We start from the raw sequence: 57,671 nt of genomic DNA on the forward strand, positions 1-57,671 counted from the left end.
CGTCGGGCGTGCCAATGACCGCTATTTCATCAACATCGCGGGCGGCGGCTCGTTGACGGAACTGACCTACGAGGTTCCGAGCCGCCTGAAAACGATGATCGGCCAGCTTGCCTATTATTTCAAAGGCGTCGAGAAGATGGTCAATCTGTCGCCGATGCAGCTCAAGATCGACGCCGAAGGCCAAGATCCGATCGAGGGCGAATTCATGATCTTCCTGATCGGCAACACGAATTCCGTCGGCGGCTTCGAGAAGCTGATGCCCGATGCGCGGATCGACGACGGATTGCTCGACGTCATCGCGCTGAAAAAATGCAATCTGGCCGAGTTTATCCGCGTCGTCTCGATGGCGCAGCGCGGCGATCATTTTAACGATCCGAACGTGCTGTACTTCCGTACGAAGCGTCTGGAAGTGACTTCGCCGAATAACGTGCTGCTCAACCTGGACGGCGAACTCGGCGGCAAACTGCCGGGCGTGTTCGAAGTGCTGCCGCATCATCTGCGGGTGTTCACGTAAAGGATATTTGCCGGCGGATACGGAAAAATAGAACGAAACGATTTTCGGCAGGAAGCGCGGAGGAAATGCGTGCGCCTGCCGGAAAAAACGTGTTACAATACGGGAGGAAGGACCGCGCGCGGACGGCGACAAGCAGCCGGGCGGCGGAAATCCTCCTTTTTTGCATGCCCGGAAAAAGAAGCTGGGCGTAAAGGATAGTGCCGAGCTCGTGATGCGAATTTTTCCGAATGGCAAAGCTAAAACCGCTTTAGGCGCGGAAGCAAGTGAAGTTGCAGCTTTTGCAGGATTTTCGGCGCTTTACAAGGTGAACGGCGTGCCATGTTGTAAAAAATGCAAGATTATCGGCATATTTGGCTGATTATGATCCGGATTAAGCAGAAATATTGTAATAGATCCAGCTTGGCGGCACGGCAAATAGAAGGTATGGCAATAAGGTTGTATTTTTTACAACATGTTATGAAGAATAGTGCTTCGTCAGATCTAACATGCGATGACGTTCAATGGAACGTAGTTTGTTGATTCAAGTCTGACAAGATCAACGATCAATATGAGCGAAAGAAGTGAATATATATCATGAAGAACAATCATAACCGAGGCGGCGCGGCGAGAAACGGCAGTCAAGGCGGTAAGCGCAATTCGGCCCCCGGCTCTGCCGGACATGCAAGAGGAGGCAGCGGTTCGCGGGGACGCGGAGGTTCCCGGCCGGCTGCTGCGGAGATCACGGGCCTTCCGGTAGCCAAAAACGACGAAGTCACGCTCGACATCATCGGCATGAATCATGACGGCGAAGGCGTCGGACGCGCGGACGGATATACGCTGTTCGTCCCCGGCGCTCTGCCAGGCGAGAAAATCACGGCGAAAGTGCTGAAAACGAAAAAGCAGTACGGGTACGCGAAAATGCAGATGCTGGTCGAATCCAGTCCCGCTCGCGTTGAAGCGCCTTGCGAGATCTACGACCGCTGCGGCGGATGCCAGATCCAGCATATGGATTACGCGGCGCAGCTGGAATGGAAACGGCAGCAGGTCGCGGACAGCTTGCAGCGGATCGGCAAGCTGAACGTGCGGCCGCTCGAAGGAGAAGCGTCGGCCGCGTCGGCGGGCACGAAAGCGTCGGCGAAAACGCTCGAAGCCGGTGCGCATGCCGCCGGACTCGGCGAGAACGTTCCGGGCCGCGACGGCGTCTCGGACAAATACGAAGCGACTGCCCGCACAGGCGGCACGGCGCAAGAATCGGCGACTGCTTTCGGCGGAGGAGAAGGTTACGAGAACTCGGGAGCCGCGCCGGACGGCGAGACGGCGGTATCGGGAGCCTCTTCGACGAACCTCGGCGATGCGCCGTTTGTCGGCGGAACTGTCGGTGCAGAGGTATCCGCTTCCGAAGGGATTCTTGTCCCGCCTACGCTCGGCATGAGCGAGCCGTGGCGCTACCGCAACAAGGCGCAGGTCCCGATGGGACAGGAAAACGGCCGGTTGATCGGCGGTTTCTACGCGCGCGGCAGCCACCGGATCGTCGATATGGAGACCTGCATCATCCAGCATGAAGCCAACGACGAGATGGTGGAAACGGTAAAAGCCATCGGCCGCGAGCTGGGCATTTCCGCTTACGACGAAGAAACGGGACGCGGCTTGCTGCGCCACGTCGTGGTGAAGGTCGCTTTCGCGACGGGCGAGAAGATGGTCGTGTTGGTAACGAGCGGTGACCGCTTGCCGCGCGTCGACGATTGGGTCGAAGAGATTCGCAGCCGGGTTCCGGGCGTGAAAAGCATCTGCCAGAACGTGAATACGCGCCAGACGAACGTGATTTTCGGCGACGTGACGCGCGTGCTGTGGGGCGACGAAGTCATTCACGATTACATCGGCGAAGTGAAATTCGCGATCTCGGCCCGTTCCTTTTACCAGGTTAATCCGGCGCAGACGGAAGTATTGTACGGCAAAACGCTGGAGTATGCGGGGCTGACGGGCAGCGAGACGGTCATCGACGCCTATTGCGGGATCGGAACGATTTCGTTGTTCCTGGCGCAGAAAGCGAAGCGGGTCTACGGCGTCGAGATCGTGAAAGAAGCGATCGAAGACGCGCGGAAAAACGCCAAGCTGAACGGGATCGAGAATGCGGAGTTCGAGGTAGGTGCGTCGGAAGACGTGATTCCGCGCTGGAAAGCGCAGGGCATCACGCCGGACGTGATCGTGGTCGATCCGCCGCGCAAGGGTTGCGATCCGCGCTTGCTGGAGACGATTCTGGAGATGAAGCCGGAGCGGGTTGTGTACGTATCTTGCAACCCCGCTACGCTGGCACGCGATTTGCGGGTGCTGGAGGACGGCGGATTCAAGACGGTGAAGGTGCAGCCAGTGGATATGTTCCCGCAGACGGTGCATGTGGAGGCTGTGGCGCTGCTGCTAAGAGAAAGTTTTAATATGGTACGAAATCAAAAAAATAAGTATCCACTATTTTAATATTTATTATGTATAAAATCTGTGTGTTTTAGCGTATTATTTTGAGAGATGTACAAAATATTTGACTGCAAGGGAGTGATCCAAGTGAATGTAAAAGGTATATTACAAAAAGTACTAAATCGAATCCCTAAGGAAGCCGCAGTAGGTATTATTAATGAAAAAACAGGTTGGACACCCGAAAAAAAACCTAAAAAGAAAGAAGACATCAAAGAGAAGTTTTTGGAGCTGTCAGAAGTAATTCGAGAAGACGAAATCGAAGATTTTGTTCAAATGGCAGTCATGAGGAAGAATATTGGACTACCCACGTATACGTACAAAATAAATAATGTGAAGTTTTTAGAAAATCTTACTGAAGAACAGATTAAGCAAAAGTTTTCAATTGAAGATCGGACATTCAAAGATGTGTACGTTATATCTACTAACTTAGAATATCAAAAAGACATGATCACTTTCAACTTTAGAGTGAAAGAATTTGAAAGTCAGTGGCGTACAGGGGTAAATAACTTAACAAGCCTTTCAGCAGTATATACTTCAATTGTTACTCTCAATCTAACAAATAATGTTGTGAGTGTTTTTACTGGAAACCATAGCATTCAAGAAGTGCTTGTTGATTTTATGATACAGAACTTTAGTTTTCCAATTACAGCATACTCATTAAAGGAGCATACTAATCAAATCAATGCTCTTAGTAGTAGTGTAAGTTTTAAAACAGCTCTTCTGTTAGATTTTATTTCATTTAGATTACAGCAAAAAGGGATTGAAGCAAATTTTAAAGAAATTAAATTCTTTAATGGTACAAAAAATAAGAAGGACGGTATTAAAGATGTCGCAATCGGTGGGCGGGCGTTATTGGCTTCTCAGCTTGCTTGTGAATATATTACTATAGGTAGTGAGATAGTTTTTTTCTCAACTGATATGCTTTTCAACCAAGTACCTTTTTCAGTAAAAGTATATCTTAAAGGATCTAAGCGAGATACTTTAAAGATTGTTATATTAGATGTAGATGACGAAGAAGTAAAATCAGAATTGATAGAAATAATACAAAGTGAGTATATTGATATGTGCAACAATGGTTTAAAAAGCGTAGATAGCACAAAAGAACTTTTAAGCACAATAGCTTCTAAGTATTTTAATCAAGATCAATTAGTTAATCGAGTTGTTCAAGATAATGCGTTAAAGTCGATTGGTTTAGTAAGAGAAATGACAGCTTTATATGAAAATCAAGAAGAAGAAGAAGTAATTAAGTTGGTTAAGGAGTTTGTAACAGTTACTAAAACTATTCTTGACTCCACAGGATATGATCAAAATGATGATAATCTTAATGCTTTGAATTTATTTGCTGGTATACAAGATTCTAGCGTTTTGGATGAGGATGAAGAACTGTATAGAGACGAAGAAGCTATAGAAGAATAATCTTTACGAGGGAAGGTGTTCTTTTGTTAACTTGGACAAGTGACTGTTTAGTTTTTGATATTGATTTTAAAACTAGGATTCAGGATCAGGGGGACATTAAAACACCTTCCCCCTTTGAAAAAATGCATATATCAAAAATGAAAGATAATGTAGTAGAAATAGATTACACTTGGTTAGATTCTATTAAAGTCAATGATAAAATTTTTCGAAAAGAACAAAAAAGAATTAACGGATGGATTTTTATGGAAGAAAAAACTATGTTTATATTTTCCAATTCAGAAAGCTCAGTCACTTATTTTATTAGTAGATTAACGGAAATTTTTCAATTTAAAATTAAAAAGATCCCTCTATTCAGTAAGTGGAGGAAATTTCTTTTAAAAAAAGATATTTTAAAAAGATTTAAAATTATAAACGTTCATATTGTAAAAGAGGCAACTGCTTTTGATCAAAATGATATTCGAAAAGTAGCTATTAAAACTTTAGATGATTTGCAAATCAAAAGAATGATAAGCAATGATTTGATTACAAATTTAACATTTGAGACTGAAGAAAAGAAAGTTTTTTTTATAGATAAAGACTCTGCAATTTCTTTCCCAGATACTTTAAAAGAAGCAGATATATTCGATTGTTTAAGTCTTATAGTAAAGGAGCTTATTGATATAAATGATTAAATGGAGAAGTCTGCTAGTTTTAATTGTACCTTTTATATTTTTGATATTTACTGATTTTGATATTCCCTTACTAAAGGATCAACAGGATACACTTAAAGATCAAATTGAGCTTACAAGTTGGATTTTTTCAGGCATAATGGCTTTAATATCTTTTTTAGCTCTTTTTATTGGATATATGTATGAAAACAAGTTAATTGCTGCTTCAAATGATTTAAAGTTGATTTTTCGTCCCTACACACTGACCATTTCAGAAGTTAGACAAATTTTGATTTCTTACGAGAGTAACACTTCGAGGGATAGACTAATAACTTATATGTATTGGATTTATCTGATTGTATCCGCATCTACTATTTATGTTTGGGGTATAACTGTAGGTTTTTATACTGAATTTAAATACTCTTTAAAAATTGACTTTTCTTTGCCTGCTGTAGTGAATTTGAATATTTATTTATTTTATCTATTGTTAAGCGGACTTTTAATTGTACTAACTTTTATTTTGTTTCAAATAAAAAATTTAAAAGATCCTCTTCGTAAAGGTTACCTACCTACTGCGCAAGAATTAATTGACATGAAATTTTTAGATCAACAAGACAGTGATATAAATGAAATCATAATTAAAAATACCCCCTCTTTAACTTTCTACAAGAATCTCCCTCGTAACTCTCCAACTTACGAGGCTGTATTTTCAGTGCCAATAAAGTTTAAGAACTTAAAATTTGTAATAAAGCTATATGATGAGAATGGGAACATTGCTTTTACGTGCTATGGATACCTTATTGAAGTTAATCATGTAGGAGATCAATTTTTTAAGAGATTGACAGATAATTTGGGAGAAAGTATTTATAATAAATTGCGAGACAATGGCTCGGGAGAAATAAAAATTTATAGCGCTAATCATTCGATATTATGTAGAGTTTCTTTGAAAAGTGTAATAAACGATGATAATTCGTTCACTGTTATTCCTCAAAACATCATTTTTGATAGGGAAGCACATGAACGTGATCATACTTTGATTGCAAGATTAAATAGTGAAACTATTATGTATAATTAAAGCATAGGTATGTTTATGATTAATATTATCATCTGTTTGTATAATTCTAATTCTATGATTCTGCTGATGCTAGGCGAAGTACTATGAGTTATTTTTACATGAAATTTGGCTGTAGGAGTGCTAAAGGCAATAACCTAATCTTTGACAAATCAGCGAGCATCAAGAAATGATGCCATTGAAGATGACTTTAATAGTGCTGTTTGGGACATGTTCCCGCAGACGATGCATGTAGAGGCCGTGGATTTGTTAGAGCGGCTCCCATAAGTGCCGATCGACTGAATTCAAATATTTTCTCGATAAAAACGACCTCAGATCCGCGCCGTAGCGGAAAAAGAGGTCGTTTTTCGATATTCTACACGAACAAATTATGATTCGCCTGCGAAGCCTGCCCCAGGTAATAACCGACGCCGCCGATCTTCACGGCGTCCATCAATTCCTCCCGCTGAATCCCCATCAGATCCATTGACATCTGGCAGGCGACGAGTTCGACGCCTTGGTCGGCTGCGCTTTGGATCAGCGATTCCAGCGAGTCCACGTTATTGCTTTTCATCAAACCGCGGATCATTTTCGCCCCCATGCCCATCATGTTCATGCGGGACAGGCCCAGCTTGCGGCTGCTGCGGGGCAGCATCAGATCGAACATGCGTCCCATTTTACTTTTAACTACGGATTGCCGTTCCGGTTTGCGAATGACGTTTAGCCCCCAGAAGGTGAAGAACATCGTCACTTTGCGTCCGCTGGCCGCTGCTCCGTTGGCGATGATGAAGGAGGCGATCGCTTTGTCCAGATCCCCGCTGAACACGACCATCGTGCTGGCGGGATCTTCCGCGGCAGCAGTCGGCGTCACGGCTGAGGACAAAGAGGATCGTTGTTCCGCCGCCTTTTTGCTCAATACCGCTTCGATCGCGCCGCCGCTCAGACGTTCCAGTTTCAGCAAGTCGGAACCGTTCATTTTGGCCCAGGCTTTAATGTCTTCGTAAAAGCCCGGATCGGAAGCTTGTACGCGCAGCGTTTGTCCGTGCTCGATCTTATCCATGCTCTTTTTGACTTGCATCAGCGGCCCCGGGCAGCTTAAGCCGCGCGCGTCCAGTTCATGGTCGACGGTCAGCGGCTGATTGGCTGCGGGTACGAGAGGAGTCGGAGCCGTTTCTTGCAACGGAGCAAGCGGCGAATTGTCGTTTGCTTTTTCGCTTTGTCCTTCATCTCCGCTCTGTCCTTCATCGTTTGTTTCGCCGCTGTCGACGCCCGCGAAATCCGCCGGAGCAAACTGCGCCTGCCTATACGTTTTATAACCGCCGCTCAGGTTCCGGACGTCATATCCATGCTGCCGCAAAATTTGCGAAGCCGTATACCCGCGAAATCCGACCTGGCAGTACACCCAAATTTCTTTGGCAGGGTCCAGCTCGTTCAGCCTTCCACGAAGCTCGTCGACCGGAATGGAGATCGAACCGGGAATATGGCCGCCTCGATGCTCCAGATCGCTGCGCACGTCTAGCAGGACGGAGTTTTCCGGAATGCGCGCGTCGAGCTGGTCATACGTAAACGATTGAACGCGCCCGGCAACGATATTTTCCGCCGCGTAGCCGACCATGTTCACCGGATCTTTCGCGGAAGAAAACGGCGGGGCGTAGCTCAGTTCAAGCTCGGCCAGATCGCTGACATGGCCTCCGAAATGAATCGTAACGGCGATATCGTCGATCCGTTTTTCCACGCCTTCGCAGCCGACAGCTTGCGCGCCGAGCACTTTGCCTTCCGGTGTGAATAGCAGCTTGAGCACGATCGCGCTGGCGCCCGGATAGTAGGAAGCATGGGACGACGGATGCACGATGATGCTGCGGTAGTCGATGCCGAGCCGCTTCAGCGTTTTTTCGCTGCTGCCGGTGGAAGCGCCCGTCATGTCGAATATTTTGATGACGGACGTGCCCATCGTGCCTTTGTACACGGAGTCCAGTCCGGCGATCCGGTCCGCGACGATTCGGCCCTGCTTGTTGGCCGGTCCCGCCAGCGGAATCGCAGCTTTGCCGCCGTGCACGTAATCGCGCACTTCGATGGCGTCGCCGACGGCGTAGACATGCGGAAGGTTAGTCTCCAGCGCTTCATTGACGGCGATATGGCCTCGCGCGCCCAACTGTATGCCGCTGCTTTGCAAGAAGGCCGTATCCGGAGTGACGCCGATCGCGAGAATGACCAGGTCGGCGGTCAACAGCCGTTCGCCGCCCAATTCGACGCCGATTCCTCGATCCGTCGAGCGGAAGCCTTGCACACGCTGCGAAAACAGCAGGTTTACGCCTTTGTGCTGCATTTCCTGTGCGAGCGTTGCCGCCAGTTCGGGATCGAAAGGTGCGAGCAACTGCGCATTGCCTTCGATCAGCGTGACGTTCAGTCCGGCTTCTTTCAGATTCTCCGCCATCTCGACGCCGATGAATCCGCCGCCGATCACGATCGCGGATCGTCCGCCGCCCGCCGTTACTTTTTCCTTGATGCGGTCGATGTCGGGGATATTGCGAACCGTGTAGATCAGCGGATGGTCGCTGCCCGGCAGATCGGGCACGACAGGGCGGGCTCCCGGGGACAAGATCAGTTCGTCGTAGCTTTCTTCGTATAAGCCGCGTTCGGCGCTCCGCACTTGAACGGTGCGCTGATGCGGATCGACCGAGATCACTTCGCTATGCGTGCGGACGTCGATCCGGAAGCGGTCGTTCATGCCTTGCGGCGTCTGAACGAGCAGCCGCTCGCGCTCGGCGATCGAGCCTCCGATATAGTAAGGCAGCCCGCAGTTGGCGAACGAGATATAAGGGCCTTTTTCGAACATGATAATTTCGGCATGCTCATCCAGTCGGCGCAAACGAGCCGCTGCCGATGCTCCGCCCGCGACGCCGCCGACGATCAGTACTTTTTTGCTCATGCTTCGCATTCTTCCTCTCCGAATAACGCTTTTACGATGGCTTCGACCCGTTGGTCGGCCAGAATATAATTGACTTCCAGACCTTTGCGTTCAGTCGTAACGACGCCTGCGCTACGCAGCTTTTGCAGATGTTGGGAGATCGTCGACTGCGGAATGTCCAGGCACTCCTGCATATAGGAAACGTTGCATTTCTTTTTGCGCATCAAGCCGCGAACGATACACAAGCGGATCGGGTGGGACAAAGCTTTCAACAGATCGGCGGGTTCGTCGAATTGGTTCAGATCGTTTTTATCAAAAGCGGGAATCGTCATTTCATCTCTCCTAGATCGTTATATTCGAATAATACGATACAAGGAAGTGAGTGTCAACTTGACCTACGATCTAAATCAAGGATAGACGTAGTCAACTTTGAAAATCCGGATGGCTGATGTACGATAAAAAAGACATTCTACTTACATATCGAAAGGAATGAATCCCGCATGAACGCTCCATCCGATCACTTAACCGCACTTCTCGGCCGCCCCTACGACTCCAAATCCATCCAAGCCCTACTCCAACCTTTCGGCGTCAAACGCATGCCTTCGCCGAGCAGCTACTTCAACGACGACATTATCTGGTCGGCGAAGGCTTCTCTACGTCTCGACGTCTACCGCGCTCCGAAAATAAACGACCTCACCGGACTAAACTACGCCCCGGAGGACGGGTGGATCATCGGTTCCGTTCATTTCCTCGCACCGGGATCGGATGATCGGATCAAAGCGCCTTTTTCCGGCTTGCTTCCCGAAGGAGTCGCGATGAATGCTTCCCCGGAAGATGCGATATCGGCCTACGGTTCGCCCGCGATGAACGAGTTTACGGAATGGCCGGGCTTCTCGGGTCGGATCTTGGCTTGGCGAAAATCCGGGATCAATATCGTGACGGAATATGAAGAAGGGACTCGCTTGAGAAGCTGCACGTTCTGCCTGATCGGCTGCATCGGGGCATGGCGCAGCGATCAGCCGGAGATTTTCGCTCCCCGAAATTAGCAAACCACAACCTCCGCCAATAATGCTATCATTTGAGTAATCCAGATATTCATTGCGCTTTAAAGAATGGGGTTGGCTTCATCATGAGGGGGATGTTCAAGTTCGGTTCGCGTATCGTTTGGCTTTATGTGACGGCGGCCATTGTCGTGGGACTGGCTGCAAGTTATGTGGTGATCTCCGCGCTGGATTCTCCGAAGTTCGAAAGTCGGGAAGGGGTTCTCGATTTAAGGCAGGTCGAGGTTCGGGAGAATCCGCAAAAGTTAGCCGGAGAGTGGGAGTTTTACTGGCAGGAGCTGCTATCGCCCGAAGACGCTCGGATACGATCGACGGAAGTCGGGCAAGGCGAGCATTGGATCGATATTCCAAGCTCTTGGTCCGGTTATCGGTGGAACGGGGAAAAGCTTGGGGGGTCAGGCTATGCTACCTATCGCCTGGTCGTCGAGCTTAGTGAAAAGGATCATAACGAGAGGCTTGCTCTAAGGTTGCCGAGTATCTTTCATGCGTACAAATTATGGGTGAACGGCGAGCTGCTGGCGCAAGTCGGCAAGGTGGGGCAGGATAAGGCCGGCATGAATCCTCGCTTGGCGACGAAGCTTTTATTTTTCCAACCTGAAAGCGACAACATCGAGCTCGTCATGCAAGTATCCAACTTCAATCACAACCGCGGCGGCATCACCAAACCGATCGAGCTTGGCGGGAGCGACGTGCTTGCGACCAAGACCAATCTGAACCTGGCTGCGGATATGTTCGTGACGGCGAGTTTGGTCGTAATCGGTTTGTATAATCTGTTATTGTTCATACTGAGACGTAAAGACCGGGCTCCTCTATATTTCGGCGTGTTCACGGTACTGCTCGGCATTCGGTCTTTGTTTAACGGCGAAGTGATTTTTACGCAGTGGCTGCCTCATTTTCCTTGGGAATTGCAGTTCAAGATCGAGTATCTGATTTTGAGCGTCAGCGGCTTTATCATTATGATGTACTTTGACAGCATTTTCCCGAATTACGTATCGCGATGGTTCCGTATCGGCTCAAGAGTGGCAACCGGCGCATTTTGCATCCTGATTATCGTCACGCCCGCGCTGATCTACACCCAATTCCTGCTGCCGATCGGCGTGATGGTTGTGGCGCATATGGTGTATCTGATGATCGGGTTGGTCAGAATGGCTGCTCGAAGAAAAAGCGGAGCGCTGATTTTCCTGTTGGCCTCGGTGGTGACGTTGGTGACGGTCGTTAACGACTTTTTATATTACAACGGCTGGTCTTTGATCGAAAACACGTCGCCGCTGGGCCTGCTGGTCTTTACGGTGGCGCAGATGATCCTGCTTTCTTCGAGATTCACGCAGGCGGCGTCGAACGAAGAGCGAATCGCGCGCGAACTTCAGATAGCGAACGACAAGCTGATCGAAATGAATACGAATCTGGAGCAGACGGTACAGGATCGAACACAAGCCTTGTCGAACGCTCATCATGACCTTCGCACATCCTACAATCAGCTGCTTAACTCCGAGCAAGGGCGGAAAAAGCTTCTGGCTTACATCACGCACGATCTGCGGATGCCGCTGGCCAGTATGCTCGGGTATGTGGAAGCCGTTCAGGATCAGGTGAAGCCGGAGCGGAATGAACAGTATCTGAAATATATTCGGGAAAATACGATAAGAATCAATCGGATGATCGAGGAACTGTCTTTTTTGTCGCATCTGGAAACCGGGCAAGTCTCCTATCGCATGAACCGGGTATCTATCGTTCAATTTTTGCGCAGCTTTTTCGAGCAATACGAGTTGGTGGTGCGCGATGCGGGCTTGGATTTCATTTTGAATATCGGAGATTCGGAAGATCCGCGCACTCGCCGGGTTGTGGTCGAGATGGATGCGCAGCGATTGGAGCAGGCGTTGTTCAATCTGGTGTCGAATGCGATGAAGTTCACCTCACGGGGAGGCACGGTGCGTATCGGATTGACCGTGGATGAAAAAGACGGCGCTCGCTCTGCGATCATCAGTATCCAAGATTCCGGCATGGGGATTCCGCCCGATCAGTTGGAACAAATCTTCGACCGCAACTACAGATACGATCAACCGAGCGCGGAAAAAGGCGTACAAGGAAGCGGGCTTGGGCTTGCGATTTGCAGGGAGATCGTGCAGGGGCACGGAGGAGCGGTTCGGGCGGCGAGCGACGGCGAGCGAGGCGCGACCTTTTACGTAACGCTTCCTTGGATCGGGAATGAAGGAGGAGAGTAAAATGGATGCGCAAAAAATCATGATCGTCGACGATGATCCTCATATTTGCGAGATTGTTCAGGTGTATTGCGACAGAGAAGGCTTTATATCGGCTTGCGGTCGGAGCGGTACGGAGGCGATGGCGCTGCTCCGTACCTTTGAGCCGGATTTGATCGTGCTGGACGTGCTGCTGGCTAACGAAAACGGCATCGATTGGTGCAAACAGGCACGCCATTTTACGGATGCGCCGATTATATTTGTAAGCAGCCAGGATGAAGACGAAATCAAAATCAGCGCATTGACTTACGGCGGCGACGATTACGTGACCAAGCCTTTTAGTCCGGGAGTTCTTATGGCGAAAATCAAGGCGCATCTGCGCCGGGTGTCGGCCGGGAGAAAGGAACAACTGCTGGAACTGCCGGGCATAACGTTGGATTATTATGCGCAGTCCGTCAGTATGGGCAGCACGGCCGTTTTTTTATCGAAAAAAGAATTCAGCCTGCTGTCCTACATGGCGCAAAACGTGAACCGCGTCATCGGCGTCGATACGTTGTTCCAAATCATCTGGGGAATGGAAAGCTTGGAAGATACGAGGACGGTTGCGGTACATATCAGTAATTTGCGTAAAAAGATCGAGTCCGACCCTGCCAATCCTGAACGGATTATTACGGTGCGGGGGAGCGGGTATATGTTGGTGGCAGATAACTAGACGTAGGGCAAAAGCGGTGCAGGGATTCCAGTCCTTGCACCGCTTTTTGGTTTGGAGACCAGCAATGATTTCGGATGATATCCCTTATTTAAAGTTTTCTTTATAAACCGTAAGCGGCCGATCCAGCATGATACACTTCGAGCAGGAAAATGAATTTCAAATTTTCTGCATTCGTATCGAACGTACGAGTAAATCCCCCTCCTGATCCCAAGCTTTCCCTCAAACGGCTTGGGAACTTCAGATCGAATCGTGCAAGGCCGTTTCCTCCGCTTGATCCCCCCATATATTGAGCAGGCCTGGTTCGAAGGAACAAGTGATCCAAATCCGGGTCACTTGTTTTATATGTTATCCGATTGAGGAGGACCCGAAGAACAGTATGGATTGAGGAAAACGCCGGGTTGTTGTTGGGCAGAGGATTGTGAATTTGTATGATTCATGAGTTTCATTACATTGTGTTTTCAGCAAGATCCATAAATAGAGGGGATGTATAAGTGTGAAAAAAGCAATAAAGCGAGCTTGGAAAGCGAAGGTGCAGGTGCTGGTCTGGCTGCTCGTCATCAGTCTGATCGTACCGATGCTGCCGCCGCCGAAGGCGTCAGCAGCGGCAGAACTGCCGATGCAGATTACCGATGTCACGGCAATGACTAAGTTCAAGGATGTGAACGCGACGGACTGGTTCCATGACGCGGTCGTGCAGATGCAGGCGAAAGGGATCTTTAGCGGGACGACCGCCGATACCTTCTCGCCGAAAGGAAAGATGACGCGCGCCATGTACATTACGGCGCTCGGACGGATGGCGGGCGTGGATACAGGGGCGTATCTCGCATCGAGCTTTGCCGACGTTCCGGTCGGAAGCTGGTATGCGCCGTACATCGAATGGGCGGTGCAAAAAGGAATTACCGACGGCACGGGCGGAAGCAACTACTCGCCGAACGCGACGGTGTCGCGCGAGCAAATGGCGACGATGACGTTGCGTTACTTTGAAAGCGAGCAAATTCCGTATCAGACGGGAACTCCGCTTACGACGCAGCCGGGCGACTTGGCGAACGTATCGCCTTGGGCAGCGGATGCGGTATTGAAATTATGGCAAGCCGGCGTGTTTACGGGGGATGAAAAAGGGAACTTCAACCCGCGTGCTCAAGCGACTAGAGCGGAAGCGGCCGTTCTGTTTATGCGAAACAGCAGCATTGTTGAAGCATGGAAAAGCGGAAATCCGGTTATAGTTGTACCGACTCCTACAACGTCAACGCCTACACCGACGCCAACCCCTAATACGGCTGGAAATAGTGGCGGCGGCACATCAGGCGGAAATAATGGAGGAACCCCCGGAGGAAATGCAGGCGGAGGAACTCCGACGCCTACAGGCATTACCTACACGCTGACTTTTGAAAGCAACGGCGGCAACGTAATTCCGGCGCAAAAAGTGAAAAAAGGCGAATTGCTAAATAATCTGCCTGTGCCGACGAAAGAAGACTTTATTTTTCAAGGTTGGTTCATTGACAGCGATCTTTCGTTGATTTTTGCCAGCGGAAGCGAACTGACGGAAGACACAACCTTATATGCGAAATACACAGACCGTTTAGACGACGCGGTAGAGAGCATACCGAGCTATTCGGTATTGGATGTAGCTCCGAATTACACGATCACCCTAAAAGACGAGACAGCTAGCCTTACGATCGAGGATGTCAAAGCCGGAATCGAATTTATCGATACAGCCAATCCAAGCTTTGAAGGAGTCGAAGTTGCCGGAGGTAACGGAGTCTTCACCGTCTCCTCTGCTGCCGAAGAAGGCAAGTTTGTCGAAGGTAATACGTACCAACTGACGTTAACGGACGAGAATTTGTCTTTTGACGGTCAAGATAAGTCGACAGAAATTTATGTATTCAGCGTCGCGAAGCCCGAAGGAATCGAGATTCCGCTCGATACGAATCTGATCTACCTCCCTTATGCAGACGTTAAAAATATGACATTGAACGGCAAAGAAGCCGGTTCTCTCGCGGTTCCGGTCATGACGACAACCGTAGACGGTAGCGGTCAAGCGCTAGCCGATGCGAACGCGACAAGCGGAACATTCGATTACAACGGTAGCGTCGATATTCAAATCGGTGCTACGGTCGCGATCTATGCGGGTGTACGCCCCGATCAACGCACCGTTGCAACAGACGGCGTAAATAGTGGTGACGTCGCTTATGTTCATATTACGGACAAAGTCGGAAAAACGTATACCTATGGACGCGCCGAAGTGGACGAAGTCCTGTTCAAGCCCGATGTTCTGCCCGTTAGTATCACCGCGGACACAGATGGCTATCCTGATAACAACTCGATTACGGTTGAACATACCGTGATGAACTACAGCGATCCCCAGTATGAAGAGTTGGGCTTGAATGAATTGACGACTGTAGACGTTGGTGACTTCATCGGATTCTACACAGGAGAATTCGGTTCTGAGAATGGAATTGAGTCGGTTGGTTATGGGCGAATCACATCGGTCACATCGAATGCGGAGATGGACATCATTACGTATACCGATGCAACTCTGGATGACGTGACTAGCGCATTCGATATGTATCAGAAGCAAGCGATCGACGGCGAATATCTATTGTCGGATGAACAAGTGGATCAAATCGAGCGGCAGATCGAGACGCAAGCACGTAAAAGCGGCTTCGTTGATCAAGCCGCAGACTACTTGACCGAGACGGCGCTAAAGACCAAAGCCGTCCAGTCTCAAGCCTTTTTGGCAGGCAATGATCGAGTCAGTGTCGAAAATCTGGAAGTCACGGCGACGATCGGTACGAAGGTGAAAAACATCGATCAGCGCAGTTCGGGGATCAGCGCGAGCTTGGCAGTCGAAGCGGATATCGTCGTTCATCTTACAGAAAAAAGCGATCTTGTCATTCATATGACGGCTGCTTTCGTGCAAGAGATTTCGCTTAGCCTGAATGTGAATTCAGAAACGGCATGGCATTGGTATAAGGTCAAAATCGGTTTCTTCTCCGTTCCGGTCTTCCCGGTCATCGACGATTATATCGTGACTGCGAATTTGGACACGTATACGTACACAGGTCTGAATATTACCGCAGAAATGGCGCTTGTCGAACCTAACGAGTTAGAAGATGCTTTAGAAGATTGGGATGCGGCCGAAGAAGAAGGTCTATTAGGTGACGTTCGAGATATCGCGACTGAAATCCAAAATCTCATCAACGGCACGGACGACGAAGACGATAATCTGGACGCGGACAGTTTGCGAGAACAGTATCAAGAGATGTTGGAAGAGGATACGGAATGGGTGCCTTTAATTGAAAAAAGCTTATTCAAAACCAGCGTATATGTAGCGTATGGATTGATTGAAGTTCAATTCGAAGCGCAGTTTGTCGTGAAAGCCAAAGTCAATCTGTCGATTGGCGCGGATTTCTACTATAAGAGTGCCAAGCGTTATTCCGTTACGTTGCGCATCTTATCATTCAGCGGCACAAGCAATACGGTGAATTTACCGGGAGACGGGGATTACCAATTCACGTTCTATGTCATGGGAACGATCGGGTTACGTGCAGGTATTAATATGGAAGTCAAAGCCGGGGTCGGTAGCGTCTCATTAAATAGTATAGGCATTTCGGTAGAACCCGGTGCTTATATCAATCTATGGGGTTACTTCTATTATCAATTGAAAAATATCAATAACGTCAAAACCACGAAATCTTTAGGGGCTTTATACGTCGAGATCGGCATCTATCTGGAAGTGGCACTTGGCGCTCAATTAGGCGATGGCGCGCTTTCGGCAGGCGTTTCTCTGCTCGACAAAGAGTGGCCGCTCTATATGATCGGCCGAGCAGACAATGTATACGATTTTGATTACGAACAAGATGAAGAGTTAGGTATTCCGCTAGCAGGTAAAGGCAATTCGATCGAATTACCGAATTCGCTTTTGAAGATGAATGTATTCGATTTGAAAAGCGGAGATACAGGTTCGGCAGTGTATGACGTGAATCGTTTTGATATCCAAGTCGATAATAAAAACTTCACGTATGATCCAAGCACACGGCGAATCGCAGCAGTATCCACTACGCGTCCGGTACTCAAAGGCAATCTCGTTATCACTTGGAAAGGCGCGCCGCTTTCGTTCGCGTCGGATCCGATCAAACGTACCATTCCTTTGTCGTGGCGGATGACGCAAAACGAATATATTTTCCAGCTTGATCCGCGTAACGGCGGTGCGACGCAAATCCTTCCGGTCGTCTACAATACGGCGGTCAACGTGCCTACGCCCGTCTATCCGGGTTACACGTTCCAAGGGTGGTACACAGCGCCTAGCGGCGGGGAAAAAGTAGAGATTCCAAGCCGTATGCCAAAAGAAGACTATGAGTTGTATGCGCGCTGGACAGCGAATCCCAATACTCCTTATACCGTCTTGCATTATTTGATTGATCCGAACACAGGAAAATCTGTATCCAAAACGCCGGATTACACAGAGTTTGCGAAAGGAACCACAGACACGGAGATCCATATCAATTCGGATCGTTTCAAAGCTCAAGGATATGCCAACGGGGTATCTGACGGACGTATCATCAAAGGGGACGAATCCACGGTTGTAAAAGTGGAGTATTACCCAGCCGTCCATAGCGCAAGCTTCAATCTGGGGTATCCGGGCGCTCCGCGCAGTTCTTTCAGTGAACCCGCAGGAAGAAACATCGAAGGCCGAATCCCGGTACCGACGAGAACCGGTTATGTATTTGACGGCTGGTCACCACAAGTACCCAAAACGATGCCGGATTCGAGCGTCGAATATACCGCGCAATGGATCGCCAAAGAAGACACGCCTTACCAAGTCGTATATCTCAAGCAAGATCTGGGAAGCGACACGTATACGGTAGCGGATACGGAATCGTATCGCGGCGCGACAGGCGCGGAAGCGAATCTGGATAGCGTTACACCGAAAGTCTATCCGGAGTTCGAATTTAAGCCTGAAATTCCGGGCACGGTACTGACAAGTACGATTGCAAGCAATGGCAAAACCGTACTGAAATTGTATTACAAACGCGATACGCACAAGCTCAAGATCAATTATGGCGGCTCAGGCCAGGCAGACAAAGAAGTCGATGTTCCGTTTGGAGCAACACTGAAACTTCATCTCGGCACACCGATTCGCGAAGGGCATATGTTCACAGGTTGGTCGCCGGCTGCTCCGGAGAATATGCCGGGTGAAGATATTTCGGTAACCGCGCAATGGTCGACCAATGCGTATACCATTAACTTTGAAAGTAATGGGGCAACGGAAGACGTAAGCAGCCAGAATGTAGATTACGGCGGCTCGGTCACGGTTCCAACAGAGCCGACGAAAAACGGATTTGTATTCGGCGGCTGGTATAGCGACAGCAGTCTGACAAATAAGTATGATTTCGGCACATTAGTCACGGACAACATGACGCTTTATGCGAAATGGCTGCTGCAGTACACGGTGAGCTTCGATAGTATGGGCGGATCGCCGGTAGACGCTCAGGTGGTGAATGACGGAGCCAAAGCGACAGCGCCGACAGCGCCAACCAAAGACGATTATGTATTTAGCGGTTGGTACATGGATGATCAGTTATCGACCCCGTATAATTTCACGACAGCGGTAGTTACAGGCGATATTACACTGTACGCGAAATGGAATATTTATGTGCCGACTACGTATACGGTAAGTTTCGAGAGCAATGGCGGAACAGATGTCCAAGCTCAGATTATAAACGAAGGCGCAGTCGCTAACGTTCCCTTAGAACCGATGCAAAGTCGCTATACGTTCGCCGGTTGGTACAGTGACAGTGACTTGACGACGCCTTACGGATTCACCGAAAGCGTGATGAACGATCTGACGCTGTATGCGAAGTGGACGTTGAACGAATATACCGTGACGTTCAATAGCAACGGAGGTTCAGCCGTATCCAGTCAATCGGTAAATGACGGCGATAGCATTGCTGCTCCGGAAATGCCCACCCGCAACGGTTATGTTTTTGGCGGCTGGTATAGCAATAGCACGCTGACGAATCTGTATGACTTTAATACACCGATCGCAGCAAATCTGTCGTTATATGCAAAATGGACGGCGCGCTACACCGTAACCTTCAATAGCAATGGGGGTTCTAACGTAGATTCCCAGACTATTGATCGCGATGGTAAAGTTCAACTTCCGCCAGCACCGACGCGGGACGAATATACTTTTGTCGGTTGGCAGATCGATGAGAGTCTGACTCAAGGGTATGACTTCGATACATCGGTGACGAACGATCTCACCTTGTATGCAAAATGGAAATCGGATAAGTATACGGTAAGTTTTGACAGTAATGAAGGATCGGCAGTCGAAGATCAAAAGGTAAGTCCGGGCGGTAAAGCATCCGCTCCATCGACACCGACATGGGAAGGCTACAAATTCGAAGGTTGGTATAGCGATAATATATTGACGAATCCTTACGACTTCAATACCGTAGTCAATGCTGACCTTACTTTGTACGCAAAATGGACGTATACGCCGTGGTATATTTTAGGTAATCCGTTCGATGCAAGAAGTGCGTACCAAGTGGTTGCGGATAGTCGAGGTATCGTCTATGCGACTTACGAAGGAGGAATATCGAAATACGCAAACGGCGCATGGACATCGATTCCGGGCGATTCCAGTGCAGCCAAGAAAATTGCTGTAAACAGTCAAGACGTCTTGTACCGGGTCAATTCAGACGGCGACGGCACTTTGTTTGCACAAAAGTTCAACGGAACCGGTTGGGAAGACCTCGGCAGGGATAAAACTCTTGTCGGCGCTTCAGGCGATGGCGGGTTTGCAGGTGCGAGAATCAATCTTGCATTCGATAACAACGATGTTCTTTATGTCGTATACAACGATCAAGACGACAAATTGCAGGTAGTCAAATACGTAGACGATGTGTGGGTACCGGTCGTCGGAGGAGCTTCTCTCGGAGGACATGCAGATAATCCAAGTCTCAAATTCGACGCGGACAATAACATGTATGTGTTCAGAGATAAATCTGAAACCATCAACAGAGGGAATCCGTCTCTCAACGGAAGAGGAACGCGTATTGTCGTTTTGAAATACGAAAATGCAGCATGGGTAGCACTCGGCGACTTGGGCTTAATCGAAGTTAGAGAGCTTTCAGAGACACCGTACTTTGAAGTGGCTCCGGACGGCACGCCTTATGTCTTGCATTCGACGCCTGGTAAAGCGGTACTGACAAGGTATAACGGTACGGAGTGGGAGAAAGTCGGCGAAGGTTCAATGCCGGTTTCCGATTACTTCACATTAGGATTAGCAGTCGATGAGATCGGTACGCCGTATGTTGCTTATGAAGATAAGTCAAACGGCAATAAAGCGAGCGTGGCGAAATATGAAGGAACTTGGAGTAAAGTCGGCGCAGAAGCTTATGTTGCGACCAGTAATCTGACTTTAAGGTTCTCAAGAGGTAAGGACGGCAACTTGTATTTGATTTTCGTAGAACGAAATGCAAATAAAGTTGACGTCATGAAGCACAAAATTCGGTAAGAACCCATTCAATCATAAAAATAACCCGAAAGAAGCTGCGACAAGCGCTATCATGTGCTCAAGCAGCTTCTTTTTATGAGAAACTAAACGTACCCAAATCGCGTTTGTAAGTATATAAGATGCGCCTTCTCGCTTTTACAAAAGGAGAGGGTTATAAGTGAGAAAAAGCTTGTCTATTCGTGTTTTAATGATTTTTGCTTTACTGAGTCAATTGGCGTTGCCTTTTGCCAGTGCGTCTTCTGATGGACCGCCTTCGATAGACAATAGTTCAAACTCGGCTTATGCTGCAACGGCAACGACCGCAAAGGTAGCCGATGCAATCGTACCTGCCGGTTCGAATTCTGCAACAGCATCAGCGACGTTGACAGGTTTGCGACCAGGTTCCGTCTACTATGTCAGCGGTAGATGAAAATGCGTTCGGACCAACGAGCTCTACAGAAATGACCTTATTTACATTTCCAGCCGATCCTCCTACAATCAATCCAACCCCGGCAAGTTTCGATAAAAATCCTACTCAACAGTCTGACGTTTCCACAGCGTTAACGACAAACGGCCACAAACTCACCTCAGTTGAGCTTGACGGTTTCCCTATCCCCAACAACCCAAGATCCCCCGCTTGATCCCCGCACGCAAGGCAGAACGAATTCGAAGGAAACAAGCGGCCCCGACGGGAAGTTTGTTTCCTTTTTCATTTCTGCTGTTGCTTTACTTGGAAACGTAACGCCTTAAAGAGGCATTCGGGGAAACTTCTCATGCGTCTTTTTTCAGTGCGTATCCATAAAAAGCCGTATTATTTTGTTTGCGAGTTAACTGTAATTATCCACCTTTATTCACTTAACTTGTATATATGGTTGTTATGACATACAATAGACCCGGTAAGAAACTTAGCACTCTTTCAAAAACTCTACGCAGGGAGGCCCACCATCTCATGTCACACTCTAACATAGCCCTTTCCGTATTGGACTTGCTTCCGATCCGCGAAGGCAAAGACGCTACAGCGGCTATCGATCAGATGGTCAGCCTGGCGCAAACCGTCGAAAAACTGGGCTACACCCGATACTGGATCGCCGAGCACCACAATACCCCGACGCTGATCAGCTCCGCGACTTCGATCTTGGTCAAGCACGTCTTGGATCACACCGACACGATCCGCGCGGGTTCCGGCGGCGTCATGCTGCCCAACCATTCGCCGTTGATCGTAGCCGAACAGTTCGGCACGATCGCGACTATCCATCCGGATCGCGTCGATCTGGGACTCGGCCGCGCGCCGGGAACGGATGAAGCGGCAGCGAAGGCGATTCGGCGTTCTTCGGGGGATTCCGCGCCTTCTTTCCCGGACGATATCCGATCTCTCCTCACCTATCTCGGAGCGCCGGAACAACAAGGAACCGTCCGCGCTTATCCCGGAGTCGGAACGAAAGTTCCGTTGTACATCCTGGGTTCTTCGACGGATTCCGCCTATTTGGCGGCTGAACTCGGCTTGCCTTACGCGTTCGGCGCCCATTTTGCTCCTGCCCACTTGGAAGCGGCGCTTGTTGCGTACCGGGAAAACTTCAAGCCTTCCGTGCATCTGTCCAAGCCCTACGTGATGGTATCTGCCAATGTGATCGCGGCCGATTCGGACGAGGAAGCTCATTTTTTGGCGACGACGATGAACCAGGTCTTCCTGAACATCCTGCGGGGCGGGCAGCAGCTCATGCAGCCGCCTGCCGAGAATCTCGACTCCGACATCACCGCGAAGGAAGAGGAAATGCTCGCGGCGATGTCCAGCGTGACGTTCAAAGGAAGCAAAGACACGATCACGCAGCAGCTTAATCTTTTCCAAACTCGGTATGCGGCTGACGAGTTGATCGTGAATTCGTTTATTTACGAGGAAGAGAAGCTGACGCGTTCGTTCGAGATTTTAAAAGAAGCCGTGCAGAGCATGGAAGAGAATCGTCAATCAGAGGCGAGCATCGTTCGGTAATCGGCGGGCACTCAAATCCGTATCCGAACTTCATCGTTCATACTGGGTTCATATTCGCTTCATTCGGAAGACATTTCGGTTCGCTAGACTGGGAAGAAGCAGGCCGCAAGGCCGTTTCGCAGATTACCAAAGGAGCTGAACCGTTTGACCTCGAATGTAAGCAAAGCCCGAAAAATTTTGTCCGTTTTGTTGAAAATCATTGCCGCGCTCGCGATCCTAGTTTTGCTGTTCGTCGCGACCGTCTTTGCCGTCGACCGAATCAGCAGCGCTTCCGAGCAGAAAAAATTGCAGCCGTACGGCCAGCAAGTGACGGTAGACGGAAAACAGATGAACGTGCTCGTCCAAGGCGACGGCGAGGAAACGATCGTGCTGCTGCCCGGTTACGGCAATGCCGCGCCCGGACTCGATTTCCAGCCGCTGATCGACACGTTGACACCGGATTACCGCGTCGTCGTGGTCGAGCCGTTCGGCTACGGGCTCAGTGACCCGACGGATGTCGAACGCACTACCGAGAACATCGTCAATGAGATTCATGCGGCAGTGCAGAGCTTGGGTCTCGACCGTTATATTTTGATGGCGCATTCGATCTCCGGCCTTTATAGTCTGGATTACGTGAACCGATATCCGCGCGAAGTGACCGCGTTCGTCGGGCTGGACAGCAGCGTCCCGTCGCTTAGCGAGCAAAAAATCGAAGCCTCGGACGTCGCGCCGATCCGATGGTTCCGCGACTTGGGCTTCGACCGCGTGCAGTTGAAACTGAGCGCCGACCCGTACGAAGGGCTTGCCTATGACGAGCAGACCGTCGAGCAGCTGCACAGGCTGATGCGGCGCAACATGTACAACGACACGCAGTTGAACGAGGTCGTGAGCATGTTCGGTAATTTTCAGGCAGGTCAACAGCAGTCTTTTCCCGCCGATCTGCCGGTGTTATTTTTCCTTCAGGCTCACCATCCCGCAGTAGCGGAGTGGATTCCCGAACATGAAAAACAAATCGCGAATTCCGAGCAGGCCGAGGTAATGTTATTGGACGCGAACCACTATCTGTACCGTTCGCATCCGCAAGAAATCGCTGAAGGCGTCCGAGCGTTCATGCAGGAATTGAAATAGAGATCGCAGATAGACCGACCGTTGATCCGAATCTTGGATGAACGGTCTTTTGTTATGGAAACACGCAAAATGACGTATAATGAAAAGGTGCGTTTTGGTATGTCTTGTTTGTTTGGAGGTTATGATGAGCAGAAAAAGTATAATCCTATCGTCCATGATCTTGATCGCTGCTGTAATCACCCTATCGACGATTTACTTCGTTCACGGACATCAGAAGCAGAAGACCTGGCAAATGCCTGCTCCCGATATTCCGGTTCAAACCCGAACGTTCGACGGTCTGACCTTTTCACTGCGAAACGCCGCATACACCGAAGGCCGCGTATCGCTCGGAATCGAAGTGAAAGGCGGCGGGCAAGTCGAAAACGACCTAGGCTACGAATTTTACAACGACGGACATCGATTCGCTTCCTCCGTCAGCGGCAAAATGTATGAATTGGGAAACCAACATTACTACTTGACCGCGGACACCGACGAAGTCTCCGACCTGCCGGATCACTTGAACTTGAAAATCAATATCCTATCCCGAAAAAGCGCATTGGAACCTCACCGCCTGAGCGCGACTTTCGAAGTTCCTTTAAACAAAGAAAACTAGGGCTTAAATGCCTTGAAAATGTTGAGAACGTCAAACGTAACTGGAAACGAGAAGACGGAGAGAGAAATTCAGGTCAAGACGCCTTTGAACTCGGAAAACTTCCATTTTAAATTTCAATCCGGTTTTCCGAGTGAGACAGCGAATTGAACGAATTTCTCTCGCAGTCTTCTCGCTTCCCGCGCTAACGTGACTCTCTCAACAGCCTTAAGGCGCGTAACCGCCCTAGGAATAAGCCCAACATAGGAGGACCCTCATGTCCTGGAGCAAACTGCAACAACAACTGGAGAGCTTCCTCTCCCCGTCGCTGAGCGGCAAAGTCGAATACCAAGCCACCAGCTACCGATATTTACTCGATAAGTCCGGCACCTGCCACATTTCCGTCGATAAAAAGAATATCCTCAACATGAGCGACAAAACCAATCCCATCCGCTGGTTCCAAAGCGAGCTGGAGATCAAAAACGATCCCGAACTCTACATTCCGGTCAAGCCCGAAGACATCGAAGCCGTGCGCAAAACCGCCAAAGGCCCGATCCCGGAAGACCGCCTCAAGATCATGGCCCGTAGTCGTAAAGCCGGCGAGCACGCCAAAGACATGATGAACGCCCAAGCCGCGCTGACCAAATCCAACTTCACGAAGGACGCGAACAAATTTCTGACTACCCCGATCGAGACCAGCTTGGAAAGCAATGATATCCTGCTGAACATTCTCGCTCTGGTCGATCGCCGCGTCGGCAAAAAGCGCATTCTGAACATGTCCGAGCAGATCAAGCTGAAGCATCCGATCGTGCAGTATTTTTACGAGCTGCGGCGGGACGCTTGATCCGGTCGAAGAGAGGAGGGCCTCATGGAATTTAAAACGGCTAAGATCCATCATTTGTCCCAAATTGTGCGACTGTTGGCGGACGACGAGCTGGGAGCGGCACGGGAGCGTTTCGAAGACCCGCTGCCGCAAGCTTATCTGAATGCTTTCGAGCAGATCGAGCGGCAAGCCGGAAATTCGATCATTGTTGCTGTGGAAAACGAGGAGGTTGTAGGTTGCGTCCAGCTTACGATCATCCCCGGACTTGCAAGATTGGGCATGACTCGCGGACAGATCGAAGGCGTTCGCGTGGCGCGCGGGCATCGCGGAAAAGGGATCGGGAAGCGTTATTCCGTTACGCGATCGACGAAGCGGCAGCTTCCGGCTGCGAGATGATCCAGCTCACCACGGACAAAAGCCGCAAAGACGCCCATCGGTTCTACGAACGATTAGGATTTACGGCCAGCCACGACGGGATGAAGCTTACGCTGAACACGCGGAAAAGCGAGGATCGTCAGCGCTAAGAAACGATTGGCCTGCCCGGCCTGCATTCCGTCATTGACAACCGTCTTCGATTCGGATTATTATGACAACAGTTCAATACGGCGATGGAGTTCGCCATAACCGCCTTTCGAGGCTAATGACTCCTACCCATGATACGTCGTGGGTAGGAGTCTGTTTTGTTTTCGGGACTGAATTCGGAGATAAGAAGGGATACGGATATGCGAAAAGGATCGAAGAGATGGACTCGATTGGCCGAGCAAACGAGCCATCTTGCATTATGGAGCACATTTTTGAAATGGATCGTGTTGGGAGGCGCGGTCGGCGTATTGTCGGGAACGGCGTCGGCCTTTTTCCTGAAAAGCCTGAATTACGTCACCGACGTACGCATGAACCACGGCTGGCTGCTCTTCCTGCTGCCGCTCGGCGGCGCGTTGGTCAGCTGCCTCTACATGAAGTTCGGAAAAAACAGCTCTAAAGGCAACAATCTCATCCTCGAACAAATCAACGAAGGCCAAGAAACCATCCCGCTGCGCATGGCTCCTTTGGTCCTGTTCGGGACATTGGTGACGCACTTGTTCGGCGGCTCCGCCGGACGCGAAGGAACGGCGGTGCAGATGGGCGGAAGCTTGGCGGAATGGTTCGGAAAAATGATTCGGATCGACGCCGCGGACCGCAAAATTTTGCTGATGTGCGGTATCAGCGGCGGCTTCGGATCGATCTTCGGCACGCCGCTCGCCGGCACGATTTTCGGGCTGGAAGTCATCGCGATCGGACTGATCAGCCATCGGGCGCTGCTGCCGTGCTTCACGGCCAGCTTCGTCGGGGATTTGATCGCGACGAGACTATGGGGCGCGCATCATCTGCATTACAAAATCGGCAGCGTGCCCGCAATCGAACTGTCGATCGTATTCAAAGTCGTCGTCGCTTCGATCCTGTTCGGCCTGGTCAGCCTTCTGTTCAGCGAACTGACCCATGCCTTGAAGCGCGGCTTCGCGGCCGTTTTCAAAAACCCGGCGATCAAAAGCGCCGTCGGCGGCTTCGTCGTTATCGCCCTGGTCGCGATCGTCGGAACCCGCGATTACCTGGGCTTCGGCCTTCCCCTGATTCAGCAGTCTTTCGAAGGAGAAGTCTCGCCGCTAGCGTTTTTATGGAAACTTCTGTTCACCTCCGTCACGCTCAGCGCAGGTTTCCAAGGCGGCGAAGTCACTCCCTTATTCGCGATCGGCGCCACAATGGGCCATAGCCTAGCCGATCTGTTCGGCTTATACGCACCGTTTCTGGCCGCGCTCGGTTTCATCGCCGTCTTCTGCGGAGCTACCAATACCCCGATCGCCTGCTTCATCATGGGCATCGAATTGTTCGGCTCCGAGGCCGCTGTTTACCTATTCATCGCCTGCCTGGTCAGCTACGTCTTCTCCGGCCACAGCGGCATCTACACCTCGCAACGCATCGGCGTATCCAAAAGCCGCCTGCTAACGATCCCGGAAGGCACGACGTTGGCGACGGTAAAAGAACTGCGAAAAAAAGAGCGTTCGAGTCATAAAGAGAAGAGGAACGATGACGACGTAAAATAGCTCGCGCGCTTAGTATTCCATCCCATCTCAAATAGTAGGTTGGCGTTTGATCGAAGCGTACACGAGTCCAGTACGTTTCGTCCAAGCGTAGCGTTGTCTTCATCGGGTACAGAGTGCTAGAACGACATACGAACCACAACTGCACGTATCGAACATCAAAAAAAGCACCTCGAACAGCCACAACTAGTTATGGCCTGCCAAATGTGTACAAAAAGTCAACAAACCAAGCCCGTTGCATTCATTTTTGCTACGAATGCTGCTGTTTCGTCAACAATCCCATATCGCGCATCCCACTCCTTTAGAGCGTGTCCTTATCCTTCATTCCAAACAAAAAGCAGTCCCCGCCAGCGCGTGAACTGCTAAACATGCCCAAAGTCCAATTCCGGGGCTTTGCTCTTTAATCTCTAATCCTTCAAAAAACGGTCCTATTCTTTCCCAAGCAACAGCGGAGGGAGAAATTCAGATCGAAACGCCTTTGAACCCGGAAAGATTCCTTATTCAAATCCAATTCAACTTTCCGGGTGAGACAGCGGTTCGAGCGAATTTCTCCCGCAGCGCTCCAGCTTGGTGCTCCCCCGAATAGGACCTCCTCATTCAACCCGCCGTAAAATGCACCACCGCGCTGTACAACATCTTGTTCCGCACCGGATCGAATGTTACCTGATGCTGAACGTTTTTCACCCGCAGCGCCAATGCCTTATTGATCTCCATCCGTTCCTCGATCGCGCGCTCCACTTCGCGGAAGTCGTACGCCTGCAAGCATTCCACTTTGTCTTTCATCATATCCAAAATAATATCCATGTCCGCTCAACTCCTTTGCTTCTATAATTGTGCCGCCCGGATGATTCGTTCGAGTTCCGCCGAAGGCCGCGCTCCCAGTTCTTCGTCCAACACTTTTTCCAGCGTCCGATACTGCCGCTTCGCATCCGACTTGCGGTCGAGCAGCACATACAACAAAATGATTTCCCGATGCACGTCCTCCCGAATCGGATCAAGCTGCAAAATCCGTTCGAAATAATATAAAGCCCGCAACGGCTGCTCGATCTTCGCATGATAGCGGGCGGCCGTATCCAACATCGCGATAAAATCCATTTCCAACTGTCTGGCCCGTGCAAAAGCCCATTCATAATGTCGGTCTTTCAGAAATTCGCCGGCATACAGCGCGTCCATCCGTTCGAAACGTTCCGGGTCATGCTGGTTCTCCGGCGTTCGGCGCATCTGTCGGAACAATTCTTCGAACTCGTACAAATCGCAGTCGATCGCCTCCCGGTCCACGCGAATGCCGCTGCCATCCTTGCGAATAATCGGTGTATCGCCGCCGTCTCCGATCGCGCGCCTCACATAGTATAGCGTGGAATTGAGGTTGGTCGAAGCTTTTTGCGGACTGAGGTCTTTCCATAACGTGTCGGTCAGCACATCCCGGGTAGTCGAGCGATTATAGAGTAAAAAAGCGAGCAATTCCTCCGTTTTCGGCGTGCGAAGCTTGAGCGGACCGTCCGTCCCATCGCCGCCATGTACCGAAAAACCGCCGAATAACCGCACGGTCAATCGTGTTTCGTCTACAATGGGACCGTCCGCTTCTGGGCTTTCCGTTTCGAGTTCCGGTTCCCGCGACCCGGCAGACGATTCTTCCAGCCGCTGCTTGAGCCTGGAGATGCTGCGATTCAATCGCTCGGCCGTGACGGGTTTGATGACGTAATCAATCACCTCGTAATCGAAAGCCTGCACGGCGTATTCTTCATACCCCGTGACCAACACGATCGGAAGCGAAGGGTGGAATTTGCGCAGCTCGCCGATCAATGTCATTCCCGAGATGCGCGGCATCGTAATATCGAGAAAGGCAGCGTCGAACCGATGCGTTTTGGCATACTCGGCGGCTTCCTCCGGATCATGAAAAGCGCCGCATATCTCGACTTCCCCGCTCGCCGTCAAAATACGGTTCAGCCGCTTGAGCGACAAATCTTCGTCGTCCACGATCAGCACTTTCATCATGGCGTTCATCTCCTTCCATGCGTGACTTATCGGGGTAGGTCGAATGTAACGATTGTGCCTTCCCCGTCCGCGCTCTCCAAGCGAAGCTTTCGGCCGTACAACAGTTTCAAGCGGCTGGAAATATTCCATAGCCCCACGCCGCGTGCTCCGTCCGCGCTCTCGAACACTTCTTCGCTCCGCTGCTCGGTCATCCCGCATCCGTTATCTTCGATCGTAAAGCGTGTCTCGTTTTCGTTCAAATTGCGAATCGACAACGTCACGCGCCCGCCGCTAATCCGGGACATCAAACCATGGCGAATCGCGTTTTCGATCAGCGGTTGCAGCGTGAGCGGCGGGATATTCATGCCTCGTTCCACATCGGCGTCCACGTCAATCACAACTTCAAGGCGAGAGCCGAATCGGGCCTGCTCGATCGCTACATAGGCATGGATCAACTCCAGCTCGTTATGCAGGCTGGTGAGCGAATCCAGATGCTTGAAATGCACGCTGCGGCGCAAATAACTCGACAATTGGAGAATCAACTGCTCCGCCTGGTCGGGAGCATCGATGCACAGTTCCGCGATCGCGTTGAGCGCATTGTACAGAAAGTGCGGATTGATCTGCGAACGCAAAAATGAAATCTCCGCCGCCCGAGCGGCCTGTACGGATGTCTTCATCCGCGTCAGACTGCCGATTCGCGCCAATAATTCTTCCGACTCGAACGGTTTGGCGACGAAGTCGTTCGCTCCTTTTTCTAAAGCCAGCTTCAATTGATGCGCTTTATTTCCTGCCGTCAGCATCAGCACGGGAAGTTCGGAAGGGGAATACCGAGTGCGAATCCGTTCCAGCAGCTCGTACCCGGACATGTCCGGCATCATGATATCGGCCACGACCAGATGAACTTCCGGAAGCTGATCAAGCAGTTCCAGCACGGATGGAGAACGCGAAGTCACGGCATAACTATACCCTTCAAGTTTGAGCAGATTGACGATCGTTTGCAAATTGGCCGGATCATCGTCCACGACCACGATCCATTCGCCGCGTCGTCCCGATACGATCACGGGCTCGGCGTATCGCAGCATGCGGTTCGGAGAATCGGTCACGGCATCGGGGAGTACAGGTGCTTTGGCGGACGATTCCCCTTTGCCGTCTGCAAGAGGAATCGTCAGCACGAAGGTCGCTCCTTTTCCCGGCGAGGATTCCGCATGGATGGTTCCGCCGTGCAGCTCGACCAGCTTGCGGGTGATGCTAAGCCCGAGTCCCGTGCCTCCCGTCGGGCCGGCTGCTCCTTCTTGTTCGAACGGAAGGAAGATATGCTCCAGCTTTTCGGCAGCGATCCCGCGACCCGTGTCGGACACGCGAATCTCGGCCTGGCCTGCAACGACGGACGCTTGAATGCTCACTGTACCGCTTTCCGTAAACTTAATCGCGTTACCGACCAGGTTGTGAAGAATTTGAATCAATCGGTTGCCGTCTGCTTGAATCGCGGGAAAGTCGGACGGAATACGGTTTTGCAGCTCGATTTTTTTCGAACCCAACAGGAAGGCGTGCATACGAACGACCGATTCGACAAACGAGGACAGATTAATGGCGGAGCGATGGATCGGGATGTCGCCATGCTTCATTTTGGAATAGTCCAGCAGTTCATCCACGAGATAGGTAAGGCGCCGTCCGCTTCCCGTCACAATCGCCAGATTATGCGCCTGTTGATCGGTGAGCGAGCCTTCGGCTCCTTTTAGCAGACTTTCGCCGATGTTGACGATCGCGTTCAGCGGCGTTTTCAACTCGTGGGAGGTGCTTGACAGGAAATCGTCTTTTACCTTGTCGAGCAGCAGCAGTTGGTCTTTGAGCGTGCGAACGGTGAGATAGGCTTCGAAAAAGCGCAGCACGGCCAAGAACAGCATCAATACGCTGAACAGCACGATGCAGACCTGTCCGATATTCATGTTTTCCTTGAGGGAGATCGAGAACAGATTAATGTCCAAACAGTATGCCGTCATGCACAGAATCGACGCGTACCACAGGAAGGCCGGAAATTGCTCGCCCGGCCGGCTGGTTATGAACTGCCGCGCGCATTTGTACAGCAGCCATAGCAGCATCAAGGTATAGAGCACGATCACGAACGGGGCCGCGAGCGTATACACGGAGATCGGCAGCAGCGCGACCAGCGCGATGTACGCTCCGAATACGGACAAGGCAACGACCGCGAACGGCTTTGACAAGATGCCTTTTTTGAATCGATAGAAGTACAAGGTCAACAGTCCCAGGCAGGCTACCGAACAGACATCTTTGAGCTTGTAAAAGGCACTGAACGACAATTCGCCGCCGAGCATGGACAAGACGCGCTCGCTGATCATGCCGTTGTACAGCGCGTAGAACAGACAGATCAGGCCGAGCAGCAGCAGGGAATCGTCGCGATTGCGGTATACCGCCGACCCGATGTAACTAATCAGGAAAATGATGGCGATCGTGGTCAGCACCGCCAGCACGCCGAATTCGACGACCTTACCGGATTGATCCTGAGCCAGCATCGCTCCTTGTTCGCCGAAAAATAACGGGCCCGGGATACCGGAGTCGGTGTAATCGTAATTGGCAACGCGAATCAGAATCTCGATATCGCCGCCTTCGTACGGGAAAAAGCCGATCTGCGGCGAGTTGCCCGGCATATAGTCGGATTTTGTGCTCGCTACCTGCCCGTCTTCAAGCAAACGCACTCCGTTAACATAGATTTCGCTGGCAAAACGGATATTCATTTTTTTCAAAGCCAGCATGCCGTGAAACGGCGCGTTTTTCAAAAGAAGTCGATAGGTGGCGAAGCCGTGCGCGGGCAGAGATTGTCCTTTCGGCTCCAAACCGCTCCAAGAACCTGGCACATCGGCATAAGCGTCGGGATTGGGAAGCAGTCCGGCTCGGGCGGGAGTCTCGTAGGGAAGCAGACGCTCCCAATAAAAGGCCCATTCGCCGTCCAATCGGATGCGCGGATCGCGTTCGGGATTCCAGGCGGATAAATCCATGACTCCTTCTTGAGCATGCAGCGCCGCGGGCTGCGGCTCGTTGAAGGTGGATAAGAGCAGAACAGTGGCGGCGAGCAGGGCAGTCAGGAGAACGCCGGATAGTTTTAAGAACACGAATTAAGCTCCTTTGGCAAAGGGAATCTGGGTGTCTGATGCGATATGGGCATTGTAGCGGATAATGTTTCGGCGGCGCAATCACATTTCACGGAATCGTCTGTTTATTGCTTGTTTATTGCTTGTTTATTGTGATGAAGTACACTGTGAAGCAAGCGAGCAGTATCGCAGCATGCGCAATGTTCGAAGATGAATCCGTACTATATTTGCATAAATCATGGAAAGACGGGGGTTGGAACATGAGGGGAAGAATCGGGGGCATTGCAGCCGCCGTGATCGCGGTCAGCGTGCTGGGCGGAACGGTCCATGCGACCGCGGCACGCGCTGAAGCAGTCGGGCAGGAGAGTGTCTCGGGAGCGGAAAAAGCTTATCGAGACAGCGCTCCGGCCGTTTTTTACTTGAAAGCTTATCGGAAGGACGGGACGCTCAAGACGGTCGGCTCCGGCTTTTTGACGAGCACCGGAAAAGCGCTGACCGCGGCTCACGTGGTGGAAGACGGCGTGAGGTTCGAAGCCGTATTCGACGACGGAGCGGTGCGCAAGGTAAACGTGCTGAAGTCGGACGAAGAAGCGGACGTGGCTCTGCTATCGGTCGCGAACACCGGCAAACGAACGACGCTTGCGCTTACTGACGAAAAATCGCCCGCCCGTTACGGTCAACGTTCGTTCGCGATCGGCTATCCGTTGAAGGACGGCAAAATCATTACGGAGGGGATCGTCAATGCGCCGAAAGCCGAGGTAAACGGCGAGATCCGCTTGCTAACCTCCGCTCAAGTATCGTCCGGCATGTCCGGCGGGCCGCTGCTTGGCGAAGACGGTCGCGTGATCGGGCTGATCTCGGGATCGTTTCGCACCATGAGCGGCATCCATATCTGCGTCACCGCGGAAGAGATTCGCAATTTGCTTAAGACTTGGAAGGCATAACAAAGAGAAGGGGAGTTTTTGCATGTTGAAAAAGTTTGGCATTTGCTTGCTTGCCGCGGTGCTCGTATTGACGTCCGCGAGCTGGTCGCCGCTGCCTAAAGCTTCGGCGGCTGCGGAGTATCAGGACGTGTATATTCCGAACGGCGGGGGGAAGATTTTGAACCGCGGGGATATGAGTGGTTGGGATAATAACGTCAGAAGCGACGATGGGAACAGCTTTGGTATTTTCCGCGGGAAAGCACCGGGAACGTCTTACGATTCGAAGTATATGAAGACGCTTGGACCGGCGAATCTGGTTTTTGATGGAGGGTTTTTCTTCCCTTCGGAATTTGTAGGGACGATCAACGTCAAATCGAACCCCGAGCTCAAACGTTTGGCTGAGGGCGGTGGAGCGCGTTTGCTTCTCCGGACGGGACGTGTGGATGGTTTTGTGATGAATGCGGTCGTGAGCGTCAACGGGAGTGGGAAATACACCAAGTTGATGCAATCCGGTGAACGCGCAAACTCTTCTTGGATTGCGTTTGGACCTAATGATGTCATCGAAATTGCTTTTGTCGGACATTCAACCAAAACCATTGACGATATCGAACTCTTCTTCGGCGATATCACCCCGCCTACCTTTAGTGGAAGCAACCTCACCCACACCGGAATCGTGCGTTACAACGCCGATCCGGCTGTTCAAAAGGATGAACTGTTCTTGAAAAAAGACAGTTCGATGAACCTGGCACTGAACTTCAGTGAACCGGTATTCCCGTCGTCCGCGGAAGACGCTTCTGATCGGATCGACAACAACTTCAGCTTCCTGCGAACGGAATTGTTCAGCAATCCGGGCGGCGACGGTTTCGATCCGTCCGTCTACTACCTGACGAGCGCCGATCCGAATTACGGCAGTTTCCCGCTGAACGGCGTGAATCTGACTAACGACGCGCGCTCCACCTTCAACCTGCGCTACCAAGCTGCACAGAACGACAGCACCGGCAACGTACCGCTCGACCCGCAGCGCTTGGTCGCGGCTTCAGAGCCGGATCGTCCGACGCTGCTGGAGCGCTTGAACGCTGCCGGCTTCGTCGACGGCGCAGGCAACCCGGTTGCGAACTTCACGGGCATCGGCACCGTTCCTTTCGCCGACAATGCCTATCGCAACGGCACATTCCGCACGATCATCGACGCGCGCGAACCGAAATACTCGGCTTCCCGCAACGGCGTGCAGCCCGAAATCCTGACCGGACTCGTGCTGAACAAAGGCGACGTCGTCGATTTCAACGTATATCTCAACGAGCAGGTCGTCAGCGCCTACGCGCCGACCGAAAATACGCAGCTGCGATTCACTAACGGCATGACCGCGGCTTACGTCAGCGGCCAGAACACCAACACCTGGACGTTCCGCATGAACGTACCTGCGGGACAGACCGTCGAGACGGCGCTGCTGGAAACCGCGGCGCTTGAGCATCTTTCCGATCCTGGCGACGGCAAGGCGCTGACCGACTATGCGGGCAACCTGCTGGTCGAGCCGGTCAAGTCGATCGCTTGGGCCGGACTGTCCGTCGATAACACGGCGCCTCAGGTGAACTTCGTTTACGAGAACCAGGACGGCGAAGCCATTCCGGAGGGGCAATACGTGGGCAACGGATCGTTTACCGTCAACGCCTTCGATCCGCAGTTGAACGGCACGGACAGCCAAGGATTGTTCCGTCCGGGAAGCGGTTCGGGTCTCGTTTATTACATCCTCAATCAAGATCCGACCGATCCGTTCGCCGGACAAAACGACAACTTCGCGGCGGTTAAGCGTTACTCGCTGACGCAGAAACAGCCTTCGGAAGAGTTGTATCCGTCGGGCTTTGACAGCATCGAACTGTCGGCTGCCCAGAACGGCGCGAAGATCGAACTGCCGGGAGACCCTTCGCAGTTGAACGGCAATTGGTATTTGCATGTGTGGACGGCGGACATGAGCTGGGATTCCGCCCGCCAGCGCATGCAGTACGACAAAGGCAGTGCGGAACGCGCGGCTTATCTGGCGCAAAATCCGGAAGCAACCGTGGCCGAGCAGGAAGACAATTACCGTCGCAACATTTTGCCGACGTTGTCCGACTACGGCAATGTCTCGCAATGGCCGCTGAACGATTTTAAAAACGATGATTCCAACTGGTCGTACAGCGTGGGTCTGCTCAAGATCGACAACGATGATCCGACCGTGGAAATCGCCGATGTAAAAGACAATAATTCCGACAACGTCAAGATCACGGTCAAGGCCGCAGATCCGACGTCTTCGATCAAGAACGATAAGATCCAGTACCAATTCACGGCAGTGGGCGGACAGCCTACGGATTCCGGCTGGCGGGCTGCGACGCTGAACGCGCAAGGCGAAGCCGAAGTATCCACGTTGAACGATCCGGCAATTGCCAAAGGCGGACGTTACGAACTGCACGCCAAGGCGGAAGACGTTGCGGGCCACTCCGCAATCGCCGAGCCGAAAGCCGTCGACGTTCTCGTCATCACGACCCGTTTCCAAAGCTATACGACGGACTACGCGATCAACGACGGACCTGATTTCACCATCGCCGGCGTTCCGATCGACACGGCCGAGTATCAATACACGCAAAGCTCCGAACGCCCGGTAGGCAATGCGGATTGGACGGCGTTCGAAGAAGAGCCGAAGGACACCAAGCTGGGCGACGAAGCCGCTTCGCGCTATAAGTTCCCTGCGGATAAAGAAATCAACGGTACCTGGTACGCGCATGTGCGCATCAAGCAGCAGGAGACCGGACGCTATTACTACTATTATAAAGAATACAAATTCGACCACCTGCCGCCCGGCGTGAACTTCGGTTCGCAAGGCTATCTGTATCCGATGGCCCAGCAGACCGTTCAGGTGGCCGTATATGACACGTTGGCCGACTTCGGCGGCGTAGCCGACGCGAATATCCGTTACCAATGGATCAAAGTCGTGAAAGGCGAAGACGAGAAAGAACCCGATCCGGAAGGCAAAGGCTGGAGCAAGATTCCGGCCGACCGAACGGCCGTGCTGGAAGTCGACGACAAGAAAGACAACGGCAACTATAGATTGTACATTCATGCAAAGGACAGTCTCGGCAACGGCAAGCTGTATCGCACAAGCGGCCTGTTCGCGGCCTTTTACCTGAGCAGCGATCCGCCGGTCGGAAGCGCGAGCTTGATTCGAACGGAAGATGCGGGAGACGACGGTCATATCGCGATTTTGCAAATGAACGTCGACGTCCCGGCGCAGGAAGGGTATTTCTACTCCGTTTCCACGAACGGCGGAGATAACTGGAGCACCTGGATGCCGTACACGAACTACGCGGGCGTTCCCGTCGATTCGGATGACCCGGAAAACTTGAAGTCGAAGATCCGGGTGAAATTCAAAGGATTTTACGACAATGTGAGCGATATCGTAACGCCGACTGTTCAAATCCAGGATGCACCTGCTTATGCGCTGGCTTCGCTGGAACAGATCATTCCGATCCGCGGCGGCGATAAAGTCGAAGACGGCGGTCAGAATATCGGCCAAGAAATCTTGTTCGATCAGGCGGACGGCAAGACCGTAACCCCGACCGAAGGCAATCCGGAAATGCCGGAGACGCTGGAGCCGAACGAGCGCTTCAAGATTTATCGGAACGGCAGCTATTCTTTCAACGTGAAAGACGGCGAGCACGAATCGATCGTGTTTATCGTGGTCTCTAACTTCGACGACACGCCGCCGATCGTCAATGTTAAATACTCCACGATCGCGGCGACCAACGGCACGGTCAAGGTGAGCCTGCAATCGAGCGAGGCGATCCGGATCACCAATCTGAAGACTTCGGCCAAGACGTTTAAGGAAAACGGCGAGTTCACATTCGAGTATGAAGACGCGGTCGGCTTCACGGGCAGCGCGACTGCAACGGTGAACAACATCGACACCGCGCCGCCGGAAGCGGACATCGTGCTGCATTACAACCATCCCGACCTCAAGGCGCTCATTCGTTACAACGGCGGAACGGCACTCGTGGACAGCGCGGGCGACGGCTACAACGCGAACGGGGAATTTACGCGCTTCGCGGTTCCGACCCGGGACAACGTGATCGCGTCCAATCTGGTCGTGGCTCAAGTGCTGCCGAAAGCAGGACAGGTCCAGGATTATCAGGTCGTATCGAACGGCGCGGGCAACAACCAGACTTCGTTCGTGATGACGGCTAACGGAAAAGCAGGATTCACGCTGGTCGATGCCGCGGGCAATAACGCGAAGCCGGCTTCCGAAGAGATCTCGACATTGGTCGGTTCGATCCCGGACGTCAGCGAGATCAAGTCGGTTCGCGTGGATAACGACGGCAGCGAGATTGCAGGCAACGAGATTGTCCGCATCGGCGATCGGGATTACTCTCGCGGCAAAGTCCGGGTCAGCCTGGACATGCAGCCGTCTTCGGTCACGGGCAATACGATCTATGCAGGCAATGTTCCCGTGTCCGCATTCAGCATCGAGTACGCGAGCGGCGGCGCCAAGTCGATCCTGCTCTCCGACGTGCTCGGCAACAAACGCACGATCAACTTTACCGTATCCGACCTCGACAATACCGCGCCGACGATCCGCTTGAACAAAGCGTCGGCGACCGTGCTGCAAAACAAACCGAACTTCGATCTGGCAGCCGACCTCGGCGGTTACGAGACGAACGATAATCTGTCGACTTCGGAAAACATTACGGTAACGGCTGCGGAATACGTGCTTGAAGGCGGCCAGTATGTGGAAAAGCCGTTGAACCTGTCCGCGACCGGCAAGCATACGATTCGGTATACGGCAAAAGACCAGTTGGGCAATGCGGGTTATGCGCTGCAAACGGTGTTTGTCCGCTCGACGGACGGCATGTTCGTGACGGCCAACGGCGTTCCGCTGTCCGATACCGAGTCGGAGACGGCGATTCTGAATACGGGCACGGTTACGTTCAACGTGAATAACTTCCGTACGATCACGACAGGCGACGGAACGAAGCTCGAAAACGAGCAAGGCACTTATGACGTCTACTACTTCCCGGGTCTTGTACGCGAAGGCCAACTGAAATACATCGCGACCAAAGTCACGTACGCGCAGTTGGTCAGCCAAGACTTCAAGGTCACGCTGCCGAAGGCAGGCTGGTATACCGTCGTCGTGCAAAACCAGGAACGCGAACGCGTCTATTCCACGCTGCTCGTCAATCGGGTCAATTAATAGCTACAGGACGGAAGGAGTTCATCCATGCGACGCAAACCTATCATTCGAGCAATCGCGGCCTTTACGGCCGTGATCATGCTCTTGGTCTCGCTGCCTTTGCAGGCGCTGGCGGAGGTCATCAATACGGAGGACACAACCTCGATCCGTAACGGATTTATTCAAGCGACGGTGGACAACAAGACCGGACGCTTCAGCATTCGCACCGAAGAAGGTCAGCCGATCCGCAAAAAGGACAACGGCGTCGATACGATCTACGGCGGCGATAACCCGGAGACGTCGTTCACGACGTTCCGCATCGACGGTACGGATCTCATTTTCGGTAATCCGTACAAGCTGGCCCCGAACTGGGAGTCCAAGCTGGAAGCGCCGAAAGCCGTAACCGGAACCGACGGCACGCAAAGTCTGGTGACCGTTTGGACGATCAAAGGCATTCGTATCAGCCAGGTGATTACCTTAATTCTCAAAGACGACAAGGAACAGGGCGGCAACGTCCGCGTTCAATACGTCGTGGATAACGAATCGAGTTCCACGGTCGAGATCGGATCGCGCGTGCTGCTCGATACGTCGGTCGGCGGCAATGACGGTCCGGCGTTCCAGATCGGCCAGAACTATTCCGTTCCGCTGACGGTGGAGCGCAAACTGGTTCACGAACCGGAGACGCTCGGCTACGACAAGACGGTTGACGAGCAAGCGTATAACCTGCATAAGCTGCCGGCTTATTGGGTCATGCGCGACAAGCTTGATCCGACCAATCCGCTGGCGACCAACGTGATCGCTTACGGCTTCAACAACCTGTTCGAAGGCGGAATCAACATCGTCGACGAAATGGTGGTCGGGCACTGGGCGAATCTGGCGGGCAGCAAATGGGCTTACGAGCCGGACGAGAACCTCGACTTTACGCTGGACACCAACGATTACGGCACGGCCGATACGGCTGTCGCTTACTACTGGAACCCGGACAAAGTCGCGGCGGGCGCGCAGCACTCGTTCGAGCTGGTGTATGGCCTGGGCGAAATCATCGCGCCGGAGAAAGTGTTCGACGTGCGTTTCCTGGATCCGACGCAGAAACTGGAAACCAACGCGGACGAGAGCGGATACGTGAACGACGGCATTTTCGAAGTGAATACGGAGATCGAGAACTTGGAACTGTTCGGCTTGAGCCACAGCCAGATCGACGTGACGTTGACGCTGGAGAACGGTCTAAGCTTCGTTGACGAGAACGGGCAGACCTTAGGTTCATCCAGTCAAAAGCTGACCTTCCGCAAAAATATTTCCCCGGAAGACGCGGCAAAGGGCATCGAAAATATTCCGTACAAGCCGGGCGAGACCGTCGCGGCGAAGTGGCGGATCAAAGGTTCGGGCAAAGCTTGGCCGTCCACGCGTCAGTACATGGTAACGGTAAGCAGTCCGGAGACGGAGAAAAAGCTGGAGACCGCGATCAGCGAAAGCGAAGGCATGCCGGAAACGGAAATCCGCGCGATCTACGAATCGTCCCGCGCGAATTTCATTTTCCTGCCGCCGGTCGGCGAGCTGCGCCAGACGCTGGTATACGCCATGTCGCCGGAAGAGGCGTTCGACAAAGACGAAAAATATATCAGCCTGAACGTATCCAACATCGCGGCGTACAATGTCGGCAGCGAAGCGACCTCGACGGCCGCCAATTTCGACATGTATCTGGTCAACGCGAAAAACGGCGATCGTTACAAAGTTCCGGTGACCCGTTCCGTTACGGCGCAGGCGCTCGGCAACGGCTTCGCGGGCGACCTGAAGCTCGTATACCGCGGCGGGGAAAAGGTCGACGCCGACGGCACGACGCTGGAGACGCTGGAAGACTCGACGCTGCCGCTGGGCGAATATAAAGTTCAGCTGGACTATCGCGACAAAACGATTCCGGAAGTCTCGGAAGCGCTGAGCTTCACGACGGAGCAGACATTTGCGGTGACGCAAAACGAAGAAAACCGCGTGCGTCAAGCCGGTATCTTGGCCGTTTACAAAACAGCGCTCGATTTGAACGCGGGAGCAGGCGATAAAGATCTGTTCGCGGACGCGCTTCCGTTCGGCTACAGTAATCTGTCGGACGCGGATTTCAAAACGAAGCTCGATCAAGATCGCGCCAAGTTCACGGCGGCGAAGCAGGAGATGGTTGCGGCCTCGCGCAAGCTTGATCCGGCGTTGGATATCGCGGGCGCGCTTGATCCGTCGGCTTCGCCCGTGTATACGGTGAAGACGTTCGAGACGGAAAAACAGTTCGAGGAATTCGCGGATGAACTCGACGAAGACGCGGGGCAGGAGATCGTGCTGGAAGCCCGCGGCAAGATCGTCCAATCCGGCACGGGCTCCAATGCGCAGTATACGATCCGCGCGGATACCGAGCCGGTTATCCTCAACAAAAGCGTGGCTTACAGCGGCAAGGATTTGACGCTGTCGTTCGGTAAATTCGCTTTGGCCGAAGAGCTGAAAGCCAACACGGAAACGCCGTTCCTGCAAACGTTGTTCGTGGGCGGAGACGGTACGCTGAGCGTCGCGAACAGCGGCTTCGTGTTCCACTCCGGCGAATGGACCGTCGATTTTTACAACGGCTTCGACAAATCGCTCGGCACGGACTCGGGTCTGTCCGACGAAGAACAGGCATGGGAAGAAGGACGCAATCCGGAAGACCCGACGCTGAACGGCAGCTTGAGCTGGGCGAACGGCATGGTAGCCGATGCGCTCAATCCGTATCGCACGCTGCTCGTTTCCTACGTGTATTTCAACAAGCATACGCTGTTCTCGACGCCGACGTTCTCGGTGGCAGGCTTCGGGCTGAAGCTGAACGACTTCGTGCTGCGCGAAGACGGAGTGGCTTTTGGCGGCGCTGTGAAAATGTACATCGTCAACGGCGAAGTCAACAGCGTCATGTTCAACCAATCCGGTTTCGTGGGCATTGATTCGGCTTTGAACTTCGAACTCGGCGAAGGCATCGGCCTGATCAAGGAGTCGGACGACGGCGATCAGAAGATTGCCGGAGGCATCAATATCGTTCATTACAAAGACCCGAACAAATACGACGTGATGAACTCGTACGGCATCAACTTCGAAGGCAAGCTGGAAAATCTGTTCTCGATTAGCGCCGAGCTTGCGTTCAAACGCGTGCCGGACGGACGGATCATTCCGGACGTCATCGCGTTCGGTTCGGATCTGCCGGAACCGGGCATCATGATCAACCCGGCGATCAAAATCTCGGCATTGCGCGGCGCGATCCGCGAGCTGGCCATGACGATCGCCGGCGGTACCGAGCGCATTCCGCTGACGCTGGAAGCCGGCGTCGATATGGAACTCGGCAAAAAGCCTGCGGTATTCACCGGCGCGGTCGATCTGACGCTCAAAGCGACCGGATTCAAAATTCTCGGTACCCTGGATTACGGTTCCGGCGACGACACGCTTCCGATGCTGACCGAAGCGTTGGTGCAGACGCAGTGGGTCAGTCCGATGTTTATCCGCGCCCGAGCGCAGCTCGACGTGGGCGGTTGGGATATCATCATCGGCAGCGCCAGTCTGTTCATCGGCGAAAATCTGGAGAAGGGCCGCGTCGACTTCGAAGGCATGGTCAGCTCCAAAATCCAGATTCCCGGCTCGGTACCCGTGGTCGGCGGCATGGGCTTCGGCGTGCGCGCAGGAGCCAACAATGACCAACTCTGGGCGGGCATCTCGCTGCTGTTCCTGACGCTGGGCATCAAATATTATTGGGGCGGCGGCATCTCGTTCATGACGGACGGTTCGCATCTGGACAACGACGCGCTGATCAATCTGGCGGTCAACGATCCGGAACAAGGACCTAGACTGCTGCAAATCGGCACGGGCATCCAGACGCTCGCGACTTCGTGGGAAAATGAAGAAACAGACCGTTACGAGATCCGTTACACGTCGGTTGCGGAAGGCATCGACATGATCGAGGACAGCTCGCAGAATCTCGGCATCGGCGGTATCCGTACGTCGGAAGGCGGGAAAAAGCATATCATCCCGACTTCCGATATCACGGGCAACGCGCTGCTCGAAGTGGAATACTTCACGACGACGCGCCCTACCCTGACGCTCAAACGCGCCGACGGTTCTTCTTACGACATCGTGTTCGGCGAAGCGTCCGACAAAACCGCGACGGCGTTCGAACAGATCATCAAAGCGCCGAAAGAAGGCGATCTGAAGAGCGACGGCACCCAAGTCACGAAAAAAGAAGAACAGCAAGGCACGGACACCCGCCGCGTCTATATCGCGCTTCCGCAATCGGATGCGAACACGGGCGACTGGACCTTGACTTCGAGCCAATCGGTCAAGTCCAAGCTGATGAATATTCCGGTGCTGCCTAGCCTGTCTGCGGCAAGCCTTGCCACGGACGCGCAAGACGGCGACAAATTCACGGCGCGCTGGACGGTAGCCAATGCTTCGCCGGGCGATACGGTCGATTTGTATCTGTCCGCCGACCAATTGCAGGCGGTTCCTACCGCAGAAGAATCGATCGATCCGGGCATTATGATCGCGAAAGGCATCGAAGTATCGAGCGGCGATATCGCGGCCGACGGCAGCGCCTCGGGCGAGATGAGTTTCGACGTTAACCGTATCGATTACCTCGGCGGAGCCGATCTGCGCGGTCTGATTCAACAAGGCGACTACTATCTGCGCGCCGAGTTGAAGACCGAATCGGCCTTCGACGCGAAGTCTTCGCAAGAGGCGTACACGCTGGTCGATCCGTTGGCTCCGAACGCAGTGGATTCAGTCGACGTGACAAGCATCGGTAACGGCATGTTCGACGTCTCTTTCCCGGCTTCGGTGAAACCGACAGGAGCGGAAGACGATGAGTTCACCTATGTCTTGACGGCCATGGACGAACAGAACGTCTTGTACGATCCGTTCGGCGAAGAAGGGTACACGGAATCCGACTTGCAAGCTGCCTTGCAAGATGGTCGTTATCATGTAACCGCAGGCGGCTGGAATGAGCTGGGCACGCCGAAGTTGGGCGCGGACGGAAAAATTTTGCGCAATGCCGACGGCACGATCGTGATGGAAGAAAGCGAAGTGCGCCATTCCGGACTGGAGCCGGGCAAGACCTATCGCATGGGCGTGATGGTAGCCCGCAAGCCGGCAGCGGACGCGAATGCCAACATGCGTTTGTCTGCGGCGACTTATTCCGCTCCGAAGCTGCTTCCTGTGCCGCAAGGGCCGGAACTGACGTTGGACGGCAAAAAAGTCGTGGATAACAAATACGAAGTGATCGCAAATTCGAACGAAATCAGCGTCGGCGTAACTTCGCCGCAATCGGGCGTAATCGTGGAGGCCTCCACGGACGACGGCGTGCTGGGTACGTACGATTTGTCGAAAACGAACAAGATGGATCTCAAGTTCGAGGTAGACGGCGTCTACGCCGTTCAACTGAAATCCCGTAACAAGACCACGGGCGACACGTCCGTCACCATGCTCTACGTGACGATCGACAAGATCGCGCCGATGATCTATTTGGATGCTCCGCTGCCGGGCGCCCGCGCAGCAAACGGCGCAGCGTTATTGGAAGGCACGACGATGACCGATGCTACCGTGACGGTCACGGATGCCGATACCGATGCGGAGTTGGCACAGTTTAAGCCGGACGAGAACGGCGTATTTAAGCAGAATATCGCGCTCGGCGGGGATAAATTGAAGACTCGTCTGCGTATCAAGACGGAAGACGCGGCAGGTAACGTCAACAGTGCCGTGGTCGAAGTCTTGAACGACAACTTCAAGCTGCCGCGCAGACTGAAGCTTGAAATGCCGGAAGCCGTCGTGGCGGGCGGTCAGACTGCGGCTCTCAAAACGTATGTCGAATATACGGACGGCACCCGCGAGCTGCTGGATAACGCCGATATCGCGTACAGCGTAGTGATGGGCGAAGCCAACGCGGGCGTTGAACAAAACGGGACCGTAGCCGGCAAACGCGTCGGCGCGGCCTTGATCCAAGCCGATTACGAGTGGCAGGGCACGGAGCTGAGCGTGACCGACGTGGTGTCCGTTACTGCGCCGGAAGCGGGAAGTGCTCCGCCTGACTACATGGACACGGTAAAAGCCTCGACCGTAGGCACCGGCAAAGCAGGCGAGACCCGCGTCTCGATCAACGCTGCCGGTCACGGCGGCAACATGGTCGGAAGCGAATGGGCATACAAAGTGTTCTCGGATGCCGCGCAAGTGCTGCTGCCGACATTCGAACAGAATGTAAGCAGTTGGACCGCCCTTCCGGCCGACAAGGTCGTGAAGGCGAAGCCGGGCGAGCGGATCGTGGTCGTGAAGCGTACGACGGCTCAGCCGAAACTTGTTACGGCTTCTTCTGCGGCTGTCGCCGTGAACGAATGGGTCGCTCCGGCTTCGACGGGCGGCGGATCGAGTACGATCACGAAGCCGGCATCCAACGTGCCTAAGGGACCGTTGACCATCGGCGGTATCGCGGTCGATGCGAAGGTCGGCGGCAAGGATATCAAGATTCCGCTGCAACTCGACGGCACGCAAACGGACGGCCTGATGCTCGTTGACGTCACGCCGGGAGCAAACGGTCCGACGATCCTTGCGCATCCGGTGCGCGAAGCGCTTTTGAGCACGGTCAAGCAGGGACAACAGATTACGCTGAATGTAACGGGAGAGTTGGAGCGTCTGGGCATCGAACTGGATGCCGATCTCGTCAAACAGCTTGCCGCGAAAGGCGTAACGCTCGATTTGGAAAGCGATTGGGGAAGCTATCGTCTGGGACTCGACGCGATCAATACCGATGCGGTGGTGTCTTCGTTCCCAAGCGAAAATGCGGAAAATATCAAAATCGCACTGAACGTCGGTCAGGCCGCCGATCTGTATGTTCAACTTGCCGAGCAGTTGACTGCCGAAGGAATCACCGTGCCGCGAGGCGTTCCGGTCGCCTTCGACATGACGGCGAGCAACGGCAAACGTTCCGTATCGATCGAGCGCTTTGCCAAGATGACGGAGAAGGAACTGCGTCTTCCGGTCGGCGAAGACGATCGTACGGTATCCACCGTCGTCGTGATGGAACAAGACGGCAGTCTGCGTCATGTGCCGACCCGCTTCGAAGCGAGAGACGGTATCATGTACGCGGTCGCGAGCACGTTGACCAACAGCGTTTATCTGCCGGTCAAACACACCGCGGTCTTCCGCGATCTGGCAGGACATTGGGCAGAAGAAGCGATCAACGATTTGTCTTCGCGCCTGATCGTCAACGGCATCTCGGCGACGCGCTTTGATCCGTCGCGCAGCATGTCGCGCGCCGAACTCGCGGCGCTGATGGCACGCGCATTCGGCTTGAAGTCGGTCGCGGATTCGAACGCGTCGTTTGCCGACGTGAAATCCACGGATTGGTATAACGATGCGGTACGCACCGCGACGGAATACGGCCTGATGTCCGGCTACAGCGGCAGCCGCTTCGGTCCGAAGGACGTCATGACGCGCGAGCAGGCCATGGTCATGCTGATGCGTGCTTATGAACTAGCCGGAAAAGCAGCGCCGTCCGCAGCCGATACAGCGTCCGCGCTGAACGGCTATACGGACGCCGCAAGCCTGTCCGATTGGGCCAAGACCAGCGCCGCGCAAGCGGTGAAGCTCGGCCTGATTCAAGGCAAATCCGCAGGCAAACTGGAGCCGAAAGCTCCGGTGACGCGCGCGGAAATGACGCTGCTGGTTCGTCGATTATTGACGGAGCTGGAATTGATGTAAGAAACCACAAAGATCCCGGGTTCTCATGGAGAACCCGGGATCTTTTCTTTTTCATGTTGCTATCGACGATCAGGATATAAAAAACGTAGTTTCTGATCATTTTTTTGCCGACTGCGAACGATTATGATAAAAAAACGAGATTTGCGGATAATAAAGCCCCCAAGCGAGCCGATCAGGTAAACTAAATCCAGGAGGTGGGAGAATGATCATCGAAAATGCACGTTCGCTGGCATGGCCCGAACGGATGGCATTGGCATTGACTGATCGTCTGACTGCGGATCGGAATGTCGATCGTATCGATTACTTAAAATGCAAGCTGGCTTTAGAAGTACTGTTTATCAATATTTCTAAAATGAGCGTCGTATACGCGCTTGCTTTTGTAGTAAACGCTGCTCTTCCGACACTAATCTTCCATTTGGCCTTTTTGTCCATCCGAGTATTCGCGTATGGCGTGCATGCGAAATCAAGCTTCGTTTGCACTTTGGTCAGCACTTTATTTTTTGTCGGAATCCCTTGGATGATTAACGCTGAGGCAGTTCTTGCACCTCGTTTCGTTCTTTTATTATGGGGAATCGCGAATGTCTTGCTTTTAATGAAATATGCTCCTGCAAGCACGTTCAAAAACGCGATCGGTTCTTGGGAGAAAAAAAGAAGCCTTCGTCGCAAAGCGATAAGATCGAACATTTTCATAATCGTTTTGATCATCGCCTTGCCTTCCTTGGCGATCTCCAACCTTTTGATGGCAGGGAGTTCGATTGCGGTTCTTCTTATATTGCCATGTTCCTATCGCTTGTTTGAATCGACACCCCGAAAAGGAGGAAACGAACGATGAAAGAAAATTTGATCAAAACACTGGTGAAATTCGGAGAATTGAGTGTGGGAGCCTGCTGCTTGATGGGCGTATACGAACCTGAAGTACCTTTCGAGCTTCAAGCGAAAGCCAATGAAAATAGCGTGGAAGATATCAACAAAAAATGCTAAGATGAAATCATTACCTTTATTAAAGGGATGATTACATATGTTGGTGTTCATCGGTACGCTCCAGGTACTGCTTATGGTGGCTACTGCTCAAATTATCGTTGCGAATACATATCCGTCTTTCAAAAAAATAATAACGACTATTTTTTGGGGCATATTATGCGCCCTTTCTTTTCGTTGGCTCGGCGTATACGTATCGATTCCCATGCTGATCGGTTCGTTCTTCGTTTTGTACATACCTGAAAAAAACAACCTCAAGGCATTGGGAGGCTTGTCATACGGCACGATTTTAATTCTGCTCAGCGATCCCGTTGCGACATTAATGGAGAACGTGCTGTCCGTGTCCGCGGAGAGCCAGCTTTTTTATTGGATTTACGCGATTCTGTTGACGGCGTTTTCTTTGGCGGGCAGCTACGGAATCCGAAAATTGGTGCAGCTTTTCAGGCGCAAAGGAGAAATCGACGACAAACTGAAAAAGCTTGTCGTGTATCTGGGAGTATTGACCGTAGTCGTGTATTACCTTTGCATTTATTTGAGCGCCTACATCGGCGAAACGATCGAATTGATTCAACTCAATCTGTTCTTTTTCTTTGTTTACTTATTGATCGCTTTCCTGGCTTTCTATATCTATTCCAAGTCGCTCCGCAAAGCCTACGAGGTTAAGCAAAAAGAAGCCCAGCAAGAGGCGATGCAGCGCTATACGCAAGAGCTCGAACATCAGTATACGGAAATTCGCAAGTTCCGGCACGACCATCAGAATATTTTGTCTTCGCTGGATGCTTTTATTCAGGAAGAAGACTTTGAAGGGCTGAAAAGATACTACGGGGAAAAGCTGAAAAGGGCATCGGAACATCTGGAATCCAATGACTTCAAGCTGGAAAACCTGAGCCGGATCAAAGTCAAAGAAATCAAAAGCATTATCGCGTCCAAGCTGATCCGTGCCCAAGAATTAGGGATCGATGCGACGTTCGAGGCAAAAGAAGACATCGAGTTCGTTCCTGCCGATTCGGTGGCGATGGTACGGGCGCTCGGCATATTGCTGGACAATGCCATCGAGGAACTTCAGGAAATCAAGCAGGGCAGCATGCAGGTCGGATTTATTCGGGACCGGAATACGATTCATATCGTGATCCAAAACAGCTGCCGGCCGGACATGCCGCGTTTGCACAAGCTTAAAGAAGCCGGATTTTCCACGAAAGGCAAAAATCGAGGCTTGGGCTTGGCCAGTTTGGTGGAATTGATCGGACAACTGCCGAACGTGACTTCCGAAACTCTTATCGAACAAGGACAATTCAAACAAATTCTGGTGATCAATCCTATATAGAAGGTGATGGCGTGCTGTCCGTATTGATTTGTGAAGATGACCCGAAACAAAGCGAGCGTTTGGAAAAAATCGTGACCGATTACATCATGATGGAAGCTTTGGACATGAAATTGGTTCTTGCTGCCGACAATCCCGAACAAGTATTGAACTATTTGGACGAAAACCCGAAAACGACAGGTCTTTATTTCTTGGACGTCGACCTTCAACATGAAATGTCGGGCATCGCGCTGGCTTCCGAAATCCGGGAGCGCGACGATTCGGGCAAAATCGTATTCGTGACGACTCACGGCGAGCTTTCTTATTTGACGTTCATTTACAAAGTCGAGGCCATGGATTATATCATCAAAGACGTTCCGGAAGAAATCGGACGCAAGGTTCGGGATTGTATCGCTGTAGCGCATAAGCGTCATTTGAGCGATAACGGCGTTCAGCAGCAGAGATTCAAAGTGAAAGTCGGGGAAAAAACCCGATCTATCGATCATAAAGACATCATGTTTTTCGAATCTTCGCCCGTTCCCCATAAGATCATCCTGCATATGGAAAACAGCCAATTGGAGTTTTACGGATCGATCAAAGAATTGGAAGAAGTCGGAGATCCGTTTTATCGCTGCCATAAATCCTTCGTGGTCAATAAAGACAATATCAAAAGCGTGGACCGCTCCAAACGAGAGATTGAAATGGTCAATGAGGAGATTTGCCTTGTATCTGTTCGCGCATTGAAAGGGTTAGACTGAATAACTGCCTGAAAAGGCCGCTTTGTTTCCGGAAACGGAGGCAAAGCGGCCTTTTTTTATGGAAACCGCGAAAGGGAAACGCACAGATTTCATGCGCGATCCTTGACGATTCGGATATCGCGAACGTTTTTCTCCGCATTTCAAGACGGTTCTGAGCATAATCCGTACTTTTATGAGCAAAACCGAGCGAAAAGGTCCGTACGGCCTATACTTAAGCCACAAGGAAAACGAAGCCTGTTCAGGCAGCGTGCCATTCCCAAGTAAAGGAGCGAACGAAATGCCGATTCGGATTTACGACTACGAAGCAAGCAAAATTCCACTCATGTTGAAGTTGACCAAAGAAGTATTGGACCGGGAAGTCGGAGGTTCTTATTATCTGGACACGGATTGGCTGCACGGCCCGAGTATTTTGATCACGGGGGAAAGTTCGGAAGACGAAGTCCGGCTGCTCGATTCGCTGACCGCTTGCACGATGGATTACAAAAAGGAGCATCCGCTGCGCCTTGAGCAGATCGAGTCCGTACGGCTCAAATATTTGAAAGAACAACGTCGATTAGGCGACCTGGAACTAAGAACGGATACGGACGGCCGAATGCGCGAAGACGGCGAGATCGAGCAGGGTGAAGGCAAGACCGGGGTTTACAATTCGGACTACCATCGACAATTGTTCCACGGATTCCGCTGCCGGCTTCAAAATGCCAATAATCTTCTGTTGGCCGAGATTTCAATGATGGATGAAAAGAATCGGATTCGTATATTTACCGATATGTTTCTGCATATTGCTACCTTGTATAACGGCGATGCGGCCAGCGGATACATCTCTTATCTGTCTCACGTGCTCGGCTTCTTCTCCCGATTGAGGCTCGAAGGGCATCCCGAAAACGTGCAAGAACGCTTCGAGCGTTTGTATCTCGGCGTTTTCGCGGAAAAGCAGCAGCCGCCCGGCACTTCGCTTCAAGCTTCTTTGAATCTTTGGAAAGAGGCTTGGAACGATGTGGCCGCAGAAATGAGACAAGGTTTCGACAAAACGCGATTCAAGCAGGATGACCATCTGGAACTATACGATCAACATCGTCGATTCGAACAATACATAGCCGGGATGGACAATCCTTTCCATCGGCGCCTTCTTGATCGCGATGATCTCGAAGAACTTATGATGGCCGACGAAATGTTGGTTTACCGCAACGTGATCAACCTGTTCTATATGACGCTGCCCATGTTCGAACAAGGAATGGCGCAAAAGCATGTGTATGGATACTGCGCGATACGCTGCATCGAGTCGAGCCGCACCGGACTGCTCATGACGATATAATCCCGACGAAAAGAAAGGAGGAATCCCTATGTCGTACGTCAATCCTTTTGTACTGGTCAGAACCAATTCATTGGACAAGCAAGCGATTGAAGTTGCGGGTCGCAACGAATTGGAGAACTTTAATCGGCAAACGGTCGATCTTCGTCAACATTTTCGACAAGCCAAGGCCGAAGCGGTTGCTACTCTGGAAACGCTTATGCAAAGCGAAGGAAGTTCCCTGTTGCTCAATCTCAAAAGAGCCGTTTACAACGAACGCTTTTCGCGATTCGAGAAATTGGTTCGGGAAGCAGGGCCGGAACTTGCTCCTGCTTCGGAGACGATAGAGAAGCTTCGGAAAAGCTGGAATGCTTTAGCCGAAGCCGATCGGATCTTTACGGACGATTACGAAAGATTGTTGAACGATTCCAGGCAACGCATGCATGCGGTGGTCGGAAGCAGCGGCGAACTGCAAAACAACCTGCTGATGATTCAGCCCAACATGTATGCCAAGCTGCGAAAGTATCTGGATACGCCGTCGCGAGAGCATAAAAATTCGGAACGCAAACTGGACTACACGCTGTACAAAGTTTTGGCCAGAGCGGCTTTCAAAACCAGCCCGTTTGCCGAGATCACGCGTGTAGGACGAGCTGAGCGCGTATCGGAAGCACAAGCGGCCAAGGGACCTGGACAGCTTCATTTTCGGCGGTGGAGCAAGATCAATTATACGTTTCTTAACCGGTTGGTTTTCGAGTACCTGCTTGGCGAAGACAGCTTTTACGGGAACGTGCTCTATAAAATCCCGCCTTTATCGATCGAATATGCGCAAGGACAGGTCTCGATCAGCTTTGTGGCGACTCGGGACGACCGAAAAAGCGAGAAGATTTTCGAAACCAGCGAAATTTTGAAAAAGCTGCGCATGAACGAAGAACTGGCAGGCTTCTTCAAAGCGCACAGCGTGAACCATATGGTGAGCTTGAGCGATTTCGAGGAACTGTTCCGGGAGCGCGGCGTGACCAAGGAAGAACTTTGCCGTTTGCTTCGAGAGTACGTACAGATCGGATTACTGATTCCCGCTATCGGGTTTTCGCAGCAAACCGAAGCCGGATTCATCAAAGAAATTAACGAAGCCGGACGTTTGTACCTTTCGGCAGAGAAGTCCGGAGAACTGGAAGAAGTCTTGAATTTGCTGATTCATACGAAAAACCGGCTGGGCGAATGCGAAGACATGGAAGAACGCAGCCGCTTGTATCAGGAAGTCGGTCTTCGACTCAACGAGTATCCGGAAGCCAAACGCGTTCGCATGGATCCGAGTCGGTTGTTTTACGAAGACGGGGTGATTGCGGAACCTTTGCCGATCGCGGCGGACCGGATCGAAGAAGATCTGCCCGTTTTCGAAGCGCTGCAAAAGATCTCTTTATTGTTTGACGTGAATGTCCGGATGCAGTTGGAGCTGGGAGCACGCCTTGACCGGGAAAACATCACTGAACTGGACAGTCGTTTCTTCACTGCTTTGTTCGATGTCTCGAAGCCGATTCTCCCGTATTGGTCGGGACCCTTCTACTGTCATGCGGAGACCGAATCGAAATGGGTGAAGCAGCTCGACGAGCTCAAGCTGCAATTCATTCATGAATTGAACGTGCTTTGCGAAGGCTGCGAAGAAGTCGATATTTTGCCGCTCGTCGAACGATATGCTCGCCGCATTCCGGAACCGGTTTATGTCATGGCCGATTTGTCTTCAAGCTTTTTTATTCAAATGAACGGCCGACGCAAGATCGTGAATGCGATTTATGACGGCCAGGAAAAATACAAATCGCGGTTCATGGATTATTTCCAAGATTATTTGCGATCAAGCGAAGCTTACAAGCAGTTCGAAGAAGATTACTACTACGGGCAAGGGTATCGCGAGTACACCGAAAACTTCGGATTCAACGGAAATATCAAAGAGTCTACCTTGACTCAGTGCGTGAAGACGGTCGGAACGGGCCGCAAACGTTTCTCGAAAATCGCGGAAGACTATCTCAAAGTCGAAACGTTGACGATCGGCTGCGACCCCGTGACGAAAGCTGTACGTTTTTTCGAAAAAGATACCGGACTTCCGCTTAAAATTCTTTTCCGGGGCTCTTTGATTCCGACAGCGATGCCCGGATACATTTCGACGCTGCTGCAATTGTTCGCTTCCGGCCGCATGACGTTCAAATTTGCCGATCTGGTCCAACATTCTTCCGTACCCCGAATGTCCGCCGGACGGGTCGTAGTGTGCCGAAAAAGAACCGCTCTCGCCGCCATGGTCCCGATCCTGGGCAAGCGCGAAGAAGAAAGCCCGGCCGAACATTACAAGCGACTCAATTTGCACTATACGGAATGCAATTCGGCCAAGCGATTTTTCATCACGGCTAAAAGAGACCTTTCGGACAAAACGTTTCGCCTGATCGACTTCAAACCTTTTTATGTCGACTTGCTCGACCCGGTATCGGTAAAGGTGATGGAGAAAGAGATCATTTGCAAATATGCGGCTTCCGCTTACGAGAATCTGTATCTGGAGGAATTTCTGGGCGACGATTCCCCGCACGCGACGGAATACGATATCGAATTTTATAAAAAGGAGGGACAGTCGTGAATGCGAAGCTGAATTTGTTGAACCGGGAGAACGTCATGATTTATCGGAAAGACGAAACGACGCTGCTCAAAACCAGTTACAAAACGCTGAAATTCCGACTGGGCATCGACGAACACGAACGGCTGCTCGAACTGCTGCGGCAGACTCGGGGAGGCGCCGCTTTGGAAGAGCTGCTTCGAGGGCAAGAAGACCGGCAAACGCTCAAGCTGGTCAAAATGTTGATGGAAAGCGGCGTTCTATTCGGTTTTCGACCCGGTGACGCCATTGAACGATACACCGAAGCCGCCTGGTTTCCGATCGTGGCCCAGTATTGGCCGCATTCGCACGCTCCGGCCGCCGAAATCGAACATGTTGCTCAAACACCGATCGCGATATCTGCCGAATTGGAACGGCTGCTGCCCGATCTGGTCGGCACTTTTGAAGAGTACGGCAAAAAAGTCCGGGTCTACGAACGGGTAGAAGACGTTGCGGACGGCGCCTTTTTGATCACGGCAGAACGCGAAGATTTGGAAAACCGATCGCATCATCTTTTTTTGCAAACGTACAATTCCGGCTGGTGCGGCACATCCGCCGCAGATCCGGAGTACGAACGCTTGAACGAAGACATCCATCCGCTTTTGCGCAAGTTCGGTCCTTTTTATCTGCTGATCTTCACGATCAAGCGGTTGTCGGGCTTCGGCCGCGATACGTTTTATATCAATGAAAACGTGAAGTTCATCGAAACGGATTCGGCTCCCGGAGAAGTCGAGGTGGTAAGCACGTCTCAGGCTCCCCTTCGAGTAGGCGACCGTCTTCCGATCGAGCGCATCGACCGGTTCGAACGTTATTTGGAAGGCGGCCGTCTCGGATTGAAGATCGCCAATCAATCCGCCGAATACGGACGCTTGAAACAGATCGGCTTTTCCGCTTACGGGATTAAAGATGCCGCCGACCAGACGGAGTATGCGGCTGTAGGGCTTCATTTTGAAGAAAACGGAGTCGAAGCTATCGCTTTTGCGCTCAGACATTATTTCCAGAAGCATACTGGCGGGGAATGGCTTGTTGCGCGAACGGAAGATTACTACTATCGCAAAACTCAACTGCTGCTTGCGCATTTGGACGAGCCAAGGCAAGCGTTTCGCTTATCGACGTCCGCGAAAGAAGGGATCAAAGCTTTTCGGGCTTACCGCAATTTTTTGGAAAACACCGAAATTTGTTTGGAACGGCATTCCGATTCCGGGTCTTATAAAATCTCGATCGTAGGACCGGAAGGCCGACCATTCGGCAGCGGCCGCAAAACGATCCGCTTGCAAGAAGAGCTGGAGCAGGCTATCGTGCACTACATTTGTCGGCTGTTGAATCCGGACGTTCGAATTCGACTTCCGTTCGATGCATACGAGAAGAAGATCGATATCCGCAGCCTGCCCGAAACCGAACTTCCGGAAGAAGGACAAGAGCCGGCCTTTATCGAAAATGCGCTCAGCCTTTTCCAAGAACGAAATATTCGGTACGAAGAACTGGTTTGGAGCCGCGAGTACGAGCTGCTGGAATCGGGACTCTGCGTGCGCCGGATCGATGTAGGTGAGTACAGTGCTTAAAAGCCCGATATTCAAACAAATCCGCGAGTTGGTGATTGCCGCGGATCAACAGAGCTGGGAGCAAAACATTTTGCCGAGACTGTCGGATAATACGGAGCTGCCTATCGAAGAATTCGAAGAACAAAACTTGAGCCGACTCGATCTCGATCTATTGAACCGATTCACCCGATCGGCGCCGGAAGACACTTACGTGGTGTATGACCGCATTCGGAAATCCGGAGAAATCAGAAACCTGCTTGATCATTCTCCGGCGGATAGTCGGCAGCTCCGTATCGTCGGAGAAGAAAATGCCCGGCTTACGTTCCGTCAATTCCGTACGCGGGATTTCGGCGCTGTCGTAGAGGCTTTGGAACCTTACCATGCCGACTTGATTCACCCGTTGTTCGGATTGTTCAAAGGACACTATCGCGGAATCGCCGACTCGATGCCTCTGATCGCATTCGACGCCCGGCTCGGCACCCGAAGTTACGATGCTTACGGTCGATCTTCGACGTACACGGAATCTTATTACACCGGGCTTTTGGAGGCGCTGGAACGTTTTCATGGGGCGGCTGCGCCGAACACGCGATACGTTAGGGCAAGCGAAAAGGAACTGGAAGAGGCGGATCGGGAGTACGTGTCGATGTATCGCTTCAGACGGTATACCGAATCGCAAACGCAGATGGAAACTTTCGCGTTTGACGCCTATTCGACCGACAAGTCTCTCAAGTGGAGACAGGCTTACGATTACGGAAACCGCCGCAATACACTCGTTCCCGAACAAGTGGCGTATTTTTCCGGCGAACATCTCGAACGCTTCGATCCGGAACCGCGTTATCTTGCGGAAACTTCGAACGGAACCGCGATCGGCAGCAGCTGGGAAGAGGCGGTCGCCGCGTCGCTGCTGGAAGTCGTCGAACGTGATTCCTTCCTTGTTCATTGGTATACCCGATCGCAGCCGCTCAGGATCGAGGGTACGGACCGATTGGCCGACGAAGACATCCGATTGATGTTGGCTTATCTGGAAATGCTGGATTACCAAACGAACATTTTCGATATCACGTTGGAATCCGGCATTCCCGCTTATTGGGTGCTGCTGGAATATGTCGGAGAAGATCCCGATAGCTTGGCTTTCTATACGGCGGCGGGAGCCAACCCCAATCCGATTTCCGCGATTCGCTCGGCGCTCGTGGAAGCTTCGACTTCGATCAAAGTGTTCAAATCTTACATGTACGACAAATATACGCCTTTTGAACTTGAGGAATTGAAGAGTGATTACTCGAAAGTAAGCCGCTTGGAAGATCATTTGTACCTGTATTCATCCGTAAGCATGAAGCCTCACCTGGAATTTGCGCTTCAAACCGACAGGGTCGAACCGATCGAAAAGAACATTGCCAGACGAAGCATGCCGGCCGATCCTATGGCTCGCGAAGAATTGCTGGATCGTCTGCTGAAGCCTTTGCTTCAATATCACCCGGACATTTACATTTCCGATCTCAGTCATTCTTTTTTAACGGACATGGGGTTGAGCTGCACCAAAATTCATGTCCCTTCGCTGCAAAACATAGGCTTCGGGATGCAGTATCAAAACATTAACAGGGAGCGGCTGGAACAGGCGATCAGGCTCAACGGTCTGGACGGCAGTTCGGCGGCGTCTCAAGAAGTTCCGCATCCGTTTCCGTGAAAGGAGGTCATATCGTGCCGCATCTGGAGTTCGAATACTATAAATGCTATTCGCGGGGTCGTTACGGCTTGACGCATCTGACGCATCTGACCCCTTTCGTGAAACGTCCTTATTTTTCGGGGGGAACGGTAGCCTGCCCGGCGTCGGGAACGGAATTGGAGAGTCTGCTGGATCGGTTGACGGCGGCCACGCTCCGAATCAACCGCTTCGATATCCTGAGTCGGTATCAGGATCACAATTCTTCCCCGTCCACGCGCAATATGCATTCCTGCCAGCTGCTGTTCGTGATCGACGGCAGCGTTCACTTTTACGACTTGTACGAAGACCGTTTTTATCTGACCGATTCGGAAAAATTGGGTCGGGAATGGGATCGGGACGCCGTCTACGTCATCGGGTTATCCGATCTGCTGAATATCTCCAGATACTATGGCGAATTTTCGCTTTATCTGAGCCTGCTGGATGCAGGTCACGTATTGGGGAATGCGAAAAACGCGTTGACTGCGGCGGACATTCCGTACGTAACCTACGAGTCGCCGGGGGCGAAAGACGTGCTGGATCGATTGGGAACGCCGACGGATTCGCTCTATGCTTCGTTCATGCTTGAACTGGAACGGCCGGCCGGCGAGATGGAACTGCGAGGTACGCCGCGTACCGGTCGGATTCCGACCCTCAAACGCTTCGATGAACTTAAGCCGACGACTTTTGTGAGTCCTTTGCTCCGAAAGTTTCGTTTCGCCTCCGCGAAAGGGAGAAAACAGGCGGAGCATCGCCCGTCTCGCGAGGCTTTGCCGATCGAGCGATTGAGAAGCTCGGCGCACACCATGATCGGAAACTTTAACCTTTCGGAAAGCTTCGAACGCTTCAAGGCGGAGGAAGCGAGACGGGTATTGCTGGACGCGGTTCGGCAATCCTCCAATCCGGCTCTTCGCTTTTGCATCGCGGAAAGGCATCGGCTGCTGATGGATGACGGAAGCATCAAAAACGGTCCGATCGATTTTGGACGGATTTTGCATAACGATCATGAATTTTTCGATCTGAGCACGTATTCGTATGTCGTCGTTTGTTTTTCCGAGGATCGTCGGATCGAAGATTGCGGATTGTTGCCCGTGTTGTTAGCGGCGGGAGAACTTATGCAAGCCGCTTGCTTATACAGCGCCGGACAAGGGTATGCGTTTCGTCCGATGAAGAACCATAACGACGAATACTTGAAAGAGGTATTGGAGTTGAACGATGGATGGGAAATTAATTACATAGGCGTGTTATGCGGAAGCGAAGTAACCCCGCTGCGATGCGTACTGTGAAGGAGGTGAGCGAATGTGGCATGCCTATCATGCGTATATTCATGATTACTCTGCGTTGGATCGGTATTTGAGACAGGCCTTTCCCGCTTTCGTTCAGGAACGCATTTCTGCGGATACCGATTGGTTTTTTATCCGCTATTGGTTGGGAGGCCCTCATATTCGGCTCAGGCTCAAAACGGATCTCAGGTTCGACGCCGAAACGTTCCGTGCGGCATTCTCGGATTCGATCCGC

The 57,671-nt window shown here is 51.9% G+C and carries 35 protein-coding genes, 1 pseudogene and 1 riboswitch (2 of these 37 cut by a window edge); of the genes and pseudogenes, 31 read left to right on the top strand and 5 right to left on the bottom strand.

Going from position 1 to position 57,671, the window contains the following annotated elements; all coding sequences use genetic code 11:
• The 6 genes from HRQ63_RS22305 to HRQ63_RS22330 all read left to right on the top strand — a co-directional run.
• A protein-coding gene (locus HRQ63_RS22305; protein ID WP_172247366.1) for a diacylglycerol kinase crosses the window boundary here: on the top strand, nt 1-514 show its 3' portion. 368 nt of this gene lie to the left of the window's left edge; the window shows 514 of its 882 coding nt (coding positions 369-882); the start codon falls outside the window, past its left edge; the stop codon is at nt 512-514.
• Nucleotides 515-674: 160 nt separating this feature from the next.
• Entirely contained in the window at nt 675-872 is a 198-nt protein-coding gene (locus HRQ63_RS22310; protein ID WP_172247367.1) for a hypothetical protein, read from the top strand.
• Nucleotides 873-1,087: 215 nt separating this feature from the next.
• Entirely contained in the window at nt 1,088-2,965 is a 1,878-nt protein-coding gene (gene rlmD / locus HRQ63_RS22315; protein WP_172247368.1) for a 23S rRNA (uracil(1939)-C(5))-methyltransferase RlmD, read from the top strand.
• An 84-nt stretch (nt 2,966-3,049) separates the two neighbouring features.
• Entirely contained in the window at nt 3,050-4,378 is a 1,329-nt protein-coding gene (locus HRQ63_RS22320; protein ID WP_172247369.1) for a hypothetical protein, read from the top strand.
• A gap of 23 nt (nt 4,379-4,401) precedes the next feature.
• Nucleotides 4,402-5,049 carry a hypothetical protein gene (locus HRQ63_RS22325; RefSeq protein WP_172247370.1) on the top strand — a complete coding sequence of 216 codons (648 nt, stop codon included), beginning with the start codon at nt 4,402-4,404 and terminating at the stop codon, nt 5,047-5,049.
• Nucleotides 5,042-6,100, top strand: coding sequence for a hypothetical protein (locus tag HRQ63_RS22330; protein WP_172247371.1), 1,059 nt, complete (start codon nt 5,042-5,044; stop codon nt 6,098-6,100). The genes HRQ63_RS22325 and HRQ63_RS22330 overlap by 8 nt, the downstream gene beginning before the upstream one ends.
• A 352-nt stretch (nt 6,101-6,452) precedes the next feature.
• On the opposite strand, the gene HRQ63_RS22335 is transcribed toward HRQ63_RS22330, so the two are convergent.
• Together HRQ63_RS22335 and HRQ63_RS22340 are read right to left on the bottom strand one after the other, a co-directional pair.
• Nucleotides 6,453-9,005, bottom strand: coding sequence for a DsrE/DsrF/DrsH-like family protein (locus tag HRQ63_RS22335; protein WP_172247372.1), 2,553 nt, complete (start codon nt 9,003-9,005; stop codon nt 6,453-6,455).
• Nucleotides 9,002-9,316, bottom strand: coding sequence for an ArsR/SmtB family transcription factor (locus tag HRQ63_RS22340; protein ID WP_172247373.1), 315 nt, complete (start codon nt 9,314-9,316; stop codon nt 9,002-9,004). Before HRQ63_RS22340 ends, HRQ63_RS22335 begins: the two co-directional genes overlap by 4 nt.
• A 168-nt stretch (nt 9,317-9,484) precedes the next feature.
• Here HRQ63_RS22340 and HRQ63_RS22345 point away from each other — a divergent pair, with 168 nt between their 5' ends.
• The 12 genes and pseudogenes from HRQ63_RS22345 (at nt 9,485) to HRQ63_RS22400 (ending at nt 27,016) form a co-directional block, all read left to right on the top strand.
• Nucleotides 9,485-10,030 carry a hypothetical protein gene (locus tag HRQ63_RS22345; RefSeq protein WP_172247374.1) on the top strand — a complete coding sequence of 182 codons (546 nt, stop codon included), beginning with the start codon at nt 9,485-9,487 and terminating at the stop codon, nt 10,028-10,030.
• Between the two features lie 92 nt (nt 10,031-10,122).
• Complete coding sequence (locus HRQ63_RS22350) at nt 10,123-12,264, top strand: ATP-binding protein (protein ID WP_229714140.1); 2,142 nt, start codon at nt 10,123-10,125, stop codon at nt 12,262-12,264.
• 1 nt (nt 12,265) lies between these two features.
• Nucleotides 12,266-12,952 carry a response regulator transcription factor gene (locus HRQ63_RS22355; protein WP_172247376.1) on the top strand — a complete coding sequence of 229 codons (687 nt, stop codon included), beginning with the start codon at nt 12,266-12,268 and terminating at the stop codon, nt 12,950-12,952.
• A 493-nt stretch (nt 12,953-13,445) separates the two neighbouring features.
• Nucleotides 13,446-20,474 (top strand): InlB B-repeat-containing protein, encoded by a 7,029-nt coding sequence (locus HRQ63_RS22360; protein ID WP_172247377.1) that lies wholly within the window; start codon nt 13,446-13,448, stop codon nt 20,472-20,474.
• 157 nt (nt 20,475-20,631) lie between these two features.
• Nucleotides 20,632-20,883, top strand: coding sequence for a hypothetical protein (locus HRQ63_RS22365; protein ID WP_172247378.1), 252 nt, complete (start codon nt 20,632-20,634; stop codon nt 20,881-20,883).
• Nucleotides 20,884-20,914: 31 nt separating this feature from the next.
• Nucleotides 20,915-21,094 carry a X2-like carbohydrate binding domain-containing protein gene (locus HRQ63_RS26395; RefSeq protein ID WP_172247379.1) on the top strand — a complete coding sequence of 60 codons (180 nt, stop codon included), beginning with the start codon at nt 20,915-20,917 and terminating at the stop codon, nt 21,092-21,094.
• A gap of 308 nt (nt 21,095-21,402) precedes the next feature.
• Nucleotides 21,403-22,440, top strand: a complete 1,038-nt coding sequence (locus tag HRQ63_RS22375; RefSeq protein WP_172247380.1) for an LLM class flavin-dependent oxidoreductase — start codon at nt 21,403-21,405, stop codon at nt 22,438-22,440.
• Between the two features lie 144 nt (nt 22,441-22,584).
• Entirely contained in the window at nt 22,585-23,547 is a 963-nt protein-coding gene (locus HRQ63_RS22380) for an alpha/beta fold hydrolase (protein WP_229714139.1), read from the top strand.
• 124 nt (nt 23,548-23,671) lie between these two features.
• Nucleotides 23,672-24,139 (top strand): hypothetical protein, encoded by a 468-nt coding sequence (locus HRQ63_RS22385; protein ID WP_172247381.1) that lies wholly within the window; start codon nt 23,672-23,674, stop codon nt 24,137-24,139.
• 253 nt (nt 24,140-24,392) lie between these two features.
• Nucleotides 24,393-24,959, top strand: a complete 567-nt coding sequence (locus HRQ63_RS22390) for an SF0329 family protein (RefSeq protein ID WP_172247382.1) — start codon at nt 24,393-24,395, stop codon at nt 24,957-24,959.
• Between the two features lie 24 nt (nt 24,960-24,983).
• Nucleotides 24,984-25,462: pseudogene (locus HRQ63_RS22395) on the top strand (GNAT family N-acetyltransferase).
• Between the two features lie 71 nt (nt 25,463-25,533).
• Nucleotides 25,534-25,595, top strand: a riboswitch (Fluoride riboswitch).
• A 65-nt stretch (nt 25,596-25,660) separates the two neighbouring features.
• Nucleotides 25,661-27,016, top strand: a complete 1,356-nt coding sequence (locus HRQ63_RS22400; RefSeq protein ID WP_172247383.1) for a voltage-gated chloride channel family protein — start codon at nt 25,661-25,663, stop codon at nt 27,014-27,016.
• 594 nt (nt 27,017-27,610) lie between these two features.
• Here the strand turns inward: HRQ63_RS22400 and HRQ63_RS22405 are convergent.
• From HRQ63_RS22405 to HRQ63_RS26320, 3 genes are read right to left on the bottom strand one after another with little or no spacing between them, the layout of a single operon-like run.
• On the bottom strand, nt 27,611-27,817 hold the full coding sequence (locus HRQ63_RS22405; RefSeq protein ID WP_172247384.1) for a DUF2536 family protein: 207 nt from the start codon (nt 27,815-27,817) through the stop codon (nt 27,611-27,613).
• Between the two features lie 21 nt (nt 27,818-27,838).
• A complete protein-coding gene (locus HRQ63_RS22410; RefSeq protein ID WP_172247385.1) occupies nt 27,839-29,008 on the bottom strand; it encodes a response regulator in 1,170 nt (389 codons plus the stop codon).
• 26 nt (nt 29,009-29,034) lie between these two features.
• The gene (locus HRQ63_RS26320) at nt 29,035-32,115 is read right to left on the bottom strand and encodes an ATP-binding protein (RefSeq protein ID WP_172247386.1); all 3,081 of its coding nucleotides are present in this window, start codon (nt 32,113-32,115) and stop codon (nt 29,035-29,037) included.
• A 239-nt stretch (nt 32,116-32,354) separates the two neighbouring features.
• On the opposite strand from HRQ63_RS26320, the gene HRQ63_RS22420 reads away from it, so the two are divergent.
• From HRQ63_RS22420 to HRQ63_RS22480, 13 genes are all read left to right on the top strand, one after another.
• The gene (locus HRQ63_RS22420) at nt 32,355-33,038 is read left to right on the top strand and encodes a S1 family peptidase (protein WP_172247387.1); all 684 of its coding nucleotides are present in this window, start codon (nt 32,355-32,357) and stop codon (nt 33,036-33,038) included.
• A gap of 22 nt (nt 33,039-33,060) precedes the next feature.
• Entirely contained in the window at nt 33,061-38,235 is a 5,175-nt protein-coding gene (locus tag HRQ63_RS22425; protein ID WP_172247388.1) for a hypothetical protein, read from the top strand.
• A gap of 27 nt (nt 38,236-38,262) precedes the next feature.
• Complete coding sequence (locus HRQ63_RS22430) at nt 38,263-45,954, top strand: S-layer homology domain-containing protein (protein ID WP_172247389.1); 7,692 nt, start codon at nt 38,263-38,265, stop codon at nt 45,952-45,954.
• A gap of 202 nt (nt 45,955-46,156) precedes the next feature.
• The gene (locus HRQ63_RS22435) at nt 46,157-46,786 is read left to right on the top strand and encodes an accessory gene regulator B family protein (RefSeq protein WP_172247390.1); all 630 of its coding nucleotides are present in this window, start codon (nt 46,157-46,159) and stop codon (nt 46,784-46,786) included.
• Nucleotides 46,783-46,935, top strand: coding sequence for a cyclic lactone autoinducer peptide (locus tag HRQ63_RS22440; protein ID WP_172247391.1), 153 nt, complete (start codon nt 46,783-46,785; stop codon nt 46,933-46,935). Before HRQ63_RS22435 ends, HRQ63_RS22440 begins: the two co-directional genes overlap by 4 nt.
• Before the next feature lie 37 nt (nt 46,936-46,972).
• A complete protein-coding gene (locus HRQ63_RS22445; RefSeq protein ID WP_172247392.1) occupies nt 46,973-48,256 on the top strand; it encodes a sensor histidine kinase in 1,284 nt (427 codons plus the stop codon).
• Nucleotides 48,257-48,267: 11 nt separating this feature from the next.
• Nucleotides 48,268-48,990 (top strand): LytR/AlgR family response regulator transcription factor, encoded by a 723-nt coding sequence (locus HRQ63_RS22450; RefSeq protein WP_172247393.1) that lies wholly within the window; start codon nt 48,268-48,270, stop codon nt 48,988-48,990.
• Nucleotides 48,991-49,267: 277 nt separating this feature from the next.
• Complete coding sequence (locus tag HRQ63_RS22455) at nt 49,268-50,302, top strand: hypothetical protein (protein ID WP_172247394.1); 1,035 nt, start codon at nt 49,268-49,270, stop codon at nt 50,300-50,302.
• A gap of 28 nt (nt 50,303-50,330) precedes the next feature.
• Nucleotides 50,331-52,898: a BAR domain-containing protein gene (locus HRQ63_RS22460; RefSeq protein WP_172247395.1), complete on the top strand. Its 2,568-nt coding sequence runs from the start codon at nt 50,331-50,333 to the stop codon at nt 52,896-52,898.
• Complete coding sequence (locus tag HRQ63_RS22465) at nt 52,895-54,475, top strand: hypothetical protein (protein WP_172247396.1); 1,581 nt, start codon at nt 52,895-52,897, stop codon at nt 54,473-54,475. Before HRQ63_RS22460 ends, HRQ63_RS22465 begins: the two co-directional genes overlap by 4 nt.
• A complete protein-coding gene (locus HRQ63_RS22470) occupies nt 54,459-56,138 on the top strand; it encodes a YcaO-like family protein (protein ID WP_172247397.1) in 1,680 nt (559 codons plus the stop codon). Before HRQ63_RS22465 ends, HRQ63_RS22470 begins: the two co-directional genes overlap by 17 nt.
• 14 nt (nt 56,139-56,152) lie before the next feature.
• On the top strand, nt 56,153-57,439 hold the full coding sequence (locus HRQ63_RS22475; protein ID WP_172247398.1) for a hypothetical protein: 1,287 nt from the start codon (nt 56,153-56,155) through the stop codon (nt 57,437-57,439).
• A gap of 13 nt (nt 57,440-57,452) precedes the next feature.
• Nucleotides 57,453-57,671: the beginning of a lantibiotic dehydratase C-terminal domain-containing protein gene (locus HRQ63_RS22480; protein ID WP_172247399.1), read on the top strand. 615 nt of this gene lie beyond the right edge of the window; 219 of the gene's 834 nt are visible here — the first part of the coding sequence; its start codon is at nt 57,453-57,455; its stop codon lies off the right edge, out of view.

It is taken from the genome of Saccharibacillus endophyticus, from assembly GCF_013185185.1.
Lineage (GTDB): Bacteria > Bacillota > Bacilli > Paenibacillales > Paenibacillaceae > Saccharibacillus > Saccharibacillus endophyticus.

Coding starts and splice junctions, on each gene's coding strand:
- HRQ63_RS22445 (WP_172247392.1), top strand. CDS start 46,973: ATGTTGGTGTTCATCGGTACGCTCCAGGTACTGCTTATGGTGGCTACT.
- HRQ63_RS22420 (WP_172247387.1), top strand. CDS start 32,355: ATGAGGGGAAGAATCGGGGGCATTGCAGCCGCCGTGATCGCGGTCAGC.
- HRQ63_RS22455 (WP_172247394.1), top strand. CDS start 49,268: ATGCCGATTCGGATTTACGACTACGAAGCAAGCAAAATTCCACTCATG.
- HRQ63_RS22330 (WP_172247371.1), top strand. CDS start 5,042: ATGATTAAATGGAGAAGTCTGCTAGTTTTAATTGTACCTTTTATATTT.
- HRQ63_RS22460 (WP_172247395.1), top strand. CDS start 50,331: ATGTCGTACGTCAATCCTTTTGTACTGGTCAGAACCAATTCATTGGAC.
- HRQ63_RS22430 (WP_172247389.1), top strand. CDS start 38,263: ATGCGACGCAAACCTATCATTCGAGCAATCGCGGCCTTTACGGCCGTG.
- HRQ63_RS22410 (WP_172247385.1), bottom strand. CDS start 29,008: ATGATGAAAGTGCTGATCGTGGACGACGAAGATTTGTCGCTCAAGCGG.
- HRQ63_RS22355 (WP_172247376.1), top strand. CDS start 12,266: ATGGATGCGCAAAAAATCATGATCGTCGACGATGATCCTCATATTTGC.
- HRQ63_RS22435 (WP_172247390.1), top strand. CDS start 46,157: ATGATCATCGAAAATGCACGTTCGCTGGCATGGCCCGAACGGATGGCA.
- HRQ63_RS22440 (WP_172247391.1), top strand. CDS start 46,783: ATGAAAGAAAATTTGATCAAAACACTGGTGAAATTCGGAGAATTGAGT.
- HRQ63_RS22335 (WP_172247372.1), bottom strand. CDS start 9,005: ATGAGCAAAAAAGTACTGATCGTCGGCGGCGTCGCGGGCGGAGCATCG.
- HRQ63_RS22375 (WP_172247380.1), top strand. CDS start 21,403: ATGTCACACTCTAACATAGCCCTTTCCGTATTGGACTTGCTTCCGATC.
- HRQ63_RS22385 (WP_172247381.1), top strand. CDS start 23,672: ATGAGCAGAAAAAGTATAATCCTATCGTCCATGATCTTGATCGCTGCT.
- HRQ63_RS26395 (WP_172247379.1), top strand. CDS start 20,915: ATGACCTTATTTACATTTCCAGCCGATCCTCCTACAATCAATCCAACC.
- rlmD (WP_172247368.1), top strand. CDS start 1,088: ATGAAGAACAATCATAACCGAGGCGGCGCGGCGAGAAACGGCAGTCAA.
- HRQ63_RS22350 (WP_229714140.1), top strand. CDS start 10,123: ATGTTCAAGTTCGGTTCGCGTATCGTTTGGCTTTATGTGACGGCGGCC.
- HRQ63_RS22390 (WP_172247382.1), top strand. CDS start 24,393: ATGTCCTGGAGCAAACTGCAACAACAACTGGAGAGCTTCCTCTCCCCG.
- HRQ63_RS22340 (WP_172247373.1), bottom strand. CDS start 9,316: ATGACGATTCCCGCTTTTGATAAAAACGATCTGAACCAATTCGACGAA.
- HRQ63_RS22425 (WP_172247388.1), top strand. CDS start 33,061: ATGTTGAAAAAGTTTGGCATTTGCTTGCTTGCCGCGGTGCTCGTATTG.
- HRQ63_RS22345 (WP_172247374.1), top strand. CDS start 9,485: ATGAACGCTCCATCCGATCACTTAACCGCACTTCTCGGCCGCCCCTAC.
- HRQ63_RS22405 (WP_172247384.1), bottom strand. CDS start 27,817: ATGGATATTATTTTGGATATGATGAAAGACAAAGTGGAATGCTTGCAG.
- HRQ63_RS22400 (WP_172247383.1), top strand. CDS start 25,661: ATGCGAAAAGGATCGAAGAGATGGACTCGATTGGCCGAGCAAACGAGC.